This is a genomic window from Campylobacter showae CSUNSWCD, from assembly GCF_000313615.1.
GTDB classification, from domain to species: domain Bacteria; phylum Campylobacterota; class Campylobacteria; order Campylobacterales; family Campylobacteraceae; genus Campylobacter_A; species Campylobacter_A showae_A.
This window is the reverse complement of sequence record NZ_AMZQ01000009.1, coordinates 1-56,541: the sequence shown is the minus strand read 5'-3', so window position 1 is coordinate 56,541 and position 56,541 is coordinate 1. Positions and strand designations below refer to the sequence as shown.

Below are 56,541 nucleotides of genomic sequence, written 5' to 3'. Positions count from 1 at the left end.
AAAAGATAGAATCGCCGCAAGTATGATCCTTGGAATGCAAAAAGAGGGCACTCTAAAAAAAGGCGACGTCATCGTGGAGCCAACTAGCGGTAACACCGGTATCGGCGTAGCTATGGCGGGCGCTGCTTTAGGCTTTAAAGTAGTGCTGGTAATGCCTGAAACCATGAGTATCGAAAGACGCAAGCTGCAAAAGGCTTACGGAGCGGAGCTCGTGCTAACCGAGGGCGCAAAAGGCATGAAAGGCGCGATCGAAAAAGCAAGCGAGCTCGTGCGCGAAAAGGGCTACGTGATGTTAAGCCAGTTTGAAAATAAATTTAACCCGCAGGCTCACGAGCTAACTACGGCGAACGAGATCATGGATGATTTTAAAGAGCTTGACGCTTTTGTGGCGGGCGTAGGCACTGGCGGCACGCTAAGCGGCACAGCAAGAGTGCTAAAAGCAAACGGCTATAAAACTAAAATCGTAGCCGTCGAGCCAAACGACTCCGCCGTGATCTCCGGCGAAAAACCGGGTCCACATAAGATCCAGGGTATCGGCGCGGGCTTTATCCCGGCTACGCTTGATACCGCCTATATTGACGAGATAGAGCGCGTGGATAACGATGAGGCCTTTGAGACGGCTAGAAAGCTGGCTAAAGAGGAGGGTATCTTGCTAGGTATCTCGGGCGGCGCGGCTCTGGCGGCTACAGTAAAGGTCGCAAAGAGGCTAGGTAAGGGCAAAAAGGTGCTTTTCATAGCTCCCGATAACGGCGAGAGATATCTCAGCACTCCGCTTTACGAGGCGTGATTTGGGACTGATAGCCGAACTAAACGAACTAGTCGCGACAGTGCGCGAAAAGGACCCGTCGGTAGCCTCGTGCTGCTACGGGGCCATCCTCGTTAACACTCCGGGCATCCACGCCGTCGTTTTTCATAGATTTGCGCATTTTTTGCACGTTAAAAACTGGCGATTTACGGCGCGCTTCGTCTCGCAGATGTCGCGTTTTTTAACTGGCATCGAGATACATCCGGGCGCCAAGATTGGCAGACGGCTTTTTATCGATCACGGCATGGGCGTAGTTATCGGCGAGACTGCAGAGGTGGGCGACGATGTACTGATCTATCATCAAGTAACTCTGGGCGGCACGGGCAAGGAGTGCTGCAAACGCCATCCGACCATAAAAAATGGCGTCACGATAGCAGCTGGCGCGAAAGTGCTGGGAAATATCCTAATCGGCGAAAACGCCAAAATAGGCGCGAACTCGGTTGTGCTAAAAGACGTGCCAGATAACGCCACGGTCGTAGGCATACCCGCCAGGATCGTGCGAATAAACGGCGAACGAGTCGGCGAGTAGGTCAAATTTGCGCCGGCTCAAACTTTTTTATTTCATCAAATTTTAAAATTTAAATAAACGGCGAAAGTTAAATTCGGCAAATTTAAAAGTCTAATTTTTTAATTTTTGAGTAGTAGAATTTACGGCAAATTTGAGCTAAATTTACTTCTCAAATATCGGAAGTTTCGGCTCTTCTGCTTTTTGTATTTGACCGCCGACGTTTAAATTTTGCGCATCATTTGCGGCGCTCAAATTTTTATTGTCGTCCAATTCATCAGCCTGCACAGCACCGTCAAATTTGACCGGCTCGCTACCTTCGTTTGTAGTGATTTTTAGTCGTTTTATTGTTTTAGCTGATTTGCTAAACTCTATTAGATCCTCGGTCGTTTTTACTTCGGCGGGGAGTTTTTGCAGGGAATATTTAAAAATTTCAGCCGCCGCGATAGCATCGTTTAGCGCTCTGTGGTGGGCGTTATTTATATTTAAAACTTCTTTTAAAGCGCCAAGACCGTATTTGGGCGAAACGATAGTGCGGCGGGCTAGATCGATCGTGCAGAGCTTGCGGTTTAGCAGCTCGCCGTATCCTAGCGCCTCCAGCGTCGCGCTGATAAAGCCGTAGTCAAAGCGAACGTTGTGCGCCACAAAAACGCTCTGACCTAAAAAGACTTTAAACTGCTCCATGACGAAGGCTAGGCTAGGCGCGTTTTTTAGGTGTTCTGCGGTGATTCCCGTTAGCTCGCTGATATTTTCCGGGACGTATGGCGCGTACACGAATGTTTCAAATTTGCCGATTATTTCGCCGTTTTGTAGCTTTAGCGCGCCGATTTCTATGATCTGGCCGCTATTTATACTGCCGCTAGTTTCTATATCTATGACGCAAAAAATTTGATCTTTTATTTCATTGCGCCGCGTTTTTAGCTCGATTTGGTTTTTTGCAGTGCGGGTTATGTCAAGGCCCAGCGCGCGCCACATCTGTACGTCGCGAACATCAAAAAGCTCGGAGTATTCGTCCATTTGCTTAGTTGCAGCGACAAAGTCCGCGTAGGCTACGTTTCGCTTGGCGATGACGGCTAGTAAATTTTCAAAATCTTGGTTCAAAACTCGAGCTTTAGCGAGCGGATAGAGTGCTCGTATGAATTTGACGAAAATATATAACTGCCCGCCACGACGATATCTACGCCCGCTTCATCGAGCTGCGCGACGTTTAGTCCAGTCACGCCGCCGTCTACCTCGATCATGCACTTTGCGTTTTTGCGTTCGATCATTTCACGCAAGCTGCGTACTTTTTCGAGTACCGAAGGGATAAACTTTTGCCCGCCAAAGCCAGGATTTACGCTCATTAGTAGCACCATGTCGATCTCGTTTACGATGTGCTCGATCGCCCAGACCGGAGTATGTGGGTTTAGTACGATTGCAGGTCCCGTGCCGTGGCTGCGGATGTGATCGATTAGGCGTAGCGGATGCTTTTCTTCCTCGATGTGAAAGCTTAAAAATTTAGGCTTCAAAGGCAAAAAAAGATCTGCAAAAAATGTGTTATTTTGTACCATTAGGTGAATGTCTAAGGGCTTTGTAGCGGCTTTTGCGACGGCGTTTACGACTACGGGGCCGATGGTTAAATTTGGTACAAAATGCCCGTCCATCACGTCTACATGCACAAGATCGGCTCCTGCCTCGCAGATGGCCTCGATCTCAGCCTTTAAATTTCCAAAATCAGCCGATAAAATACTAGGTGCTACATACATTTGCTTGTCCTTTATTTGCTTAGAAAAAATATTGCATCCATGCCGTCGATATCGAGCTGCACTAGGACGCCTTTATTTTTTTTGTCTTCATTCTTAATCTCTTCAAAAATGTGCGGCAAAGTAAAATTCGCCTCTATTTTTTGACTCTTTAACCATACTTCTATGCGGTCAGAGATAACGCTAAGCACGTCAGCATAGGCTTCTGCTATGCTTGCTTCGCTACCTTCTTGTAGTAAAATTTTGCATATTTTGTGAACGGCGTATCTTTCGATACAGAGGATAAATTTGGCGTTCATTTTCCCATAAAAAGCTACCGAGCCCATGCAAAATTTATCTTCGTCGCAATCAAAATTTGCTATCTCTGTACCGCCGCGGGAAACCGGCAAATTTGATAAAGAGGCTAGGGTATCCATTACCACTTTTAAGATATCTGGCAAAAAATCTATCAAGTCTTTAGTTATATTTTTTGGTTTTTCGACTTCAACGCTACCGCCGCCCTCTATTGTTGCATCATCGTTAAAAAAATCTTGAATTGTATCATAAAGTAGTATCCCGCAGTCTTCTAGGTCGTGAAGAAGGGCTTTTGAGATACTTGGTTTTTTTAGTCCGCACATAGCTATAGTTGCACCGCTATCAGCACATTCCATTGCAAGCTTGGCTAAAAATGATACGCCGTGAATGTTTATAAGGCTTGATTTTTTCATGTCGAAAACAAAAAATTTAAAGCCGATTTTTAGTGAATGTAAAAAACTTTTATATGCGAATTTGTTGGCAAATTCAGAGTCTATAAAGCCGTTTATCTCATAAACGACGACGTTTTCTTTGAGGGTAGTAGATATTTCTTTTTTGTTTGATTTTACGTCGGTTAGATGTATGGCGTATTCGTATTTTTTGTGCAATTGATTAAATTCATCTTCGTCTTTTGCGATAACTGGTTTATATCCGCGTCCTGATAGCATTAGTGCGATTTGGCGTTTTTGCTCAATATCGGCATTAAAAACGATGATTTGTTTACTTTCAGATTCAAATGCTCCCCAAAATAGTAGCGCAACATTTAGAGTCTCAAAAAAAGATAAATTCAAAACATCCTTAGACATTCTTTTTAAAGCTTTAAATTTTATCTCGTTATAGTCGCAAAAACCAATATCTACGCTGTTATCCTTTGCTGTTTTTAATACAGATTCAAGGACTAGATTAAAGCCTACTTTATTAAAATAAATAACGTTTTTAAGAGATATTAGGATATGGCGCGGAGTTTTTTGGAGTAGATATTTTATGCTTGATTCGCTGATTTCGTATTTATTGATATCGCCATCCAAAAAGCCGGAAGGATAAAATATTGCTACGTCGTCTTTAAAACTTAACCTCATAAGATGAAACAAAATTCCTGAAAATTGATTTTTTGTAAAACTTGACCTATGAATTTTTAAAATTTCAATGTATTTAAATTTTGTTATTCTAGCTTTTTTATCCATAAATTCAGTTTAAAAAATAACATGTTTGTAAAAGCAGCTTTAAGCTTTTATTTTGTTTGTTTTGGATAAAATCAGCAGAAATTTTTATTTTTAAGGAAACAAATATGTCAAGAGTATGCGCAATAACAGGCAAAGGCCCCATGGTTGGTAATAATGTCAGCCACGCGAAAAACAGAACAAAAAGAAGGTTTTTGCCAAACCTAAGAACTGTCCGCGTTACGCTAGAGGACGGCACTACGAGAAAGATTAAGGTAGCTGCATCTACGTTAAGAACGATGAGAAAACAGTCACGCTAAATTTGCCGTAAATTTGAGGAGTTTTCTTTGTTTAAAAAGATTTTAAAATTCCTCAACTGGTCAAGTTCTGCTAAACCTCAAATCAACCTCAATACTGAACTTTACGAACAACTTCGCCCATTTCGTTTACCACTCATCTTAGTCGTTTTGATGATGATGATTGGAGCTATGGGCTATGTTACAATCGATGGTTTTAGCTTGATAGATGCGATTTATCAGGCTGGTATGACTTTTACGACCGTCGGATTTACTGAGGTCGCACCTATTTCCCCCGCTGGACGGCTTTTTACCATCACGTTTATTTTACTCGGTTTTGCCGTTTTTACTTTTTCTACGGGTTTGATGCTCGAAGTTTTAAAAAAAGGCGCACTCGTAGCAATCATAAAGGAAAGACGAATGCTATATAAGATCGCAAGGTTAAAAAACCATTTTGTCATCTGCTATCACAATCAATACACAATGGAATTAAGCCGTGAATTTAGGGAAAATCATATCCCATTTATAGTAATTGATCCTCGCGAGGATCTGCCTGAGATCGCTGAAAAGTATAAATACCCATACTATATAATCTCTCAACCTCACACGCAAACTGCGCTTTTGAAGACTCATTTTTCAAGCGCAAAAGGCATGATTACGTTAAGTCCAAACATTGCAGACAATATTGCTCTTATCGCAACCGTAAGGTTGTTTGAAAAAGAGATCGGGCGCAAAAAACCGTATTTTATAATGACGAACTCCGATAGTCAAGACGATACTGAGCGCCTAAAAAAGCTTGGTGCAAACAGCGTGGTGAGCCCATCAAAGCTTGTCGCTCAGCGTCTCAGTGCGATGAGCGTACGCCCGGATATGGAAAATTTGCTTGAGCAGTTTTTATACAAACAAGACTCACCGATCGATATCGAGGAGATATCGGTACCGGATTACTCGTGGGTCCGCTTTAAGCGCCTAAAAGAAACTAACTTGCGAAATATAACAAACGCCGACGTGGTTGGCATTAAAGACGTGAATAATAAATTTATCCCGATGCCAAAGGGCGATACGCTAATTGGTACTGGCACGAAGCTATTAGTTATCGGCACTGGCGAATCGATACGCCTAACCAAGCGTGTAATAAAAAGCAGACATAAGCCAGAAGAGCTAAAATACGTTTAAATTTAGTCTCAAATTTAAAACTACTTTCAGCTTTTATAAATTTTTAAGCCAATTATAAGACTGGATAAATTTTGCTCTAAATTTTTGCCAAGTCGCCGCAAATACGGCATGTTTTTAACCATCTCTTAAAATAATATTCGATAAAATTAAATTAAAATTTAATCCATAAAAGGAGCAAATATGTTTCATGAAGATAGAGAGCTTATAACTAAGCTAAAGGGTTCAAACGCAAGATTTACTGCACTTTTTGACAAACACAACGACCTAGACGAAAAGATCGCTGAGATACAAAAAGGCAACGTTTATAATGACGCCGAAGTAGATGCTCTAAAGCGCGAAAAACTTAGATTAAAAGATGAAATTTACGCTTTTTTGGCTGAGTACAAAAAAGAGAACAATCTTTAATTAAATTATGGCGGACGACTTGCTCCGCCATTTTGCTTTATCTCTTCTTATTTTTTATTTTCATCTAAAAACTAGAATAAATTTATCGCTTTTATATATTTTAAATTTAAAAACAATATTGTATAAAATTTGCAAATTTTGATAGCATCAGGTTGGTTTCCTACAGAATTTAAATTCTAATTATTAAAATTTATAGATTGTTAAATTTTGACTTTGTAAGCGTTTGATATGAAATTCTCTGTAGTATTTTGAGTTATAAGGCAAAATACTGATATAGTGATAAATTTGATTAAAGTTGGCTTTAAATTTGACTACAAAGACTTGGTCAAATTTTTATTTTTTGCTAAACGTTCATAATAAAACTTGAGTACGAGAAAATAAAGTTGCAACGAGTTGAATATTGAGGTATACGCACTTTGAATTCGGTGCAGGCTTATCTGGAAGCGGTTATTGTTGCAGTGCTTTACATCGAGATTTTCTTTAAAACCCAAAAAACCGCCATTCCGACGCATAAAATAATAACCGCCCAAATATATTCCATTATATTTCCTTGCCCGATTTTTGAAGTTAAATTTGTTCTTAGTTTATTATAGCACAAACTTACTATTTTTAGAAGGGCTATGATTTAAGAGAAAATACGCTAAAATCTATAAAACATCAAAAGGATAAAAAATGGATGATAACAATAGTGTTTTTATTAACCGCGAGCTTAGCTGGCTGCGCTTTAACTCGCGCGTTTTAGCCCAGTGCGAAAAGGCGTTGCCGCCGCTTGAAAAGCTAAAATTTATCGCGATTTATATGACGAATTTGGATGAATTTTACATGATCCGCATCGCAGGGCTTAAACAGCTTTTTGCCGCAGGTGTCGCAGCTAGCGGTAGCGACGGCATGAGTCCTCTCGAGCAGCTAAGAGAGATCAGAAAATACATCAAAGACGAGCTCGCGCTCGTAGAAAAGCACTATAAAGACGCACTAAGAGAACTCGCGCAAAGCGGGCTTTTTATGAAAAATTACGACGAAATCCTGCCTGAGCTTCGCGCTAAATGCGACGAGTATTTTTTCTCAAACATCCTGCCCGTCATCGTGCCTATCGCGGTTGATGCCACGCATCCGTATCCTCACCTAAATAACCTTAGTTTTAGCTTAGCCGTTAAGCTTGCCGATGCGGATAGTCCCGAGATTATAAAATTTGGCATGATACGTATCTCGCGAGTTTTGCCGAGATTTTTTCAGGCTAGCGACAACGTCTATGTGCCGATAGAAACGATCGTGCACCGCCACGCGGAGGAGATTTTCCCAGGATACAAGCTACTTAGCTCGGCGGCGTTTAGAGTTACCAGGAACGCCGACATCGTCATCGAGGAGGAAGAGGCGGATGATTTTATGATGATCCTCGAGCAGGGGCTAAAGCTACGCCGAAAAGGCGCGTTTGTGCGCATGCAGATACAAAAGGATGCAGACCCCGAGATAGTCGAGTTTCTAAACTCGCACATGAAGATTTTTTATAAAGATATCTACGAGTACACCGTCCCGCTCACGTTAAATTCGCTCTGGCAAATCGTGGGAAATAAAGAATTTTCCCACCTCTGCCTGCCGCCGTACGCGCCAAAGACCCTGCCGCCTTTTAGCAGCCACCTATCGATGTTTGACGTTATCGACAAAGAGGACGTGCTGGTAGTGCATCCGTATGAGAGCTTTGATCCTGTCGTGCAGTTTATCAAAGAGGCGAGCAAGGATCCGCGCGTGATCTCGATCCGCATGACGCTCTACCGTGTCGATAAAAATTCGCCTATCATCCAGGCCCTCATCGACGCCGCAAACGACGGAAAGCAGGTAACCGTGATGGTCGAGCTAAAGGCGAGGTTTGACGAGGAAAACAACCTGCACTGGGCAAAGGCTCTAGAAGATGCCGGCGCGCACGTGATATACGGCATAACGGGTTTTAAGGTGCACGCAAAAGTGAGCCAAGTCATACGCCAAGAGGGCGGCAAGCTCAAATTTTACATGCATCTATCCACCGGCAACTATAATGGCGGCTCGGCGAAAATTTACACCGACGTGAGCTATTTTACGAGCAGAGCGGAGTTTGCGAGCGATACGACGACGTTTTTTCACATACTTTCGGGCTTTTCTAAAAACCGCCGTTTGCAGACGCTCTCTATGTCGCCGATGCAGATAAAAGAGCGCGTGCTAGATATGATAAAGACCGAGACCACGCACGGAGAGCAAGGTAGGATCGTGGCCAAGATGAACGCGCTGGTAGATGGCGACATCGTGGACGCGCTGGTAAAGGCTAGCAGCGCGGGCGTAAAGATCGACCTCATCGTGCGCGGTATCTGCTGCGTGCGCCCCGGCGTGAAGGGCTTAAGTGAAAATATCCGCGTGAGATCGCTTATCGGCAAATACCTTGAGCATGCTAGGATATTTTATTTTAGGCATGCCGAGCCTCAAATTTACATCGCCTCCGCCGACTGGATGCCGCGAAATCTCGAGCGCCGCCTGGAGCTCATGACGCCGATAATTGATAAAAATTTACAAGAGCGCTTGCTCGAGTTTTTGCGCTTGCAGCTTAGCGATAACGAGCTGGCGTTTGAGCTGCAAAACAGCGGCGAATACGCCAAAGTAAGGCCAAAAGAGGGTGACGCGCGCATAAACTCGCAAGAGGTGCTCGAGGAGTACGTGAGCGGGATATATAAGGCGACGAAAAAGGATACCGATAAGGGAAAAAGCGAACAGATGGTGGCTAAGCTTTTGAAAGAAAGTTAAGCGGCTCGTCTCGCGAGCGCTTTTCCGAGATTTTACAAAATTTTCGCTCCGCAGGCTATATGCCTAGCGCACGCTCAATTTTGCTTCAAAACTCGAAAAATCGTCTCGCGATACTTCGCCTTATCGTTTTACATTTAAATTTGAAGTCGATTTGTAAATTTCGGTTTCAAATTTGACCCACCGAGACCTGCACCTTGATGCTGCTAAAATTTGACTCACAAATTTACAGAGATCTCCGCATGTCGCAAATTTCACTTCGCCGAGCTTTTGTTGTACGCATTTTGGCTAAAATTTTAAAAATACCGAAATACGCCAAATTTAAGGGATAAAATGAACTCTTTTAACGCCTTTTTCTCTGGTTTTTCTCTTGGGCTCTCGCTGATCCTTGCCATCGGAGCGCAAAATGCCTTCGTGCTAAAACAAGGCATCAAAAAACAGCATATTTTTCTAGTTTGCATTATCTGCGCGCTTAGCGACGCCGCGCTGATCTTTGCGGGCGTATCGGGGTTTGGCTACGTGGTAGAGCGCTATCCCGTCATCAAAACCGCCGCGCTTTGGGGCGGATTCGTATTTTTGAGTATTTACGGGCTACGCAGTCTTTATAGTGCCTTTAGCGCCTCGCATGCGCTAATGGCTGGCGGCGAGGAGACGCACGGAGCGGCTAAAACCGCACTTCTAACGCTAGCTTTTACGTGGCTAAATCCGCACGTTTATCTTGATACGGTCGTACTACTTGGCTCGGTCTCTACGAAATTTGGCGAGAGCGCAAGACTTTTTGGCGCGGGTGCGATGTGCGCGTCGTTTGCGTTTTTCTTTTTACTCGGATACGGGGCGAGATTTTTAGCGCCGCTATTTAAAAAGCCCGCCGCATGGAAAATTTTGGAGTTTTTTGTCGGTGTTACGATGATAGCGCTTGGCGTGATGCTAGTCGTCGGCGAGTGAGGGCGTTTAAATTTGACGCGCATTTTAGCTTGCGCGTATTTTGCAAGTAAAATTTAATGCTTGCGGCAGTAAAATTTCGCAAAATTATGTTTACAGGAGAAGCGATGAAAAAGCTGATTATTTTTATGATTGCACTGATATTTTGCGGGTGTGGCATAGCATCAAAAGGCGACGGAAGCTCAACTAGCGAAAATTTACATATAGCCAGAAAGGTTGCGATAGATGTTGCAGGCGGGCAGATCAAATTTAACCAAGAGGCTCACGAAAAATTTTGGCGAAATTTAAATGCGTCAAAAATGCGTTTACCGAGCAAATTTAACCCATATATCAACGCTGATAAGGATGCGCTGGACTGGATAAAGGTCGATGCCTATGCTATGATAAATTTGAACACAGAGTTTTTAAAATCTGTCCTTGAAACTTCAAGAAATGGGACGGTAACTAAGACCGATAAATTTAAGGCCTATGAGAAAAACATTGAAAAACTAGCTCCGAGCGTGGCTACTTATGCGACCGAGCAGCAGTATAAATCAAAAATGATTATAAAGGATATAATTGCTAAATATGCCGACGAGCTAATAGATTGCGTAGGTGTAGATAAATTTAGTCTTTCTCAATATGCTATGCGGATTATTAAAATCAGCGATAACGGGATGACGGTGTATTTTGATTTTGAGGGCGTCAAATTCCGCGATCTAACTAGAGATGGCGTGGATGCGATTTTGAAGGGCTTGGAATACAGAAAAGACAGTCTAGATAAGCTTTTCGACAAAGATTATCGTCAGTAACCGCTAAAATTTAGTAAAATAAAGGATTAAATTTACTTCATCGGCGACGTTCACGGCTACTGCAAAACTCTTTGCCTATGATAGATTGCTTCCCATGTGGTGATGATTCTAAAATTTGCTTCGTGGACGATATGGTAGACCGCGAAGATGATAAACATTAAAAACGGCGGAGCCTAAACCCCGCCGCAAATTTAAGCGCCTATGATTTTTGGTTTAGAAAACGCTCTGATAGGCCTTATCGCGCCTTTATATTTTTCGACTTGGACTAAATTCGTATGCGCGATATTGCTTTGCGCTAGCTTGCTAATGCCTTTGTCTTTTGTGAGCACGTTTACGCATCCGTGCTGGCACAGGCTCTTTTTGCCGTAGACTTCAGGATCGTACCATGCGCCTTCGCATACGATTACGACGTCGTCTTGGGTTATGTCGCTCACTATCGCTCCGCACAAAATTTCGCCTCTGTCGTTAAACACCCTAACCACGTCTCCCGTTGCGATGCCGCGTTTTTTGGCTGTGCTTTGGCTGATAAATATCGGCTCTCTGCCGTTTACTTCGGCGTATTTTCTAACTATGGAGTTATCTAATTGAGAGTGTAGTCTGAGGCGGGAGTGCGGAGTATTGAGCGCAAGTGGATATTTCTTTGTTTTTTCTTTATCGCCGAGCCACTCGGTAGGCTCAAACCATGCCGGATGCCCAAAGGAGTCGTCGTATTTCATTTTTGCGATGACGGGCGAATAAATCTCGATCTTTCCCGACGGCGTTCCAAGTCTAAATTTATTTGGATTTTTTCTAAAATTCGCAAATCTAGTGTAGTATTTTTTCTCTTCGTCTTTTTTGTCGAATTTTACGTATCCTTTTTCCCAAAACTCGTCAAACGTAGGTAGATTATCGTATCCGAGCGCTTTGGCTTGATCCATGGCGTCGGCGAAAATTTCTTTTATCCACTCCATCTCGGTCTTGCCTTCGGTAAATACCTCTTCCATGCCCCATCTCTTGCAAATTCCTTTGCAAATTTCAAAATCGCTCCTGCTTTCGCCCATAGGCTGGACGGCTTGTTTTATGGCAAAGATATACTCGCCCGTAGCGTTTGACTGCTCTATGTCGTTTCTCTCAGGCTCGATAGCTGCGGGCAGGACTATGTCGCTAAGCTTAGCTCCGCTAGTCCAATAAGGCTCTATGGTTATCACGGTATCGAGCTTTTTCCACGCTTGTACCGCGCGGTTTATATCCTGATGTCTCGTAAATATCGATCCGCTGGCGCTTACGGAAACTCTCATGTGCGGGAGTTTGTAAATTTCGCCGTTTCTTTGCATCTCTTGGCCCGGATTTAGGAGCGCATCTATTATTCTACTATTTGGCATGACGTAGCCTTTGTTTTTTACCCAAGGGCTATCTTCTTTAGTATATTTTTCGCTAGGAACCAAGCTCAGGCCTTTTAGAGCCGGTGCTATAAAGCTTTCCGTGCTGGTTTTGTGTTCCTGATCGCAAGTCATAAAGCCGCAGCCCTCTTTGCCTATGTGTCCTAGCATCGAGGCTAGAGTTGTGAGCGCCCAATACGACTGCTCTCCGTGATCTTGTCTTTGGATGGCAAAACCGCTTATTATCAAAGACTCGTTTTTGGCTAGCGACATGCATAGCTCCTCTAGCTTTTTGACGCTTACGCCGCAAATTTTGCTAGCCCAGTCTAAATTTTTAACTACATTGTCGTGAGTGCCTAGAAAATAATCTTTAAATTTATTAAATCCAACGGTGTATTTGCCTATAAAAGCTTCGTCGTATAGTTTATTTTCGTATAGATAGTGGTACATGCCTATCATCATGGCCGTATCGGTTCCCGGCACCACGCCTATAAAGTCCGAGTTTAGATACCTGATCGTGTTGTTTTTATATGTATCTACGGCGTAAATTTTCTTTTTGCCTTTTGCATTCATATCTTTTAGCTTGGCATACACTTCGTAGCCCTCGTGAGTAGGAGCGCCTACGCCTATTTCATTGGTTACTACGGGGTTGCTTCCCCAAAATACTATCGTTTTAGCAGACTTTAGTACCGCTTCCCATTTCGTAGGAACTTCGTTTGGCTCGATAGTTCCGATAACGTAAGGCATGATAACGTGACCGGCGCCATAGGAGTAGTTGCCGTCTTCTGAGACGAAGCCGCCTAGTATCGTTAGCATCCTTCTAGCCGTAGCTCTACCCCAGCTGACTTTACCGCTGCCGCCCCACCAGTAGCACTCTCCGTAGATACTCTCGGAGTCGTATTTTTCAAAATTTTCTTTTAGAACTTTTGCGGCTAGATCAAGCGCCGTATCCCAGCTAACTCTTACGAATTCCTCCTCGCCTCCAAGCTCGGGTTTATTTGGTCCTTTTTTCTCCAAATAACTCTTTCTAACGCAAGGATACAGTACTCTGCTTTCGTTTTGGACGCAGTCTGCGACGGCGTTATTTAAAGTGCTTGGGAATTTATCCGCCTCAAAAGGATCTACGCTAGTTATCTGTCCGCTGACTACGTTTGCGTAAAACGGACCGAATCTATATTTGCGCAAAAAACTTTCTTCTAGTCAAAAAGCGTCTGAGTGACGCCCTCTATTCTGTTGGCTTGCAGGCTGACGCCGGCTAGTGCGCTAAGCTTTAAGAAATTTCGTCTTTTCATTTTTTCTCCCTTGAAATGAAATTTAGTTATCTCGTCTTTGGTGTTTCGCTAAATGCACTCTCGGCCAAGCCTACGACTAAATTTGAATTCGTCGGCGTTATTTATTAAACCTCCTTTAGTTATAAAAATTAATTTTGTAGTTATATGATATTATAAGAGATAAAGAATAAAAAGTATATAAAAAATGTGATTTTAGTAGATATTGTTTGGTTTTAAGCGTATAAGAGCGTGAAATCGACTGTAAAATTTATAAAAAATGGCTAAAATTTGAGCCAAATTTAAGATAGGCAAATAAAAATGTTAGATGATTATGGCGACCAAATTTATCTTATCGGCGACGTTCACGGCTGTTATAAAACCCTCTGCGCACTTATAGATCGCTTGCCGCGCGGTGCTGATTCTAAAATTTGCTTCGTGGGCGATCTGATAGACCGCGGCGAGGGGAGTTTTAAGGTCGTGCAGTTAGCGATGCAGCGAGGCTACGCGGCTGTGATGGGCAATCACGAGTACCGCCTTTTGCAACACAAAGACGCATTTTTACGCGGCGAAATGCCTAACGATCCGCGCTGGTTTTTTCTAAACGGCGGTGCGCAGACCTTCGCCTCCTACGCCAAAGCTAGCCGCGCCCAAAAGCTCGCGCACATAGAGTTTTTGTCAAATTTGCCGCTTTATTTGGAATTTCATGAGTTTAAAAACGCGCAGGGCAGGCGGCTAGTCGTATCGCATTCGGCGGCCGGGCGGATGTGGCCGCTGCGCAGCTCGGACGGCGAGAGCGCGGCGGAGTTTAGGCGGCACGTGCTTTGCAGTAGAGGCGATTTTAGCCAAAACGATGGCATCTTTAACGTCTACGGTCATACGCCGATCGCTGAGCCTGACATCACGAATTTTAGCGCAAATATCGACACGGGCTGCGTCTATAAGCATAAATTTGGCCATCTTTGTGCGCTTGAGTTTCCGAGCATGCGGGTATTTATACAGGAGAATATCGAGGAGGGCGGGTGAGTTTACTGAGCTAAAATTTCATCGTAGCTTTCTTTGCTATTAACTATTTCATTATCTATAAAATCACAACTTAGGCGCAAAATTTTACCATTCGAAAACATGTTTCTGATATGTGCCGCCAGGATACCTGCATCTTTGTCGTTTGGGCAAGGTATCCTAAAAACAACTCCCGTTTCTATGTCGTCTACAAAATTTGTTTTTTTGTTTAGATTTTGATATAAATTTCTTGTTGTGATTCTAACCGCAGATCCATAGTACTTGCCGTCAAGCGTACACTCTGCTAGCGTTTTTATTAAGCCACCTTTTATATCATAGATGGAGGCAAAATTATGTTTGGCAATTTTTATCTCTTCTTTTGTCATTTATGGACTCCTTTTGTGATTAAAATTTTGCTTTTTACAAATACGTCATATTTTAGTAAAAATTGGCTAAATAAATTTTGTGTCATTTTTAAAATTTGGAAGTAAAATTTAGTGCTAAAATTTAACCAAATAAAATTTGGATTTTCAAGATGCGGGTCTCGGTGGGTCAAATTTGAAACCGAAATTTACAAATTTAATTTCAAATTTAAGCGAAAAAAGATAAGGCGAAGTGTCTTGTGATGAATTTAAATGTTGCGACGAAATTTTCGACCGAAGATAGAACATATAGTTCATCGAGGGAGAAAATTTCTAGCTCATTTAAAGGCGCGCAAGAAACGAGCCGCTCACAATTTACGTATCTTGGCGATCTCATCGCGCAATGCCGCCGCCTTCTCAAATTCCAGCTGCGCCGCCGCCTCCAGCATCTGCTTTCTTAGCTCTTTGATTATGCTCGCTCGCTCAGCGGCAGGCATTTTTTCCAGATTTGCGCCTTTTCTTAAGATCTCCGTGCCGTCCTCGACGTGCAGACTCTCCTCGATATTTCGGCTGGCCGAGCGCGGCGTGATGCCGTGAGCGCGGTTGTACTCCTCTTGCATCTTGCGGCGTGCCAGCGTCGTATCCATCGCTTCTTGCATTGATTTGGTGATCTTTTTGGCAAACATCAGCACCCGTCCGTTTACGTTTCTAGCCGCACGCCCCATCGTTTGGATTAGGCTCGTCGTAGAGCGTAAAAAGCCCTCCTTATCGGCGTCCATGATGGCTATGAGGCTAACCTCTGGCAGGTCAAGTCCCTCTCTGAGCAAATTTATACCGATGAGCATATCAAACTCGCCGCTACGCAGTCCACGGATGATCTCGTTTCGCTCGACGGCGTCGATATCGGAGTGCATGTACTTGACCTTGATACCAAGTTCGGTGTAGTAGCGGCTAAGCTCCTCGGCCATCTTTTTGGTGAGCACGGTGACTAGCACGCGTTCGTTTCTCTCGATCGTTTTTTTCGCCTCGTCAAATAAAATTTCCACCTGATTTTCGCTATCTTTTATCTCGATTAAGGGATCAAGCAGTCCCGTCGGACGTAAAATTTGCTCGTAAACGTGACCTTGGCTCAAATTTATCTCGTATTCGTTCGGGGTCGCCGAGACGAAAAGAAATTTGGCGCGTTTGTTTATAAACTCGTCAAATTTGAGCGGACGGTTATCCAGTGCTGAGGGCAGGCGAAAGCCGTACTCCACCAGCACCTCTTTACGGCTGCGGTCGCCTGCGTACATACCGCGAAACTGCGGCAGGCTCACGTGGCTCTCGTCCACGATGACTAGGTAGTCCTTGCCGCCAAGCTCAAAATAATCAAACATCGAGTATGGCGTCTCTCCGGGCTTTTGTCCCGTTAGGTGTCGCGCGTAGTTTTCGATGCCTTTGCACATGCCCGTGCTACTCATCATCTCTAGGTCAAATTCCACTCGCTGTTTTAGGCGCTGGGCTTCGACGAGCTTGCCTTGCTCGTTAAATTCTTTTAGCCGCTCCGCCAGCTCCTCCTCGATCTGCTTTATGGCGATTTTTAGGCGGTTTTCGCCCACGATAAACTGGCTGGTCGGGTAGAGGATGAATTTTTTCAGGTCGTGTCTTTTTTTGTTTTCCAGCACGTCCAGGCTATACATCGTCTCGATCTCGTCGCCGAAAAACTCGATCCTAAACGCCTCGTCGTTAAAATACGCGGGATATACGTCCACCACGTCGCCGTTTACGCGAAAGTCGCCGCGGTCAAAATAAACGTCGTTTCGCTTGTATCCCATATCCACTAGCTTTTGCAGTAGCGCGCGCTGGTTGATTTTATCGCCGACGTTTAGGTATGCGACCATGCCTTTGTATTCGCTAGGATTACCCAGGCCGTAGTTGGCCGACACCGACGCCACGCACACGACGTCGTCAAAGCTGAGCAAACTCGCCGTCGCAGAGAGGCGCAGACGCTCGAGTTCTTCGTTTACGGAGCTGTCCTTTTCGATGAAAAGGTCTTGACGCGGGATGTAGGCTTCGGGCTGATAGTAGTCGTAGTAGCTGATGAAATACTCCACGTGATTTTTAGGGAAAAAGCCTTTAAATTCGCTATAAAGTTGTGCGGCGAGGGATTTGTTGTGCGTCATGATTAGAGTGGGCATATTTAGCTCACGTATGACGTTTGCCATCGTAAATGTCTTGCCCGAGCCCGTGACGCCTAGAAGCGTTTGATATTTGTTTCCTGATTTTACGGATGCTACGATATTTTGGGCTGCGCGGGCCTGATCCTCGCTTGGGCTAAATTTGGACGAAATTTCAAAATTTTTCATTTTTTACCTTAAAAACCAGCTTTTTTTGTTACAATTACGTAAAATTATACCAAAACTAAGGAAAAAGATGTTTGATAACGATAAAGTACTAAACACCCTAACCGACAAGGTAAACGACCTGCTAGCTAGATATAACGAAATCTGCGAAGAAAACGAGTCTCTACGCAACGAACTAATCAGCGTCAAAGCCCAAAACGAAGCAAAAACAAACCAAATCGCACGCCTAGAAGAAGATCTGAGAACCAAAAATACCGAGAGCGACGACGTTATCCGCAAGATCGAAGCGGTACTGGGAAAATAAGCAAACGATGAAAAAAATAACGGTAAAAATAGCTTCCACATTCTACAACATCAGTCTCGAGGACGACTTTGCCCAAAATTTTGAAAAAGAGTGGGAGACCTTTACCGGAGGCAAAAAATATCTCGACGTCAAAGAGCTACTAAGCGCCTTTGTCCAAAAATGCTATGAAAACTATCAGCAGGAGCGCGATCTGCGCTCTTTGGCTCAAAAAGTAAGTAAAGAAATAAGTTAAAATTTATTATATATTACTTTTTTACACGCGTTTATACAAAAATCTTTCTTTTTAATGTGTTTTTAAGCTAATTAACTATATAATCCCGCCGACTGCATAAGTGTATGCAGAATAAACACAAGGAGTCTCGTATGAGAAAAGGTTTTACAATGATTGAGTTGATCTTCGTGATCGTTATTTTAGGTATTCTAGCTGCTGTCGCTATCCCAAGACTAACCGCAACTCGCGATGATGCAGAGATAGCAAAAGCTGCGACAAATCTTACAACATTGATTAGTGATTTAGGTGCTTTCTATACTTCACAAGGGGAATTTAGTCCAAAATTAAGTGGTATGACAAATGTTCAGCTTGCTGCAGGCGGAGTCGGCACTGCTGATGATATCGTAGCTGCCGGTAAAAGATGCATAAGAGTTACTTTGGTGCCAAATGTTGATGCTACTACAGGCAAACCAGCTCATTTAAGAATACAACAAGGTGCTGATAATTCTGCTCCAGTATGCCAAAAAGTGATAGCTAGCAAAAGCGTCGATGCTTTACTTAAGAGCAAATTCTCATTTTCGCACAAACAAACAGGTGCTGTTATAGATAGCGGTGCAGGCGAAGTCGCAATCAGCGGTATAAACGTTAAATTCTAATTTGCTTAGAGTTTTTGTTTAGAAATGCTCAGTGAAACCCAAGTTTTGCCTCAGGTATAGACTTGGGTTTTTGTATTTATACGGTTATTGTTTTATTTGTAGGCAATACAGAATAGTTAATTGTTGATATGTAAGTATAGATATATCAAACAATATAAAAAGATTATGACAAACGTGCTAGATGCATATATAATAGTGCTAATGTTGCATTAAGCGGCATTTGTTATCCATTTGATTGCGATTTTAGAATAGAATTTGTTTTTATAAGCAATACGCATGAGTATGCTGTGACGAGAATAAACCCAAGCGTCACCGCAGATGAGCATTATGTTGTTTTCGCGTATTGTAAAAGGAGTGGTGGCGTGAGACGTGGTTTTACAATGATGGAACTTATTTTCGTGATAGTTATTGTAGGTATATTGGCCGGTATCGCGGTACCAAAATTATTTGTTACTAGAGATGATGCTGTCTTGGCAAGAGCTAGATCGGATATAGCTTCTATAAAAAGTGCAGTTATGAATGCGTACAATACAAATATGCTAACAGGTAGTTTTACTTACCCTGCACTTGAAAAGACAGGTAGCACGACAGGGCTTCTCTTTGAAAACGTTCTTCAAAGCGGCATAAAAGTCGATACAAAGAGCGGGTGGTCAAAGTCTGGAGATAAGTATAAATTTACTCTCGGAGGCAAGTCTACCGAATTTACGTATAACATAGCCAACGGTGCTTTTACTTGTCCTAAAACCGATAGCCTTTGTACGGCCTTAACGGAGTAATGTTTTATTGTAAAGTAACTAAAATTAGCTTAGTTTTAAAGTTGCTTGTTTGTCGTTCTTTGTTTAAAATTACACAATTTACCCAAAATTTAATTAACATCAAATACCAAAATAGTGTCGGCTGTAACCACCCAATTATAGCCGACTTTTTTTCTGCAAATTTATTTAACGAAATATTCAAAGATTTTATTGTTAAAGAATATGCGAGTATGTATAAAACAAAAATACAAATTTTAAGTATTAAAAATATTCTAGTCAATGCTTTTTCTGCAAATATAATGAGTGTAAATTGGATTTTTTTAGCGCATAATATCTGTAGTGGATTTTTTGATAGTACTTTGCGGATAATTATAATTAATAAGCATAGTTTGTTTTGCTGTGAGACGAAAGATAAGTAGTGTTCGATACTAATGAAATAAAATACTATGAAATTTTACTAAGCGGACTAAGGTTGGAGCCGCTAACGTACCATTCGACCGAAATTTTATATCCTTTTCGCGCCGTTATAGTGGAAATTAGAGGCAAAAAGGCTTTAGGATATGTTTTGAGGCAAGTCGGCGAGCCGAGCTTTAAAACGGCTGAGATTTCTGAAGTTTGCACGCAAAAATTAACTAAAATTCAAATTGCTCTTTTAAATTTTATTTCTCGCTATTACGTTGTAAACTACTCTTTAGCAGTAGATATTTTTACTCCGTCGGATGAAAACGTAGGTATCATAAAGCACGAGCAAAGCGATTTTAAAACTCCAAATCTAAATGCAAATCAACAAGATGCGCTAAATTTTGCAAAGAGCCATAAAACGAGTTTGATTTTCGGCGATACGGGAAGCGGTAAAAGCGAGATTTATTTTTCGCTTATCCGCGAGTATCTGCTAGCAGACAAACAGGTTTTGCTTTTGATGCCGGAAATCTCGCTTACGCCTCAGATGACAAAGCGACTAAAAAGCTATTTTGGCGAGAAATTTGGCGTATGGCACTCAAAAATAACGCCGAAAAAGCGCTGCGAGATCCTGCAAAAATTTCAGAGTCGCGAGATAAATTTGATCGCAGGCGCGCGCTCGGCGCTGTTTTTGCCCTTTACCGAACTTGGGCTCATCATCGTCGACGAGGAGCACGACGACAGCTACAAATCTGCTCAAAATCCGCATTATAACGCCCGCGACCTCGCGCTATTTTTAGCAAGCAAATTTGACGTCAAAGTCGTGCTAGGCTCGGCCACGCCAAGCGTCGTGAGCTTTAAAAAGCAGCCGCATTTTAGGCTGAGAGGAACGTTTTTTAAAAGCGAGAAAAAATTTACCTACGACGAGAGCGAGACGGGGCTAAGCGATGTGATCTTAGGCGAACTTGCGGCGAGTTTTGTGGGTGGTAAGCAGGCGGTGGTCTTTTTGCCGACGCGCGCGAACTTCCGCTATCTGTCGTGCCGTGAGTGCGGCAGCACGATAAAGTGCCCGTTTTGTAGCGTCGGGATGAGCTTTTACAAAAAGCGAAATCTGCTAAAGTGCCAGTACTGCGGTTTTACAATGTCTGCGACATGCTCGTGCGATAAGTGCGGCAGCGAGATGATCGAGGCGAAAAAAATCGGCACCGACGAGCTAACGGAAGCCTTGCGATCGGCGTTTCCCGCGGCTAGGATCGAGAAATTCGACCGCGACGAGATCACGACTCAAAATAAGCTCGAAAAGACGCTAAAAGCCTTTAACGCGGGCGAGATAGACGCGCTAGTCGGTACGCAGATGTTAAGCAAGGGGCACGACTACCACAACGTGGATCTTGCCGTCATCATGGGTGTAGATGAGCTACTAAATTTCCCTGATTTTCGCGCTCGCGAGCGGACACTGGCGCTGGCAATGCAGGTAGCGGGCAGGGCTGGTCGCTCGGGCGAGGGGCGCGTGGTCGTGCAGAGCAGGCAGCGAGAGTTTTTTGAAGATTTTATAGCGGACTACGATGCGTTTTTGGACGAGGAGATTCTTGCTAGAGAGCCGATATATCCGCCGTTTTCTAGGCTTTTGCGAGTTATCGTTAGCGACAAAAGCGAGCAGGTGGCAAAGCAAAGACTTGAAATTTGCGTTGCCGAGCTCGAAAATTTGCGCGCCGCTGAGTCTTTGCTCGAGATCGTCGGACACGGCAAGTGCGCGATCGAGATCCTTGGCGGTAAATACCGTTTTGAGATTTTACTGCGCTGCATCTCTCACGCTCCGCTTATAAAAGCTGCTCGCATCTGCGCCGCGCATGGCTTTGACGTCGATATGGATCCGATAAATTTTTCGTAAATTTGATTTCTTTTTGTTTGATTTTCGATGTTTAGTTTGGGCACCGCAAAAGCGTCTTAAATGTTTTGCAAGGTTCGTAAAATCAAATTTCACATTCGGCTTGGTGTCAAAATTTCAGCTAAAACGAGCTAGTTTTGGTTTTGGCGGCTAGAGATCAAGTCTTAAATTTAACGCAAGTTTTACTATTAATCCACCCATATATACTAGCCAAATCTACTAAATAGTCTTTAGTGTGTTTTGGCAGCTATTTGCGGATAAAGATATTATGAATTTAAAATCTTACTTAAATCAAAACTAAAATGTAATTAAAGTTTCCATTTATGATAATGCTTATCTTTTTAAGCCGAATTTTATATGATTTATATATAATCCCGTTATAATTTTATATAGCTTTAAATATACAGTCTAATTAAAATTATAAAAATCACCCTAAAGGAACTTAATGCAAAAATTTTTACAAGCCCTAGCAGGCTCGCAAAAATATTTCGTAAACTACGTTAGCGTCGCGATTTTCATCGTGATGGCGTGGATAGGCGGACTCAAAGTCGTGCAATACGAGGCTGACGGCATCGTGCCGTTTGTAACCAACAGCCCGTTTTTTAGCTATATGTATAGCAAAAAAGATATCGTAGATAACGGCAAGGGCAAAATGGTCGCCGAGTATAACCTACATAAAAACCCGGAAGGCTTGGTCGTGCCTAAAAACATCGAGTGGCACAAACAAAACGGTACTTACGCGGTTTCGTACCTGATCGGCGCGATCATCTGCACTATCGGCACGCTCGTGCTGCTTGGCATTTGGTTCCCTAAACTAGGGCTTATCGGCGGGCTGCTGACGTTTGGCATGTCTATCGTAACGCTTAGCTTTTTGATAACGACGCCTGAGACTTGGGTGCCAAATCTAGGTAATCCAGCACTTGGCATCACTGAAAGCCCTAATCACGGATTTCCGTACCTATCAGGCGCTGGACGACTGGTGCTAAAAGATATAATAATGTCTGCTGCGGGGCTAATCGTAGCCTCAAATGCGGCGCGCAGGATTTTGGAGTGCTGCAAAAGCTGCTCGGCTAAGTAAAATTTGCAGATTTTAGCGAGCGGTAGGCTTTTAGGCGACTCGCCGCTCGCGGCCGTTTTTCTCATCTCTACTTTTTACTATCTCGTTAGAAATTTACTTTGCTTTTTCAATATATACCAAATCAATTTTATCCGTTTGCTTGCTCGTTAAATTTAGCAAACCGTATCCGCGTAAAATACTGCCGTAAGCGGAGATTTGGTAAAATGCAACCCTAAATTTAAAGGAGAAAATATGGCATTTTTCGATTTTTTCAAAAAAGGCGGCAAAAATAGCGCAAACGCCGCAAAAATCGGCAAGACCGCGCAGGAGCGCAAGGATATAAGCATCGAAATTTTAAAATCGCAAGGCGTGCCTTTTATAGACCATTTGCCGCTACGATACGAGACGGGCGAGGTCGCGCCGCGCGAAAAGGACGAGGTTGTCGCCCGTGCTATTTGCTCGTTTGCCGCGATAATGTGCGCTTGCACTATCAGAGATAACGGCGAGTTAACCGACGAAGACAAGCAGGGCACGAAGGACTTTTTAAGCAACCGCTTTGGGTGCATAGACAAACTCACGCGCATGGAGCGCCGCGTCATAGAGGGCGAAGCGAGCTACGACGAGGCCGTAAATATGGGCTGGAAATACGAGTCGCTGTGGGCGCTGATGTGGGCCATGGGTCTCGTAGAGGAGCTCGGCTTCCCAAACGACATCTGCGACTGCAAATTTGTGATGGATACTTTTGTCAGCGGCGATTTTTCGGGGCGCGTAAAAATGCGGGGCACTGATGAAATCTTGCAAGCGCTTGATCTCATCTACCGCTACCACTGGGCATGCGTCAATGCCCGCGTGAACGGTACTAAAAGCGCAGGCCTTGATGAAGAGGTCGTGATGGAGAGACGCGGCGGGCTAGAGTGGCTGTGCTGCAAGGGGGCAGAGAACGATAATCTGACGGATGAGTATAACGCGTGGGATTATCCTGATTTGAACACATGACGCGTTGTCTCTTGCGCGCTTTTTATAGAAACTTCGGCTATGCCGCCGCTTCGCTAGTTTTGTGGAGCTGATAAAATTTCGGCTCGATGAACCACATGTTCTATCTATGCCGAAATTTTATCTCACTTCTGCTTGCAGCTGCGAGCTTGCGAAGCAGACCCCAAAAATCATCGCAAGATACCGCCGCTTATCACTTTTCATACAAATTTTAAAATTTCGTTATCTATAAATGTTTTTGCATCGTCGCCTCGCCTTTTTGTAGCAAAGTCTTGTTATGATGGTATGGCTCAAAGTAAATCGAAAAATACTTCGCCTTAATTCCCGCGCTATTTTTCTTTGCTATACGTCGTTGCGTTTAAAATCAAGCATACGCTCTGCCCACAAATTTCATCCGCGCTTAGTCTAACTTCGCAATACCACCGCTTGCGTCATTTCGCTCAAATTTAAGTTGCAACTTTGGCAGACTATTTTTACGTCCTTGCTTCAAATTTGACCGCTCGTGCGTTTAGTTTTTGCTCGGTAGCAATTAATTAATTTTTATTTTGTTTAAATATTAAATAATTTTTATCATAATCTCGCTAAAACATCAATGGACAGGTAAATGCTTTTTAACTCTTACGAATTTATATTTTTATTTTTGCCCGTAACTTTTTTCGTATATTTTTTCTTAAATAAAAAGCGCCTTAGTGAAGCGGCGAAGGGCTTTTTAGTCGCATCGTCGCTATTTTTTTACAGCTGGTGGAACATCGCTTATCTGCCGCTAATAGTAGGCTCGATGATATTTAACTACTCTTTTGGGCTAGAGCTTTGTAAAAATAATCCCAAAATTTCCAAAAAATTCTCCTAGCTCTTGGTATCGCGGCAAATTTGGCCTTGCTTGGGTATTTTAAATATTCAGACTTTTTGATCGCCAATGTAAATTTCGCCTTCGGTACGCAGATATCGCATCTAAATTTGCTCCTGCCGCTTGCGATTTCGTTTTTTACGTTTCAGCAGATCGCGTATCTTGTGGATTGCGCGGCGCTTAAGGGCGCAAGGCGGTACGATTTTTTAAACTACTGCTTGTTTGTTACGTTTTTTCCGCAGCTAATCGCAGGCCCCATCGTGCATCACGAGGAGATGATGCCGCAGTTTGCAAAAGCTAAAAATAAAATAATCAACTACAAAAATATCGCTCTTGGACTTTTTATATTTTCTATCGGGCTTTTTAAAAAGGTCGTTATCGCCGATACTTTCGCCATTTGGGCGACCGAGGGATTTGACATGGCCGCGAGCTTAAATTTGATCGAAGCTTGGGCTACTAGCCTTAGCTACACGTTTCAGCTTTATTTTGATTTTAGCGGGTACTGCGATATGGCGATCGGCGCGGCGCTACTTTTTAACATCAAACTGCCGATAAATTTCAACTCGCCTTATAAGGCTTTAAATATTCAGGATTTTTGGCGCAGATCGCATATCACGCTAAGCCGCTTTTTGAGAGATTACGTCTATATCCCGCTGGGAGGCAACCGCAGGGGCATGGTGCGTACGTACGTAAATTTGGCCGCGACCTTTGTGATAGGCGGCATCTGGCACGGGGCGAGCTGGACATTTGTGTTTTGGGGGTGTCTACACGGTGCGGCCTTGGTCGTCCAAAGGATTTGGAGCGAGCTCGGTTTTAAGCTAAATAAATTCGTAGCTTGGTTTATAACCTTTAACTTCGTAAATATCGCCTGGGTGTTTTTTAGAGTAAAGGAGTGGGATGACGCGCTAAAGGTGCTAAAAGGGATGTTTGGGCTGGGCGGCGGGCTAGCTCTAAATTCGCGGCTAGAGAGAAAGGTCGGTTTTTTTGAGGGAGTATGGCGTTAAATTTGGCGAGTGGAATCCAAATATACAAATAGACAGCATAAACACCTTGCTTTACTACTTGATCGCGGGTTTTGCGGTCACTCTACTGTTTAAAAACTCCGCGCAAAAACTGCAAGGCTTTAAGTTTGGCGGGCTAAATTTGACCCTTGCCGTGCTTTGTTTTACGCTGGGCGTTTTAAATTTGCACAAAATGTCTCAATTTTTATATTTTAACTTTTAGGAAAGTCGTATGAAATTTAAAAAATGGACGTTTAGCTTTTTGACCGCGGCGGCTTTGATTTTCGCGTTCGTAGCAGTTTTTAACTACCCGGTTGATCCATACAGGATTTACGATACCGATATCTTTAAAAAATAAACCCAGAGAGGATTTGCAGTCGCGCTTTATGAAGGTTGTAAAGATCCAAAAAATCAGGCCCGCCTCGATAAAAAAGATAGAAAGCGGATATATGGCTGAGCGCAAAAGAGACGAGGTATCAAGGCTGTCTTATGAAAATTTTATCGAGATTTTAACGGACTCTCACGAAAATAACGTAACCCTAGATATCGCGATAAGTCCGCTGCATGCTAGGCTGCTTGAAACGATGGACTACAGAGTCGGGCTTGACGCGGCGTGGTACGAGTGGAAAAAGCAGATAACGGCCGTAAATGAAGAGGTTGCCAAGCGTCTAGGAAAAAAGCCGTTTAGGATAGTGGATTTTGGCGTTTATAACGAGATAACGGCACAGGAGCTACCTAAAAATGCCGATCAAGTCTCGCCGTACTACTGGGAGGCTAGCCACTATAACGCAAGGCTCGGCGATATGATGCTGGATTTCTTAACAAAGCAGGGCGAGCACGCGGGGCTAGGCGTAGAGATAACTAGCAAAAACATAGACGCGCACATAGAAAATCAAAAGAGTCTGAGATCTAAATTTATAGATACGCGGGAGTATAGGCGCGAGGTTTTAGGTAAGTAGATTTTAGGGCGGTAAATTTATTTAAAAGCCAAGATTTTATATAATCGCACAATAAAATTTAAAGGCCAAATTTGCAAAGATACCCCACGAAACAGATAAAAATCAGGGACGTAAAAATAGGCGGAGACGCGCCCATATCGGTGCAGTCGATGACGTTTAGCAAAACAAAAGACGTAAAAGGCACGCTAGAGCAGATACAAATGCTCTATTTTGCGGGCTGCGATATCGTGCGTTGCGCCGTGTTTGACAAAGAGGACACCGCCGCGCTACGCGAGGTCGTAAAAGCTAGCCCGCTGCCCGTCGTCGCCGACATCCACTTTAACCACAACTACGCCGTGATAGTTAGCGAGTTCGTCGACGCTATCCGTATAAATCCGGGCAACATCGGCTCGAAAAAGAACATCAAAGCCGTCGTGGACGCGTGCAAGCAGCGAAATCTGCCTATCCGTATCGGCGTAAACTCGGGCTCGCTCGAAAAGCAGTTTGAGGACAAATACGGCCGCACGGTTGAGGCGATGGTGCAAAGCGCGCTTTATAACATAAATTTGCTCGAGGATTTTGACTTTACCGATATCAAAATCTCGCTAAAATCAAGCGACGTCGAGCGCACTATGGCCGCTTACCGCGCACTACGGCCGCTCGTGGCGTATCCGTTTCACCTAGGCGTGACGGAGGCTGGCACTAGCTTTCACGCGACGATAAAATCGGCAATCGCGCTAGGCGGACTGCTACTAGAAGGCATCGGCGATACGATGCGAGTTAGCATCACGGGCGAGCTCGAGGAGGAGATCAAAGTCGCAAAAGCGATCCTAAAAGACAGCGGCCGCCAAAAAGAGGGGCTAAATATCATCTCGTGCCCAACCTGTGGGCGTTTGCAAGCTGACCTGATGGCTGCGGTAAAACTCGTCGAGGAAAAGACCAAGCACATCAAAGAGCCGCTAAACGTCTCGGTGATGGGCTGCGTTGTAAACGCGATCGGCGAGGCAAAGGGTGCTGACGTGGCGATAGCATTTGGCAAAGGAAACGGCATGATAATGCGCAAAGGCGAGGTTGTCGCGAGGCTGCCCGAGAGCGAGCTGGTCGATAGATTTTTACTCGAGATCGACGACGAGATAAAGTCGCGGGCGTAAATTTCGGTCGTCAAATTTGACGTTTGGCGGCGAGTGGAGTTGTCTGTTAAATTTAGGCGCTCAAATTTGATCGGTCAAATTTAGCTCGGCTTTGAGGTGGAGGGGTGCAAAACCGCACCCTTTACGGCGCTAACTCAAATTTGAAGGCCATAAGCTAAAGCAAATTTACAAATAAGCGTCAAATTTTATAAAATCCGCCCAAACGCAGGCAAATTTAACAAAACAAAAGGACACGAAAATGGCAAAAGAAAACATCGATATGCACAATCTCTATGATCTAGATATGGAGCGCGCGATCCTCGCGTCCATCATCTATAGCGCGGATAATCTAGGCGAGATTTTCGATATCCTAAGCCCGTTTGATTTTTACCTGCGTGCTCACGGCGACGTTTACGACGCGATGGTAAAGTGCCTAAACGAAAATTTACCCGTCGAAACGGGATTTTTAAAAACCAAGCTTGGAAGTAAATTTGACGAGAACGTGATGAGCGAGATCATCGGCACGAACTCGATCCTAGACGTCAAAAAGTACGCCAACGAAATCAAAGAAAAATCAATCAAGCGAAGCCTGGTAAAAATCGCACACCAGATACCAAGCAAAGTGAGCGAGGATAAGCCTAGCCGCGATATGGTGGACGAGCTGAGTCAGAGTTTTTATTCGCTAGTGGACGGGCAGAGCGCAGGCGTCGTAAAAGACGCTGCTGTCATCATCGCAGACGTCATCACGCACCTAGAAAAGCAAAAGCTACTCGAAGATAAGGATATCGTGGGCATCGACACGGGCTTTCGCCAGCTAAACGAGATGACGAAGGGCTTTAAACACGGCGATCTCATCATCATCGCGGCGCGACCTGGTATGGGAAAAACCACGATCTGCTTAAATTTGATGAACCACGTGCTAATGCGCGGCGGCGGCGTGGTGTTTTTCTCGCTTGAGATGCCTGCCGAGCAAATCATGCTGCGTATGCTAAGCGCCAAAACCTCGATCCCGCTACAAAACATAATGACGGCCAAAATGGACGACGAGGAGTGGTCGCGCCTAAGCGACGCGTGCGAGGATATGTCTAGTCGTAAGCTTTTCGTCTATGACAGCGGCTACGTAAACATCCACCAGATCCGCACGCAAATGCGCAAGCTCAAGTCCTCGCACCCCGAGATCACGCTTTGCGTCATCGACTATATCGGCCTCATGATGGCGACGTCAAATTTCTCCGACCGCCACCTGCAGATCGCCGAAATCTCGCGCGGACTGAAGCTACTAGCACGCGAACTAAACATGCCTATCATCGCGCTTAGCCAGCTAAACCGTAGCTTGGAGTCTCGCGCCAACAAACGCCCGATGCTAAGCGACCTGCGCGAATCAGGCGCCATCGAGCAGGATGCTGACATGATACTTTTTGTCTACCGCGACGAGGTTTACCGTGAGCAGGAGGAAAAGGAAGCCGAGAAAAAGGCGCATGCTGAGGGCAAGGAGTACGTGCGTAAATTTGTTCCTAATAAGATCGAAGAGGACGCCGAAATCATAGTGGGCAAGAACCGAAACGGCCCTGTGGGCACGGTCGAAGTGATATTTCAGAAGGAATTTACGCGCTTTGTAGATAAGAGCTTTGGCGCCGCGCACGTGGCGGAGTTTAACCCAAACGCCTAAAATGCGCCCTTTAAGCTCAAAATTTGCAAAAGCCGCAGCAAAAATCTATCTTTGAAAACGCGCGAGAGGTTTATATATTTTGCCTTGCGTGCGCGCTCGTTTTTGCGCTAAATTTGGGCTTTAGCTACTATAAATTTCGCGAATTTAAAGCCCAAAACGGCGTTATCTTACAAGCTAAAATTTTACAAAACTACGAAAAAACGAACGAAAAAGGCAAAATTTACCGCGTTTTAAAGCTTAAAACGCAGGATTTTAGCTTTTATACGACGACTCAGGCGGATTTTGACGCTGGAGCGAACGAGCAAATTTTAATCGGCGCCGAAAACAAAAACGTCAAATTTAAAGAGTACCTAAGCGGCTCGTTTTTTATGCCAAGCTATGGTATCTCGGAGCTTCGCTACGCCACTAGCAGCGAGCCGTTGCGAGATAAAATTTATGATTTTATCGCCGCACAGCACGAAAACGAAAAAATGACAGAGCTTTTTACCGCGCTGTTTCTGGCCGCACCCGTCGGTAAGGAGCTTAGAGCGGACGTAAATTTCTACGGCGTAGCGCATCTGATTGCGATTTCCGGTTATCATTTGGGACTGATTTTTGGTTTTTTGTATTTTATCATGCGCCCGGCTTACAGCTATTTTCAGGCGCGATATTTTCCGTATCGAAACGCCAAATTTGACCTCTCGGCCGCGATTTTTGCGGTTTTGTTTTGTTATCTTGCGCTGATTGGCTTCGTGCCGTCCTTTTTGCGGGCGTTTTTGATGAGCCTGCTAGCTCTGTTTTTACTCGCTAGAAACGTGCGTGTCGTTAGCTTTGAGCTACTTTTTACGGTGATTTGCGCCGCCGTAGCGCTGATGCCTAGTCTGCTTTTTAGCGTCGGATTTTATTTTTCTTGCATGGGCGTGTTTTATATTTATCTATATTTGCGGCACTTTGGCGAGAGGTTTTCAAATTTGACGCACGCTATCTTGCTAAATTTTTGGGTATTTTCGGCGATGATTTTGCCTGTGGTTTATTTTTTCCCGCTCGTTAGCGCCCAGCAGCTAGCCGTCTTGCCGCTCACGCCGCTTTTTAGCTTGTTTTATCCGATGAGCGCGCTTTTGCACGCGTTTGGCGCGGGCGGCGCGCTTGATGAATATTTGCTAGAATTCCTATCGTGGCGAGCAAAGGGAGTAAATTTGAGCGTGCCGTTTTGGTTGTTTTTGCTCTATAATGCGCTTAGCCTAGCAAGCGTCAAAAGCAAAATTTTAGCCGCCGTTATCGTGCCGCTAAATTTACTTTGCTTTGCCGCGCTTGTTTAAGCTTCTTTGTCGTCGCCGGCCTTTTCCAGATACGCGCACAGCTTCACGCCGTAAAGAAAGATGATCCACGATACGTAAATCCACACGAAAAATAGCAGCACCACCGAAAATGAGCCGTAGATGCTAAGATAGGTTTTGTTATTTGCGGCGTAAAAGACGAATATATTTTTACCCAGATACCAGATGAGCGAGGCGACGAATGAGCTAAAAAGCGCGTTTTTTAGGGCGATTTGGCGGTTTATCGAGATGAGATAGGTCACGCAAAATATCGCCCAGATGATGAGGTACGGAAAGATACTTATGAAATTTATCCACTTCGTGTAGTCGCTGGAGTTTAGTATATCCTGAAATAAATTTGAGAGATAAAAACTAAGCCCAAGCCCCAAAGGAGCTAGCGTAATGAGCGTCCAATACGCGCTTAGCGAGTTCCAAAATTTGCGGCTACTCGTGTGCATGATTCGGTTGATGACGTATTCGTAATCGGCAAAAAACATGATCGAAGTAAAGATGATCGCGCCAAGTCCGAGGATGCCAAGGCTCGAACTATTTTGTAAAAAGGTCTCGATGTAGTTTGAGAACGCCTCTTGGTTTGAGGGTAGCAGCTGGGCGAATATAAATTCCTTGATCTTGGCGTAATAGACGCTGAAACTTGGCATCTGCGTAAAGAGCGAGAGCGAGATGAGAAGCACTGGGATGATGGAGAGCATCGTGTGAAAGCTTAGACTTGATGCGTAGTGCAGTAGCTGCTTGTCCTTGATCTTTAGCATCGCCGTTAGCCAAATTTTAAGCGTTTGTTTTATCTTTTCAAATTTTTGCGGGTTCATTTTGGATCCTTAAATTTGAGGTATTTTACTTTAAAATTTTTAAATTTCGGATTATGTAAATTTTATTTATTTTGCGTTTTGCGATACGGCGGTCTTTATGATTATGGGGTTAAATTTGACTGCATTTTGGGTAATAATGGCATCAAAGTTAAAGCGGTCGGTGATTTTAAAATTTGGATTTACGGCAGCGAAGTTAAATTCGGCTAAATTTGGCGTGATAATTTCGTCAAATTCGAGGCGATAAGGGTTTAAATTTAGCTTTGAGGTAAGGCTTCTTTTATCATCTTTTTTATCTCAGAGAGGCTTTGTTCTTCGTCAGCCACGAGTTCACGCATTTTAAATCCAGCCTCGATGATGGCGTAAAGCTCGGGTTTTGAGGTCTTCCATCTTTGTAGCGTTCTAGTGGTTATCTTTAAAATTCTAGCTTTGTCTTGTTGGCTGTATTTCATAGCGCAAGTTTAGCTTTTATAAATTTAATAGCAAATTGCGACATATATTCGTAAATTTATAATAAATTTAGAAATAATGTCGTAAAATCTTATTCAAACTTATATATAGGAGTAAAAATGTCTAATGTTGATGTTTTATGATTTACATCAGATGAGCTTACGGTCGAAAAATTAGATGAGCTTGTAAAAGCGAAGAAATCATTTTGGGTGGTTGCTGTGAAAGATATGAGTTATACCGTTAACAAAATTGAAGGAGCAATAGAAAAACAAAGTTTGCGTTGTAGAGTTTATATGGAAAATAGAAGTGCGTTGATAGGCGGTGCCTTGGCGGCAAGTTTAGTACCAAACCCAATTTGGCCGGCTACCTTTATAGCATCATTGGCTGGTGCCGCGAGTGCTACAGTTGGTACAGTCGTACACAATATAGCTACTTACAATCCAGATTATGTAATAGGGAAAAACATACCAAATTCAATGGTATTTGTGACATATAAAAAAGAATAAATTTGAATTTGCTTGAAGTCGCTAGAAGAAGTTGAAGTTTTTGCGACCGAGGTCAACTAATCAGGTCGCCACGGCAGCAAAAACGAAACTTATTTCTCAAAGAAAGCACCTAGCGCAAGAAAAATGCTCACGAGACAACGCTTTTTACAACCCCATCTTAAACGGGTTTAGGATGTTATTTGGGTCAAAGGCTTTTTTGATACTTCTAAAAAGCTCCATTTCAGCAGGCGTAAAGGCAAGGGGCATAAACTCAGCCTTGCTGATGCCGATACCGTGCTCACCGCTGAGCGTACCGCCAAGCTCCACTGCGATCTTAAAAATTTCCTCAATCGCCTTGTGTCCGCTCTCTACCTGTGCCGGGTCGGCTTTGTCCACGACCATCACGTTGGTGTGTACGTTGCCATCCCCAGTGTGGCCGAAACACGGCACCTGCACGCCGTATCTTTCTGCCACGTCGCCGATACGCTCAAGCAACTCTGGCAGCTTTGAGCGCGGCACCGTGATATCCTCGTTTAGCTTTAAATTTCCGTAGATATTTATCGCCTGCGAGCAGTTGCGGCGGGCAAACCAGATGTCGTTTCGCTCGCTCTCGTCTTTGGCGCGTCTAAATTCGCTAGCGCCGTTTTCTCTAAACACTCGCTCGATCGTGGCAAGATCTTGCTCTAGGCCGTCTAAAATGTCGCCGTCGACGTCGGTGATGAGCAGCGCGCCCGCATCTTGCGGTAGGCCTTTGTTAAATTTAGTCTCGACCGCGCGTATGCAAAGCGCGTCCAAAAACTCCATGGCCACTGGCGTCACGCCTGCGGCCATAGTCTTATAAACCGCGTTCATCGCAGCGTTTACGCTAGGGAAAATTCCCATCGCCGTTTTTCTAAATTTAGGCTTTGCGATGAGCTTTAGCGTGATCTCGGTTATTACCGCTAGCGTGCCCTCGCTGGCGATGAGGATGCCTGCGATATTGTATCCAGCGACGTCTTTTATCGTGCGTTTGCCAGCACGGATCACTTCGCCGTTAGGTAGCACCGCCCGCAGCGCCATGACGTAGTCTTTGGTGATGCCGTATTTTGCCGCGCGCATGCCACCGGCGTTTTCGCTCACGTTGCCGCCTAGCGTCGAGTACTCCTGGCTGGCGGGATCTGGCGGATAGAAAAGGCCTAGCTTCTCGGCTTCGCGCTGTAAATTTATATTTATACAGCCCGGTTGCACGACGGCAACCATGTTTTGCATGTCGATCTCTAGGATTTTATTCATATGCTTTTCAAAAGCAAGCACCACGCCGCCCTCGTGCGCTAGCGCCCCGCCCGTAAAGCCGCTGCCAGCACCCCTAGGCACGATTATGATTTTATTTTCATTGCAGTATTTTAAAATCTCGCTCACATCGCGTTCGTCCCTAGGAAAAAGCACGCCGTCAGGCAAATGGCGCTTTCTAGTCGCGTCGTAGCAGTAGGCGATCCTGTGCGCGTCGTCAAAGTAGGCGTTATCGGCGCCTAATAAATTTACAAAAAATTTAGCGTGTTTTTCGTGCATCATTTCTCTTTCAAAAGAGCTTTGTAGTGGCGGTCAAAGTCGCTGATTTGTTCCGAGCCCCATTTCCAAAATACCGTATCGATATCCTTGACGCGAGTGTAGAAAGGTAGCTGGTAGTATTTGACCGCGCCGCTTTGGAAGCGTTTTAACGGCTCAAAGCTCTGGCAGTCGGCAAAAAGCGCTTCGTTGTTCATAGCGATGAAAATAAGCCCCGCGGCGCTTTGGGAGCACATTTTACGAAAGTCGTCGCGGCTAGGGTTTGGTTTATACTCGTAGCTTAGATACGAGCCCACGATATCGGGGTGGATAAAGGTGATGTCTTTAAACGCGTTCGTTACTTCGGCGTAAATTTCTTTGTTCGGTACGACGATGAGCGAGCGGTTGTAGAGATAGTTTAGGATGATCTCGTCGCCGCTTTTAGGCATTATGCCAGGTATCGGTAGGGCTTTTTGCGCTAATGTGTCAAATACCTCAAATCGCACCTTCGCAAAGCCGCCGCCTTTTTGCGTGACGACCGCGCGAGCGATGATTGAGCTTTGAGCGCCGTCAAATTTGTGCATCACGACGCCGCTACTGCCTACGACGATATCTGAGTTGTCTATGATCGTGCCTACGCCCTCGTCTACGCTTATTAGCGGGGTTTTATACTCTCTCATCGAAAACTCGGCCGCAAAGCTAAGGCAAGCCGCCGCTAAAAATAAAAGAAATTTTTTCAAAATTTATCTCCTGAAAGTTTGAAATTTTAGCGCTCATTATATCTGAAACTGGCTTAGTTTTGCAAAACGTAAGTAATTTTCGAGTAAAATACGGCTTTTAAATCAAGGGATTTTATGAAGAAATTTTCATTAGCTTTACTGCTGGCGGTAAATTTATTCGCCGCCGCGCCTACACAACCTACCGTCCAGGAGCTTAGCTGGCCTAGCGGAGATACGTTTTTAACTTTTTTGGAGAAAAATTCCATCCCCCTTTCTCTTTATTATGATATGGATTCGGACGATAAGGAGTTTGTAAGCGAGATAAAAGCGGGTATCTCGTATCAAATTTTAAGAGACGAAAAAGGCGGGATAAGCCAGGTGCTAATCCCCGTAAATGAAGAACTTCAAGCGCAAATTTATAAAGACAACGACGGAAAGTATAATTTTCAGCTTTCCTCGATTTCGTATCAGACGCATAGGCGTGTGCTTAGTATGCCTATTACGGTTTCGCCGTCGCAAGATATCCAAGACGCTACGGGCAGCGCGGCTTTGGCGCACGGATTTTATCTGGCGATGAAGAGCGAAGTGCCGGAAAGCGAGTTTAAAAAGCTAAAAAAAGGCGACAGGCTGGCGATGGAATACACGCAAAAAACTAGGCTCGGACGAACGTTTGGCATGCCGGAAATACACTGGGCGTCGATACAAATCGGCGATAAAAAATACGTTACGTATAAATTTGAAAATAAATACTACGACAAAAGCGGTAAGAAAAACGATAAATTTTTGCTAACTAGACCGATCGCAAACGCTCGTATTACCTCGCCTTTTACGCCCAAGCGCTATCATCCGATACTAAAGCGCTATAAGGCCCATCTAGGCGTGGACTACGGCGCTCCTAAGGGCACTCCGATAAAGGCCGCAGGCGAGGGTACGGTAAAATTCGTCGGTACTAAAAGCGGCTACGGCAAGGTAGTAATACTAGGTCACACTAGCGGTTACGAGACGCTATATGCGCACACTAGCGGCTTTGCTAAGGGTATACAAAGCGGCGTAAAAGTAAAGCAGGGGCAACTCATCGCTTACGTAGGCAGTACCGGCATGAGCACGGGCTCGCACCTGCATTTCGGCGTTTATAAAAACGGTAACGCTATAAACCCCGAAAACGAGATAAAGGTGGCTAAAAGCGTATTTGCCTTAAATGAAAGCGCTAAATTTCAAAAATATATAAAACAGTTTGAAAACAAGATAAAAGAGTATGCCAACAAGGATGAAATCCCTGAAAAAGAGCAGAAATTTGATGCGGCGATGGACTGGGAGCATCCTATAACCGAGCCAAAAGCAGACGTAAATTTGACGATGACGGATGCAAATTCTACCTTTTCTAGCGGAGATTTAAATTTAACTACGAAGACGAAAAGAGCAGAGGAAAATTTAACTAACATCGGCTCTTTAAAAACCGATATAAATTTGACAAAAGAGACAAAGGGCGACAACAAGGAAGACAATGCGACCAAAACCGAAGCAAATTTGACGAGAGAGCTCGCAAGCGGTAGCGACGATGCAAATTTGACGGACTCAAATTTAACTACGCCTGAGTCAAATTTGACCGCGAAGCCAACGACCGAAAGCAACTCCTCTGGGACCAAAACGGACGCGAACGAAACGGCAAATTTAGCCGTGGCAAAATCTGCGAAATCGGAGTCAAATTTGACCTCCACAAAAGCCGCAAACAAGGCGACAAGCAAAACTGAGCCAAAAAAATCAAGCAAAGAGGCGAAAAAATCCGAGTCAAATTCGTCAGCTAAAAATAAAGACAAAACAAAACAAACGGATAAGAAAAAGGACAAAACAAATAAAGAAACCAAAACCGAGACCAAAAAGAAAAAAAACGTAAACGCCGGCAGAGATAAGTCTAAAAAACAAAAAGACGCCGCCGATAAAAAGGCCAAATCAAAAGGCAAAACCGCCGAGTCAAGCGACAAAAAGAGCGAATGATGGAAGAAAACGAGCAATTAAACGAAGCCAAAGAGCTGCTAGACTCGCACCTAAACGAGACGATCGATAAGGAGCTAAGCCCCGCCGACCTCGCTCAGCACCTAAAAACGCTTAAAAAGCACGATGAGGAGCTCTTTGGCGAATATCTCGAAAAGCTAGACCCAGAGATCCTGGGCGACGTAGCGATCGAGATGCCAGATCACATGCTAAAGGACGTGATCGAACAACTACCAAACGACAAGATTATCGAGGCGATCGAGGAGCTAGAGAGCGACGACGCGGCCGAGCTTTTGGAGTATATCGAGGAGATCGACGAGCAAAAGGCTAAAGAGCTCTTTGACGGCCTTGATAAGGACGATCAGGAGGAGATTTTACGTATCCGCAGCTACGACGAGGACGAAGCGGGTGCGTTCATGCAGACGGAGCTTTTTAGTGCGCATATCGACGAGCAGCTAAAAACGGCGGTTGAGCGGCTAAGACGCGAGAAGGAAGAGGGTAAGCTAGAAAACGTCTCGCAGCTATTTATCACCGATAAAAAGGGCGTTTTGCTCCATGCGGTGCCGCTTGAGGATCTGATACTATTTGACTTTAACCAAACCTTAAGAGAGATCATCGCAAAGAGCGAAGAAGATAAATATAAACCCCATGTAGCCGTGGATAACGAGCCTATCGAGACGGTCGTAGAAACGGTCGAAAACTACGATATGAACTCGATCGCGGTCGTCGATAGCAAGGGATATTTGCTCGGTCGTATCACTACTGACGACATCCACGACTTTATACAAGAAAGCGCCACGGAGCAAATTTATAACCTAGCCGGCGTCTACGACGAGGCTGAGGAAGAGGATACGAGCCTGGTTAAGGCCACTCGCGCGCGCGCCGTTTGGCTGCTTATAAATTTATTTACCGCGCTTATTAGCTCCTCGATCATCGGGCTTTTTGACGAGACGATAGCTAGCTACGTAGCGCTCGCGGTACTGATGCCAATCGTAGCATCCATGGGTGGAAACACTGGCACGCAGGCGCTTACGGTTACTGTGCGCCGACTAACTCTGGGAGAAATCGAGTTTAAAAACGCCGCAAACGCGCTAAAACGCGAGGTCGGCATCGCGCTTATAAACGGACTAACCTTTGCGTTTTTGATGGGCATTATCGCTGCGCTATGGTTTAACCGCCCGATGCTGGGCGTAGTTATCGGCGCTTCGATGCTGATAAATTTGTTTTTCGCCGGATTTTTCGGTACTTTGATACCGCTAAGCTTAAAGAAATTTGACATCGATCCTGCCGTCGGCTCGGCCGTGCTGCTTACCACCGTTACCGACACGGTCGGCTTTTTTAGCTTTTTAGGACTGGCAAAATGGATACTTCTGTAAAAAATATCAAAATAGAAAATTTAACCTCCCCGCGCTACATAAAGCCGTATCAAATTTCCTTTGATCTGTGCGAAAAGTCCGTCAGATGGGAGTGTATCAAGGCTCACGATAGCGTCTCGGTACTACTTTATCACGAGGATAAGGACGCGTTTTTGCTGGTTAAGCAGTTTCGCCCCGCCGTTTGGTTTAATCTGCAAGAAGGGCGCGAGCTAAATTTGACGCAAAAGGGCGACGAGGGCTACACATATGAGCTTTGTGCGGGTCTGATGGATAAAGGCAAGAACGAGGAGCAGACCGTCATCGAGGAGATCGCCGAGGAGACGGGCTTTGCCGTGAGCAAGGTAGAGCGCATAACATCCACTCGCGGCGCGCTGGGTTTTGGCGGAGCGAAGCAGACGATGTTTTTTGCCGTGATAAACGACGCGATGAAAATCGGCGAGGGCGGCGGCATAGACGGCGAAAATATCGAGCCTGTTTACGTGCCGCTTGAGCGGGCGCGGGAGTTTATGTTTGACGAAACCAAAACCAAGGCTACGGGGCTGATGTTTGCTTTTATGTGGTTTTTTGCCAAATTTAACCGTTAGTTCGTGTCAAATTTCAATTTTCGCGAAAAATAATCAAATTTAAGGAAAACACATGCTAAAGAAAATCGTTTGCGCCGCTTTTTTGGCGTCCGCGGCCTTTGCCGCCGTGCCTGCTTTCGAGGAGGCGAGCGCGGAGTTAGCTCAAAACAACTACGACAACGCCTTAAAGCTTTTTGAGAAGTCTTGCTACGAGGAGAAAAACATCGTAGGTTGCTATGCCGCGGGCTTTATAAACATTAACGCCTATTCGCAAAACTCTAGCGAGGCAAAAAGTTTTGAGCAGTTTTCAAAAGCTTGCGATGCGGGCGATATGGATGGATGCAAATCTCTGGGCGATATCTACGAAAACGGACAGGCCGGGCAGGAAACCGACTATAAAAAAGCGATGAAATTTCACGAAAAAGCTTGCGAGGGCAAAGTAGGCGCCGCATGCGCGAGAGTGGCCGGATACTACGACGAGGGCAGGGGTACCGAGCAAAATTTAGCCAAAGCGTCTAAATTTTACGAAACCGCGTGCACGTACGAGGACGCGAGCGGCTGCCACGCGATAGCTGATATGTACGAAAGGGGCGATGGCGTAAAAAAAGACGAGACGAAGGCGATGGATTTTTACGGGTTAGCTTGCGACTACGGCTCTAGGGGAGCTTGCGCTGATTTTAGAAAACTTTATAAAAATACAAAGTAAAGGGCCGTTATGTTTAAGAAAATTTATCTTGTTTTAATTCTTGTTGGAGTGGCGGCAGCTCAGACTAATTTTGAGGTTGCGACAAAAAAATACCTACAAGATATGGGCGATAAAAACGTGCCCAAACTCTACGAAAAATCGTGCCGCGAGGATAAAAACGCCGTCGCTTGCTACATAGCCGCGCAGCTAAAAGTATATCAAACATACGACCTAAAAGACGATGAGGAGTATGCACGAATAAACGGCGAAGTTTTTGAGCTTTATAAAAGCGCTTGCGATCTTGGCTACGCTAAAGCTTGCTCTACGGCGGGCGATTTTTACGACTCTACGCCGTCAAATGATAATTTTGTCGTAGAGCAGGACGACACGGAAAAATCAGCCGAATTTTATGAAAAAGCATGCGAGAGCAAAGACGGGGAAGCTTGCCTAAAGATAGCTAAAAAGCACGATAGCGCCTCAAAATTCGCCGATGCGCTAAAATACTATAAACTAGCCTGCGAAGCAAGAGAGGCCGAGGGCTGCTACAACGCGGCCGATATCTATGAATCAGGCGACGGAACGCCTAAAAATAGCGCCGAGGCGGCTAAATATTACGGTCTTGCTTGTGAAAACGGTCTTGGTCGCGGCTGCGCCAAATCTAAAAAATTTAGCAAATAGGAGGATGCGTTGAGAAAGATTATTTTGGCTGCGATCTTAGCGGCGGCGGCTTTTGGCGGGAACTTTGAACAAGCCACGAAAATATATCTAAAAAAATCGGACTTCGAAAACGGCGCGCGACTGTTTGAAAAATCTTGCAACGACGATAAAAATGCCGCCGGCTGCTATATGGCGGCATGTTTGGGCGAGCAGGGGCTCTCATATAACGACGACGATGACGGCGGCGAAAAGACCTTTGCGTTATATAAAAAGGCCTGCGATATGGGCGATATGGACGGCTGCACGGCCGTAGCTGCGGTGTATGAGGGCACCATACTGTGGCAAATCTCTCAGATAGACTACGAAAAGGCGGCGACGCTTTATGAAAAAGCCTGCGAGGGCGGAGTCGGCGAGGCGTGCTATAGGGCGGCTGCTCATCACAACGGCGAATACGGCGGCGCAAAAGACCCGCAAAAAGTCCGCAAATACTACTCGCTAGCCTGCGACCACAAAGACTCGCAAGGCTGCTATATGCTCGCACAAGGATACGAAAAGGGCGAACAGGATATGAAAAAAGCGATGGATATTTACGGGACCTCTTGCGATTACGGATATACGGAAGGCTGCGTTAAATTTAGAGAACTTGTTAAAAAAACGAAATAAAATTTTACTAAATGTTGGAAACAGTTACTTTATTGATTTTTAAAATTACAGATAAATTAGCTTTAATTTATTAAATTTTACTTAAAATATACACGTAATTGGATTAAGATAGCTTTATTTTTAAGTATCGTATTTAGGTATTTTTAGTAAAAATTCGATAGAATACATCATAACGAATTCAAAAGGACTACTTGATGGAAAATAAAAAATATCTTATTTGGAATAACAAAGGTGGAGTCGGTAAAACGTTTTTATCTTATTCGCTATCCGTAGAATACGCCATCGCACATCCAAATGAAGATGTTGTAGTAATTGATGCATGCCCGCAATCCAATGTATCAGAGATTGTGCTTGGTGGTAACGGAACAGGCGAAGAAAATTTAGATAAATTTAGAGACACTGAAAGAACTATTGCTGGATATATTAAAGAAAGGTTTAGAAAATCACAATTAACTAAATTAGGGAATGAATATTCTTACTTTGTCAAGGCTGATGAAGTAAACAAAAGAATGCCGAGTAATCTATTTTTATTGCCAGGGGATATTGACTTGGATATTTGCTCCAAGCTAATTGCCTATATTGGTTCATCACCTGCAAAAGGAGCATGGAGAGCTAGTCGCTCTTTATTAATCGATCTTGTGGATGCGTTCGAAACAAATAAAGATTTGGAAAGACGCCCAAAAACTTTTTTTATAGATTGCAACCCAAGCTTTGCAAACTATACCGAATTGGCGGTTTTGGCTTCAAATAGAATTATAATACCATGCACTGCCGATGCAGCGTCTATTAGGGGTATAAAAAATCTAATTAAGCTGATTTATGGTATATCAGTAGATAATAAAACCATGGAGGATGAATATCTAAATTTTAGTAACGAAGTTGAAAACCATAAATTTAAAAAGCCGTTGTTACATATTTTTGTTCAAAATCGATCCAGAACGAGTGAAAGAGATGCTACAAAAGCCTTTCGTTCGCATGCCGAGGAGATACAAAGGATAGCGAATGACCTTGCAGACAAGCATCGAAATTTGTTTACTACCGACCTTGAGCATAATAGTAGAGTCATAAACGTCAAGGACGGAAACACTTTAGCTGCAATTATTAACCATGAGGGTTGCCCTATTAGTAAATTGCAACATAAAAAATATACGATATACGGACAAGAGACACAGGCCAATAGGGCTCAAATAGATGCATTAAATGAAGATATCCAAAATATCATCAGAATTATCTAATATCAAACCAGCGGAATTTTAATATTCTGTTGGTTTATATGTTTAAAATAGCTAAAACAACCCCTTAATAAGCCCTTTTATCGCATCTTTTTTAGCGTCTTTTTTTGCATCGCCCGTGGTGCCGTTTTCGTTATCCTTGCCGAATTTTTTATCCAAAAATCTATCCAGCTCTTTGACCGCCTTGCCTTTTAGGTAGTCCGAGCCGATTGTGTATTTTGGGTTATCGCTAGTGCCTGTGACCGTGATGTCGATGTCGGTTTTTTCGTAGTTCATCTTTATTGGCACGTTTACGGCCTTGGTCGCCATGTCGTATTTGCCGCTGGTTACCCAGACTCGGCTTCTAGTCGCGTTCATATCGGCGTTAAAGTCGATGAGGTTTTTGTTTATCGTGCCTTTTATTTTGCTGTTTTTATAGATTTCGCTCGTGATGTCGCGTCCGGTAAAAGTCCTTACCTGTTCGGTAAAATCGGTCTTTGCGAGCTTGCCTTCGTCTACGATGACGTCAAATTTGCCTTTTTGCGAGACGAGATTATAGTTCATCGTCATATCGCCAGTGCCGTCATAGACGTGCGAGAGGCCCAAAAAGTCGGTGAGGCCTTTGGCGGTAAAGCTTTTTAAATTTGCGTTTAGGATATCGTCTTTTAAGACCACCTTAAGATCGCCGTTAAAGAGCCGCGAATTTACGTTCGCGCTTAGCTTTTCGCCAGTTTTTGTCGCGTCGCCGATAACTAGCAAAGGCCCGTAAAGCGGTCGTCCCACCAAAAACTCGATCTCTTTTAGCTCTCTTATACCAAGCTCAAAGTCCGCCTTCGCCGAGCCGCTTTCAAGCTCGTAGTCGCCTTTTAGATTTTTTAGCGCGATTAGGTTCCTGTTCGCATTTGAGACGAGGTTTGCTAGTACGTCAAATTTGGCCTTACCGCCGTTTATAGCGATGTCTGCGTTAGCGTCAAATTTGGTGTCGTTTGGGAAGCGCTTATCTAGCTCTTTTGCTACGACGGCGCTATTTACTATGCCGTTTTTGACGTTAAATTTAGCCGTACCACTGAGATTTTTCGGATCCAGTCCGCTTAGATTTACCGTTCCGTCGATCACGGCGTCGGCGTAGTTTGGCAGCGCAGCCAGCGTAAATGCGTCTTTGAGCGAAAGCGCGCTTAGATTTGCCGCGAGTTTTTCGTTTTTGAGGTTTGCGTCTATCTTGCCGCCTAGAGCGTTTGCGTTTAGAACTAGCTCGCTAAGTGCGCCCTTTACGAGTTTTGCTGCGCCTTTTACGTCCACTTTGCCAGATAACTTTTTGCCGATTAGCTCTTCAAATTTACCCAGATCATCGATACCCGCGTCAAATTTGACGTCCGCGTTTTTATCATCCAGTCCGTAAACGCCGCTTAGGCTCTTTAGCTTTAAAAGCTCGGAGTTTAGCGAGGCATCAAATTTGGCTTTTGAGCTTGCTACGTCGGCGTTTGCGTTTAGTTCAAAAGCTAGCGGTTTGCTCAAATTTATCTCCTTTGCGACCTGTTTTAGCTCGGCCGGATTTAGCCGTGCGTTTTTGGTGGCGAGCTTAACCGAGCCGGAGATATTTTGCGTGTTGTGCACGTCGTTTAGCACCGCTTCGCCGCTGATTGTTCCGCCGACAAATGCCGGGAAGGCGGCGATTTTAACGAGTTCGTCAAGTTTTAGCGAGCTGATTTTGGCGATGAGTTTGCCGCCGTTTAGCACCGCATCGACGTTGCCGCCAAAGCCTTCAACCTTGACGTCGAAGTTTTTTAGCTCGCCGGCGGTGGCGATGACGTTGCCGTTTGCTTTAAACGCGCCGCTAAGCTTTTGCCCAACGACGGACTCAAATTTGGCCAGATCGTCCACGATGAGTTTTACGTCGCTGCTTAGGGTGTTTGAGTTTGGATCGTAGATCGTCTTGTCGCTGCCGATCGTGGCTAGCGGCGTGATCACGGCGCTTTTGGCGTTTACGATGCCGTCTTTGACGTCGGCTACGATTTTGCCGTTTGCGGCGAAATTTGACGGCAAAGTGACGTTAAAATCTTTTGCGATTAGCGCGTTATCGGTTTTTACGTCCAAGATATCGACGTTTGCGGTGCCGTTTGGCTTGCCACCGCTTTCTACGATATTTGCGACGGCAGAGATTTTACCGCGCGCATAGATAGGCTGACCTGCTAGCGCTAGGGCCTTTTCGACCTCTAAATTTTTGGCGTCGAGCTTTAGAGAAAGCGGCTTGTAGTCTTTTAAATTTGCGTCGAAGCTGACGTTTGAGCCTAGCATTTGTCCTACTCCGCTAGCGAGGAAATCGCTAAATTTGCCTTTTGCGATGCCTGAGATTTTCATGGCTTCGTTTAGCTTGACTCCGAGACTTTTTAGATCGCTAACGGCGACGTCGTATTTTAGATCGAGGCTTTGAGAGAAAATAGAAAGCCCGCCGTTTACGTTCGCTACGATCTCGCCGTTTACGTTCGCTACGATATCTACGCTCGTCGGACGGATCTGAAATTTGTCAAATTTAACGTCAAATCCACTTTTTTCTTTAATCAAATTTTGAGCATACGGCTTAACAAAACCGTTGCCAAAATCCGTAAAGGCCGCGACGTAAGCCGCGATAAGCAAAGCAAAAACCAGTCCGAGTAGGGCACCTAAAATTTTCATCGTCTATCCTTTAGATTTAGTTTAATTTTATTATGAAACTTGAGCCGATTATACTAAGACTTGTTAAGAATTTTAGCTAAATTATTGACAAATTCTAAAAATTTGACTATAATTTCATCACTCAAAACAAAAGAGTGCTAAAAAAGTAAAATCAAACCATAAAGGATGAATCATGAATTTTCAACCGTTAGGCAAACGAGTCTTAGTCGAGCGTCTCGAGGACGTCAAAACGACCGCTTCTGGCATCATTATACCCGATAATGCAAAAGAAAAACCTTTAAGCGGCAAGGTTTTGGCGGTATCAAGCGAGGTAGAAGGCGTGAGCGTGGGCGATAGCGTGGTTTTTGCAAAATACGGCGGCACTGAGGTCGTGCTTGATGGCAAGACGTATTTGGTTCTAAAAATCGAAGACGTTTTGGGCGTTTTAAAATAATCTAAATTTAAAGGAACAAAAATGGCAAAAGAGATATTTTTTTCAGACGAGGCTAGAAACAAACTATACGAAGGCGTTAGAAAACTAAACGACGCTGTAAAAGTAACGATGGGGCCTCGCGGCAGAAACGTGCTAGTGCAAAAGAGCTTCGGCGCTCCAGCGATCACCAAAGACGGCGTGAGCGTGGCTAAAGAAGTCGAGCTAAAAGACACCATAGAAAATATGGGCGCAGGCCTAGTAAAAGAGGTTGCCAGCAAAACAAACGACGAGGCGGGCGACGGCACGACTACGGCTACGGTTTTGGCGCACTCTATCTTTAAAGAGGGCTTAAGAAACATCACCGCAGGCGCAAATCCTGTCGAGGTAAAACGCGGTATGGACAAGCAAGCCGCAGCTATAATCGCCGAGCTAAAAAGCTTATCGCGCAAGGTAACCGATAAAAAAGAGATCGCTCAAGTAGCGACTATCTCTGCGAACTCAGACTCTGCTATCGGCGGGCTGATCGCAGACGCGATGGAAAAAGTCGGCAAAGACGGCGTCATAACCGTAGAGGAAGCAAAATCTATCCACGACGAGCTAAACGTGGTCGAGGGTATGCAGTTTGACCGCGGATATCTAAGCCCGTACTTTATCACAAACGCCGAAAAGATGCAGGTCGAGCTAAGCAATCCGTTTATCTTGCTATTTGATAAGAAGATTACAAATTTAAAAGACTTGCTACCTGTGCTTGAGCAGATCCAAAAAACCGGCAAGCCGCTACTAATCATCGCTGAAGATATCGAGGGCGAGGCTCTTGCGACGCTAGTGGTAAATAAGCTTCGCGGCGTACTAAACATCTCTGCGGTTAAGGCTCCTGGCTTTGGCGATCGCAGAAAAGCAATGCTTGAGGATATCGCGATACTAACTGGCGGTGAAGTAGTAAGCGAGGAGCTAGGCAGAACACTAGAAAGCGCGACTCTAAACGATCTAGGTCAAGCTTCAAGCGTCATCATCGACAAAGACAACACGACTATCGTAAACGGCGCAGGCGAGAAATCGGCAATCGATGCTAGAATCATCCAAATAAAAGCTCAAATCGCTGAAACTACAAGCGACTACGACAAAGAAAAACTACAAGAGCGCCTAGCTAAGCTAAGCGGCGGCGTAGCGGTCATCAAAGTGGGCGCTGCTACCGAGACTGAGATGAAAGAGAAAAAAGACCGCGTAGACGACGCTCTAAGCGCGACTAAAGCGGCCGTGGAAGAGGGTATAGTAATCGGCGGCGGCGCTGCGTTTATCAAAGCGAGCACAAAAGTGGATCTAAAACTAAGCGGCGACGAAGCTATAGGCGCTGATATCGTAAGACGCGCGCTAACCGCTCCTCTCCGCCAGATCGCTGAAAATGCGGGCTTTGACGCGGGCGTAGTGGCAAACTCCGTAAGCGTAAGCAAAGACGACAACTACGGCTTTAACGCAGCTACTGGCGAGTACGTGGATATGTTTAAAGCCGGTATTATCGACCCGGTTAAGGTTGAGCGCGTGGCTCTACAAAACGCGGTTAGCGTGGCGAGCCTACTTCTAACTACGGAAGCTACTATAAGCGAGCTAAAAGAGGATAAGCCGATGCCTGCCATGCCTGATATGAGCGGTATGGGCGGAATGGGCGGAATGATGTAATACACCTTTATCTGCGGGAGGCTCAGGCTTTCCGCAGGTTTTTTCTTTAAAATTTCCTTGAAAATTGTACAAGGAAAAAACCACAAAACTATCCTTTCTAATAATTAAAATAGGCTCAAGATAAGTTAAGCGGATTCTCTCTTGTCATCTTTAGTAAAATATGATAGAAGGTTTTTGTATCTTTACTGTTATTAGATCTAAATTCACACTCTTTAAGATGAAGTAAGAAATTCTCTTTTTTAATCCCTTTAAGATTTTAAGATAAATGTCAATATGTCTTTTTGATAATGCAGTTTGTGAGGTTATGGAAGCTCGATTATATCGAGGTTTTGTCAATGAAAAATATTTTTATTCTTATGTGTTTTTGGGTTAGCATTGTCTTTCAAAGTGCGGCGTATCTATGAAGTTTTTGAAATTACCGCCCCATTTGTTGTTTTTGTCTAGGCTTTCCCAATAGTCGCCAATGCTTTGAAGCTGTGTTTTTGATTGTAGCCATTCGCCACCTTTGAATATATGCAAATCGGCGGCACAACGCTTTAAGTGCATTGAATTATAAGTTTTTGATTTGCCCTCTTTGATATATAGGTATTGTTGTGCTTGCGTGCGCTCGACTTCGCCCAACCTGATTGTATAGCCGTTATCGATTAGATAGTTTAAGATTTGTACGAGGTCTTGAGTAAATTTTTCTTGATTTTGTCCTAGCGTCATTTGTGTAGCCTTACGTTTTGATTAAGGAATAAATCGTAAATCTTGTCAATTTTCTTTTCAAGGGTTGATATATCCTCGCTAAATGATTTTTCAAATAAAGATAACTTTTGATTAAAGGCGTTAAGCCTTTGAGAGATTATCCAATTAATAATTGTAAAGAATAGAGCCGTTATAGTTATCAACGGCTCAATATATTCCACTATGAAACTTGCTTGCATTGCCTAAGCGATAGTTATATGTTGCATATTTATAACAAAGACTTCTTCAAACTTAACCCCGTTAAAAGTTTTGTTTAAAAGCGCGGTGCGAATCTCGTCCTCGTCTTTGCTAAAATCTGCATAAAATTGAAATGTGTGTTTACCTTTACTAGTTTCAGATTTTCCAGTTACGGTTACGTCCCAAAGGTCAGTTACGACATCATTTCCCGACGTGCTTTCAACCTCATAAACGACAAATTTTCCGTCAAGATTATTCTCCGCAAAGGTTTTTGCCGTTGCTCCATCCGCAGGAACGGCAAAGCCGAACGTGCGATTTCCTAAAGTATTTCTTATTAATGATTTAGCCATCTTTACACCTTTCTTTATGCGTCGAATTTAAGCTTCGCGTATTCGCATTTTGTAGTTAGAACGTAGTCACAATCAAACTTACCCGTTATATCTGCAAGCAAATCTTTAAAGGTCTTAGAAGGCTTGACGTGAGGAACGCTAAACATCGTTGATAATCTACCCGTAGCGTCTTTTTTGCCTACAACTATGCTTTTCTTATTTAAAGGGCTAGGAATTGCGACGACCGCCGTGCCACCCTCGCCAACGTTTTTAAATTTTTCTACTTTACCGGCCATAAGACTAATTAACGCCGTAGTATCGCCGTCAGTCGCGCCAATAGCCGAAACGGTTAAAGGACGTAAGCCCTGAATGGTTTGCTTTAGCATTTTCTTTACTCCTTGAGTTTTTTATTTCTGCGTTATGCCTGCATAAACGATAAAATGGTAACAAAAAACGTTAATAATTGCTGTATTGCTTGCTAAAATATCCAAGAATACGAGTTTTATTAATAATAGCTAGCAAGTCCAAAAAGTCAAAGATTTACGCTAGCACGAGCCAAAGCGACACCGCTCAGCAGTTTAATCCGCGATAAACTAAATTTGACGGAATACAAACCACGAACGAAATAACAAAAGTCGCTTTGCGGGTAGCTCGTGCAAGCGGCATCTAGGGGAAAAGATGTTTATGTTTGGAAATCAAAAAAAGCCAAAGAGGAATCTAAGAAGCAACAAAGAGAGGAACGCCAAGCTCCGACGGCGCAGAGCGCCTGAAGCTTGGCGGGAAAGAAAATCAGGCAAAAAAAACTAAGGGAATAAGGATTAATTTTAGAAGCTCATTGCATAAATAAAGAACACGTAACGCTATCAACTTTAAGCCCACCTACTTCGAGGTATGTTTTACAAAGTTGCGTGAGCTTGTCCTCGTCCATTGTCTTTTTTACGTTATGGACTAGAACCTGTTTTTTACGGCGGTTGGAATTACTACAAAAAGCTTTATATTGCTTAAAATAGTTAAAATCATCTATCGGAGGCGTTGTCGCGTCGTCCTCAAAATGAACTTCATAAATATATTTAATCTTTGCAGTTGAAGCCGCAGTTAAAAACGCTTGCAAACTTGCTAAATTTTTAGCCTCAAGCGTTGAAGTAATAACGCGGTTTCCTTGTTGTTGAGTTACTTTATATAGTGGCATTTTTAGAAACCTTTACACCTAATATAATATTGTCGAAACGATTATAAGGAAAAGAACCAGAAGCACAAGCTGAATAAATATCAATAGCACGAGAACGAAAAAAATCAAAAGCCAGACCAAAAGAAACATTTTCAAATAAAAAATCAGAGGGATTAAGAAAAGGCGAAACGAAATAAGAAAAAATAGCCCCGCCATAATCAAAAGAAGTCAAAGAATTATAATAACTAAGAACATCATCAAAAATAGGAACTAAATCAGGAGCAGAAGGCGTCTTATAGAAATTCCCACGATGGTTGTTAAAAAAGCCTGAATTCCAATCGCCGTTATCGGGGTCATCTAAAGGAGGGGAAACGTATCCCTCGCCAACGTTATAATTAGCTTGACTAGTAAAAAATCGAGAATAAAAAGGAGCAGAGAGAGAACATTCAACTATATAATTACCAAAAGTATCAATTTCATAATAATAAGAAAAACGAAAAAGCTCAAGATAGTCAAGATAATAAGATGGCTTTTTACGACAACAACAACACATTAAAGCAAACATTTTTATTCTTTATCCTTGCCAAGAATACCGATACAAAGAAGTTTTAAAAGGCGGTTTGTTTCGTCGATTTTAGCTTCAAGCGTATCAGACTTAGAACTTTCAGGAGTTTTTAAAAGCTCTAAAATATCCTTTGAAGTTTTAGAAATTTCATTTAAAGCGCTCATTTCTTGATTAAAAGCAACTTGGCAATCTAAATCAGCCATTACGCACCCCCTGCTTTATTCTTATTATGAAAATATCCAAGACCATTAAGCATTTGCATAAACGCCTCGCTAAGCCCCACTATATCGCCCTTATCGTCTTTAACCCACATAAAATCAGCAACTTTATTTATCTGCTCGATGTCGATACTAGATGAACCCGTAATTTTGCGTAAAAGCTCTTTATCGGTAGCGGTAAATTTTGAGGTTAGAAGCTTAAACATAAGAGTTTGATTAAAGCTATCGGATTTGGCTTTGGCGTAGGCTAGTTGCTGGTCTTTAGTAGCAATAAGTTGATTTTTTTGCTGTTGAACATAACTAGCATTTTGATAAAAATTGCTTTCGGACTGCTTGCGATTAAACATCGCATTAGCGCCAGTAGTCACAACCTGCGCATAACCAACGCGAGCCTCAGTCGATACACCCAAAAACCGCGAAATCATACCAGCCTTAGCACCCTTAAAAAACTTACGCGCAAGCCCCTTAACTTTTGAACTCAAAGGATTTAAAATAACAACCAAAAGAGCGATAGCACTATCAACGATTTTTTGTAATAAAGCCTCTTGTTTTTGCATATAAAGCATTAAAGCAGAGCTGAACATTATCGTTATACCGCTATCAATAGCATCTTTTAAAATACCATCAGACATCCCATTATCTTTAAGCTTTTTAAGAACAACGTCATAAGCAACGTTATACGTCAAATCCTCAAATATTTCCTCAACGCCAAGTTTTAAAATACGGTTAGAATTATTTTCCGCCATCTTTATAACCTATCGTATATTGCTTATCAACTTCGCTAGAATAAGGAATACTCCAAAAATAATAAAGCGCACCAACAAACAAAGCAAAAATTAAAGCTTCAACAAAAAATTTCATAGCAAACCCCTTTTTTATTTAGTATATTGCGAATCAACAGAACTAGAATAAGGAACATTAAACAAGCCCGTTATATCGGGTAAATCGCCAAATAAATCCTCTATATCGCTATCCAAAAGTTCAAAATTATTTATATCTGTATTCTTTTTGGCTTGAGTAGCATTATTAGCGGTTTGCGCATCTCTAGGGCTTAAATTTGCCACCGTTTCGCCGTCAAGGTCTTTAATCACTTGTGGCGTTTTCTCGTAAGCGTAACGGTCTTTTTCTATATCTAATAATCCCTTGCCATTTTCTGAAATTTTAGCCAAATCGTCCTTAACTGTAGCTATCTTTGCCAAATTTTCATTAATACCATTTAAGGCGACCGAAACCTTATTACTACCGCTATTAAACGCGACAGTATTAGCACCCTCTTTAATAGTAGTAGAAACATTTTCAAGAGAACTTTTAAAAGCCCGCTCTAAAGAACCAAGACCACGAGAAATTTTATTTAGCCCCGTAGTTTGTCCCATTTTTGAAACAAGACGGCTTAAAATATCGTTTTGCTTAGCAATCTCGCCAATAAGACTACCGCCCGAACCGCCATTATTCGGCGGGGGCGTTGGCGTGTCGGGCTGTGGCTTTTCAGGATTTTCAATTTTAGATTTATCGCTACGAATAGCCTGCTCAAAAGCAGGGGAAACGCCCGAGCCAAGATTTGAACGTATTTCGCCAAAAGCACGACCACCACCACCAACATCTTTATTATTATCAAAAGAACCGACTTCATTACCATCACTATCAAAATATTTATTAATGATATCGCCGTTTTTTAACTCGCCGGTCTTTTTGTTTTCATACACGCCGTCATCATTAAGATAAAAGTCGCCTTCATCGTTTTCACGGGGGGACATACCCTCAGCGACAACATTACCACTCTTATCAAAAAAACGCCAATGATACTTTATCTCAACGCCCATAATAACCCCTTAACCATAACTTTAATCAACACCTTAACCCCCGTTAGCGGGCGATTCAGATGCAGGCATAACATAAACAGCAGGTAGAAAATAGACATAAGAACGGTCATTGCAACCACTATGCTTATCACTGATAGCAGTGGCAGAACCGCCCGTATCAAGAGGAACGACACAATAAAAAATCCCAAAATCACTTTTAGAGATTTGAGCCAGAAAGCTAAAAGCAACTTGATAAACGCTTTTATCAATAGTGCAAACAACCCTAGCACCATCAAAAAAAGAACCATAATCACCATTCAAACTAAAAGAACGAACATCTAAATCAATATTTGACACCGAAGGCATATTCTTTATCCTTTATTATGAAATTATCTTATAAATTTTATCCCAAGCCGCGTCAATAGCTTTTATATTTGCCGACGCTTGCTCCAAAAGCTTAATAACCTCGTCTTTATTAGGCTCTTTCCCCGTTTCAACTTGCTTTAAATAATTGTCTAAAGCCTCCGCCGTAGCCGTAAGCCCTAAAACCTCACTTTGCGCTTTTTTATCGTCAATCTCTGACAACTTTTCAAGCACCGAACCAGCAAGAACCGCACCCGCCTTTACTTTTGGAAAAAACACACTTAAAACGGGGGATAAAGCCCCAAGTATATTATTAGCCGCCTCACTTGTTTTAGCGATAACCTCTTTTATATTATTCGACATTCTTTAATCTCCTTTAATCAAATAAATTTAAACTTTGTTGTTTAACGGCAAAGAGATAAACCCTACCGCGCATCAATTCAAAATCCCGAGCTTTACAAAAAGCTTTTAAATCTAAATTTTTACAATCTTCGTCATACTCCTTAAATATTTGTGAGCCAAGCCAATTTTTAGGCGTAGCCCTTAAATTTTGCGTTTGATAAATGATTTTCGCCTTTTGCTCAAAATATTCACGCTTAATTTGATAATGCGCCAAATCAATACAAAACTTATTATTGTTTTGCAAATACTTATTTAAAATTTGCTCCAAAATATTCATTTATAAATACCTAAAACCCAAATAACCATACTTTTTAGCAAAAGCGTCCAATAAATCACCATCATCATCATAACCGTATAAGTTTTCACTAGGAAACGAATAAAAAGAATTAAAAAAAGGAGCGGAATAAACGTTATCGCCGTCCTCAATAGCAACCCTAGTCTCATCAACAGTAAGACCAAAACCGAGCTGAGGAAACTCCAAACAAGGATAATGCTCTGCATTAACTAATAAAACACACATAATTCTTAATCCTCCAATCTTTGCGCTTGTAGTATTTTCAAAGCGTCTTTTATAGGTTTTTTATACTTATCGCTACGTATTTCTTTAAGAGCGATGATAAATTCATCCAAACCGAAATACATCGAACTAGTAAGCGGATTATCAATATAAACACCACAATCATTTATAATTTTTTCGTTTTTGTTAAAATTACCCGCTAACTTAGATAAACCGTATTCGTGCAAATTTAAACCCTCGCGCTCCAAATCTTTCTTGACTTCATCAAGCACAATCAAAAAATTATTATAATCGTAACCCAGATTTGTATATACGGCAGATACAAAAGCCTTTAAAGCTTTTTTAGCTTGTTTTAGGTCTTTTGATTTTATAAAATCGTGCTTTGACAATTTAGCAAAGCGAGTATCATCCCAATCAGCTAGAAAATCCCAAAATTTTAAGCGGGTTTCGTCTTGGTCACAACGTTGGTAAATTTTACGAACACTATCAGTTTGAACGCTATTATTTGATATTCTTTCACGCTCTTTAACCGTCAAATCATACCATTTACAAATATTTAGCCCGGTAGCCCAAAATCTACCCAAATTTAAAAATAAATAATCCACTTCATCAACCGTATTAAACGGAATTAATCTTTGTATTCTTGCACGTCCAAATTCTACTTCGTGACGGAATACACATAAATCTTTATCAAAAATAAAACCGTTTAAAGCCCACTTAGTAAAAACTAACTCAGAGATATTTTGATTTTTAACCTGCTTTACTTTGTCATATACACGAAACATATCGGGATTTTTACCAAAACTAGCACCTTCAAAACGGTTAAAACGCATGAAATTATTAACCGTGACGGTGTTTATGTCTATGAATGTTTTTGCTGCGTCATCACTGCTTATTAGGTCATCATCGTCAGTTTTACCGATACTCTCGCCAAAATTACTTATTTTTTTTAAAGAGCGAAAATTAAAAAAATCAACGGGAGTATATTTTATCCCTGCAACATCTGCGCATAAATCTAGGCGTAAAATCTTTATTTGAAAATTTATCCCCAAAATCTCAGATAAAAATTTTTTAACCTGCGTCATACAATATTCGTGACCGTATTTTAATAAATACACCGACCTAAATTGTAATTTTACGTGGTATATACTCGTAGCTTCAAAATCAGCGTCCGAAACGTTAAAAAATACGTCATCATTTCTAACGTAACCGATATAAGCGCCCGTGCTTTTGCTACTTACGAGGAAATCGCCGTAATTTAGACCTAGATTTGTTTTTTCTACTTTTTCGCCAAAAGTCTTAATCATCTGTGCCGCCTCTTTAGCGCGCTTGATTTGAGCTACGAAAGGCTTAAATTTAGTATTAAATACAATCTCATCTAAACAATTAACGCCGATAACTAGCGTGTCGATACCTTGATGGACGATTTTGGGAGATGATACTATTTGCATTTTAAGCCTTTAAATAGATTTTAGATTTTTAGGTAAGTGAGACAATGTCCCGACCTTACCACCTGATAGACGGGGCGCAGGCTAAGCCAAACGCCCTAAAATTCAAGCTTTCGCGCCTTCGAGCTTTAGCATTGCCGTGACAAAAAGCTCTATAGCAGGAGTAAATTTGTCAAATACGATAACGGGTGTAGTATTGTAGGCGTCAGCGTATAGCCTAAACTCAATTTTGCCGTTAGCAATATAAATCTCATCCTCGTCTAATTCGTTAAACTGTGCTTGCGTTATGCGCGTCGTATGCTCACCCCCGCTATTCATTGCGACGTAAGTCAAATGATAGGTGTTGTCCCATCTTTCAGGCTCGCCGAACTCGTTTGTTATATCGTTTCCGTCTTTATCCTTTTTAATCTTGCCCTCAACCTCTTTAAGTTTCTTGACCCTAATCTTTTGTGAAAAAAGGTCTTTTGACTGATTAAGCGCGCGATAAATTTCTTTCGCGTGTTGCTCTTGCTCGGGTGTGTATAGTGGTGCGGTAGTCTTTGCCATTGTGTTAATTCCTTTCTTTGTGTGATTCGTTTTCGTGTAGTCTGAATTCAGTATCGTAAAAACCATGCTGAATGTAGAGAATAGGGGTATTTTTTGAATACCCGCAAACAAATTTAAGTTCCTGCGCGTCATAGTCAATCGACATTACTTCGGCGAACTTGTCGCCGTGATACTGCTTTGACTGCGGAGAACGAACTTCAAGCTTAAGCATTTATTTAGCTCCTTTTTGTGAAATTTGATTTACTTCGTTAATTTTTGTTTCTAATAAATAGCGGTCTTGTATTATCCTTGATACAGTGCTTTCATCTATACCGCTATCTTTTATAATATCCTTACGGGATATTTTCTTGTACTTACGCGCAAGCAGGTTATAAGCGCTTAGCAAGAACTTAGCTTGTGCGAGCGTGATATAAATTTTCATTGATATAACTCTCATTTAATGGAAACAAAGATTTTAAATAGCGCACGATTGCACACATTACGGCAACTAGCGCAACTTTTTTCTTTTTGCCTTTACTTACTAGGTTTTCGTATCTTTGCTTAAATTTATCGTTAAAACGAGCACAAGAAATAGCATTTAAAAATAATATGCGCCTTATTGCAGGACTACCACGCTTATTTATTTTTGGCGACTTATGCACGCTCGAACCGCTTTCATATATGCGAGGGCTTAAGCCAAGAAATGAAATAAATTGCTTTTCCGATTTTGCGCGGTTAAAATGAAGCTGAGGAAATAAATTTAAAGCTAGGTCAATACCGAAACCTTTATTATCTTTGATAATTTGCTCACAGTTTGGAACAAAACTTTTTAAAATTTCAAAGGCTAGGAGCTTTATTTTTTCCTGTGTTTTTTGAACGTGAAACGTTAGAGATTTGATTATTTCGGATAGCTCCGTATCGGCTACAAAGTCCTGTGATTTTTTAAAATTTTTAAGCTGTGTTTGAATTTTTGATAAAAGCAGTATTGTAGAATTGTAGCTTTTGATTAAATTGTATTCGTGATTATACGTGCTAGGGTTTAAATCGGATTTGAATATACGGCAATATAAAGCCAAGCCGTAAGCATCCGTAACGTCTGATTTTTGATAAGTTAAATGCTTTAAAAAGTGGGAAATTTTAGCAGGATTTAGCGCGCTGTGTTTTATATTTAAATCAGTTAAAGCAGATTGTAGCGGCACGTGATAGTTATTTGTATGCTCAAAAACGATAAAAATATCATCTTTGATAAAAGATTGAAAATAAGCTTTAATCGTATCCGTATCGTTAGGAAGCGACACAAATTTAGGCCTTGTATTTTCAACGGGAGTTAAAAAGCAAAAATCGATTTTATCTCTTGAAACATCAGCACCGACAAAGAAAACTTTTTTCATCTGATACCCCTTAAATTTTTAAAATGTTTTGGCTTTTAATTCTTTCTTGTATTCAGTGAACGCATAAACGGCACTAAGATTTTTAAACGAATTATATTAAAGCCCGTGAAGCCCGAAAATCTTAAAGACAGGGTTAAGCCCCTAATTTAGATACGAGGAACTTCACGGAAAACATTTTAACCGAAACAAACCGAGATATTAAACTTTTATTTGAGAAACCAGCTTTATATAAGCTCGGGGTGTTTCGTAGGGTGTATCATACAAATTTAGATAATCTATGTTTAGCATATCCTCGTCTGTTTACAGTAGCAAGACAAAGTCGCAGCTAAAAATTCTCAATGCCGTTTATATGATTTTTACCATTTGCGTCTTGCAAAGCAGCAAGCGTAGCGTAGCTAAAATTCATTCTTAGAATGTTTTACCCTATAATGAGCTAAAGCTGCATAATCTACTAATCCATCATAAGCTTTCCAACAATCAGAGTATATAGTAGAGCTATCAAGCTCGCTATATTTGGGTAGTATGGGTATCAACTCGCTAGCAGAGCAGTTTTTAACTATCCCAGTATAGACTTTGCCATCTCTTTTAAGCATACCGTTCTGCTCGCAGTAACGAGCAAAGCGAAGT

At 43.0% G+C, this 56,541-nt stretch carries 59 protein-coding genes and 3 pseudogenes (1 of these 62 only partly in view); 32 read left to right on the top strand and 30 right to left on the bottom strand.

Going from position 1 to position 56,541, the window contains the following annotated elements; all coding sequences use genetic code 11:
- Positions 1–787: the 3' portion of a cysteine synthase A gene (gene cysK / locus CSUNSWCD_RS07115; RefSeq protein WP_009495207.1), read on the top strand. The gene continues 125 nt to the left of window position 1, outside the view; only the last 787 of its 912 coding nucleotides appear in the window; the start codon falls outside the window, past its left edge; the stop codon is at positions 785–787.
- A gap of 40 nt (positions 788–827) precedes the next feature.
- On the top strand, positions 828–1,334 hold the full coding sequence (gene cysE, locus CSUNSWCD_RS07110; RefSeq protein WP_425277332.1) for a serine O-acetyltransferase: 507 nt from the start codon (positions 828–830) through the stop codon (positions 1,332–1,334).
- Positions 1,335–1,475: 141 nt separating this feature from the next.
- Here cysE and CSUNSWCD_RS07105 read toward each other — a convergent pair whose 3' ends face one another.
- From CSUNSWCD_RS07105 to CSUNSWCD_RS07095, 3 genes are read right to left on the bottom strand one after another with little or no spacing between them, the layout of a single operon-like run.
- Complete coding sequence (locus tag CSUNSWCD_RS07105) at positions 1,476–2,411, bottom strand: 3'-5' exonuclease (protein ID WP_009495205.1); 936 nt, start codon at positions 2,409–2,411, stop codon at positions 1,476–1,478.
- A complete protein-coding gene (gene rpe / locus CSUNSWCD_RS07100) occupies positions 2,408–3,055 on the bottom strand; it encodes a ribulose-phosphate 3-epimerase (RefSeq protein ID WP_009495204.1) in 648 nt (215 codons plus the stop codon). Before rpe ends, CSUNSWCD_RS07105 begins: the two co-directional genes overlap by 4 nt.
- A gap of 11 nt (positions 3,056–3,066) precedes the next feature.
- Complete coding sequence (locus CSUNSWCD_RS07095; protein WP_034964598.1) at positions 3,067–4,425, bottom strand: STAS domain-containing protein; 1,359 nt, start codon at positions 4,423–4,425, stop codon at positions 3,067–3,069.
- Positions 4,426–4,634: 209 nt separating this feature from the next.
- Between CSUNSWCD_RS07095 and rpmB the strand changes: the two genes are divergently transcribed.
- The 6 genes from rpmB (at position 4,635) to CSUNSWCD_RS07065 (ending at position 10,879) form a co-directional block, all read left to right on the top strand.
- Positions 4,635–4,826, top strand: coding sequence for a 50S ribosomal protein L28 (gene rpmB, locus CSUNSWCD_RS07090; protein ID WP_034964570.1), 192 nt, complete (start codon positions 4,635–4,637; stop codon positions 4,824–4,826).
- Positions 4,827–4,853: 27 nt separating this feature from the next.
- Positions 4,854–5,978 (top strand): potassium channel family protein, encoded by a 1,125-nt coding sequence (locus CSUNSWCD_RS07085; protein ID WP_081585286.1) that lies wholly within the window; start codon positions 4,854–4,856, stop codon positions 5,976–5,978.
- A 180-nt stretch (positions 5,979–6,158) separates the two neighbouring features.
- Positions 6,159–6,383 (top strand): HP1242/YdcH family protein, encoded by a 225-nt coding sequence (locus tag CSUNSWCD_RS07080; RefSeq protein WP_009495199.1) that lies wholly within the window; start codon positions 6,159–6,161, stop codon positions 6,381–6,383.
- 672 nt (positions 6,384–7,055) lie between these two features.
- On the top strand, positions 7,056–9,149 hold the full coding sequence (locus CSUNSWCD_RS07075) for an RNA degradosome polyphosphate kinase (RefSeq protein ID WP_009495196.1): 2,094 nt from the start codon (positions 7,056–7,058) through the stop codon (positions 9,147–9,149).
- Positions 9,150–9,479: 330 nt separating this feature from the next.
- Entirely contained in the window at positions 9,480–10,091 is a 612-nt protein-coding gene (locus tag CSUNSWCD_RS07070) for a LysE/ArgO family amino acid transporter (protein ID WP_009495193.1), read from the top strand.
- Between the two features lie 104 nt (positions 10,092–10,195).
- A complete protein-coding gene (locus CSUNSWCD_RS07065; protein WP_009495192.1) occupies positions 10,196–10,879 on the top strand; it encodes a hypothetical protein in 684 nt (227 codons plus the stop codon).
- Between the two features lie 191 nt (positions 10,880–11,070).
- Here CSUNSWCD_RS07065 and CSUNSWCD_RS07060 read toward each other — a convergent pair whose 3' ends face one another.
- Entirely contained in the window at positions 11,071–13,422 is a 2,352-nt protein-coding gene (locus CSUNSWCD_RS07060) for a molybdopterin-dependent oxidoreductase (RefSeq protein WP_009495191.1), read from the bottom strand.
- A gap of 11 nt (positions 13,423–13,433) precedes the next feature.
- Positions 13,434–13,529 carry a twin-arginine translocation signal domain-containing protein gene (locus tag CSUNSWCD_RS12015; RefSeq protein ID WP_425277330.1) on the bottom strand — a complete coding sequence of 32 codons (96 nt, stop codon included), beginning with the start codon at positions 13,527–13,529 and terminating at the stop codon, positions 13,434–13,436.
- A 297-nt stretch (positions 13,530–13,826) separates the two neighbouring features.
- Here CSUNSWCD_RS12015 and CSUNSWCD_RS07055 point away from each other — a divergent pair, with 297 nt between their 5' ends.
- Positions 13,827–14,531: a metallophosphoesterase gene (locus CSUNSWCD_RS07055; protein ID WP_009495190.1), complete on the top strand. Its 705-nt coding sequence runs from the start codon at positions 13,827–13,829 to the stop codon at positions 14,529–14,531.
- Between the two features lie 2 nt (positions 14,532–14,533).
- Here the strand turns inward: CSUNSWCD_RS07055 and CSUNSWCD_RS07050 are convergent, their stop codons facing one another.
- Both CSUNSWCD_RS07050 and uvrB read right to left on the bottom strand, forming a co-directional pair.
- A complete protein-coding gene (locus CSUNSWCD_RS07050) occupies positions 14,534–14,893 on the bottom strand; it encodes a hypothetical protein (RefSeq protein WP_009495189.1) in 360 nt (119 codons plus the stop codon).
- 344 nt (positions 14,894–15,237) lie between these two features.
- Positions 15,238–17,214, bottom strand: coding sequence for an excinuclease ABC subunit UvrB (uvrB, locus tag CSUNSWCD_RS07045; RefSeq protein WP_009495187.1), 1,977 nt, complete (start codon positions 17,212–17,214; stop codon positions 15,238–15,240).
- A 67-nt stretch (positions 17,215–17,281) separates the two neighbouring features.
- On the opposite strand from uvrB, the gene CSUNSWCD_RS07040 reads away from it, so the two are divergent.
- From CSUNSWCD_RS07040 to CSUNSWCD_RS06980, 13 genes and pseudogenes are all read left to right on the top strand, one after another.
- Positions 17,282–17,515 (top strand): hypothetical protein, encoded by a 234-nt coding sequence (locus tag CSUNSWCD_RS07040; protein WP_002946661.1) that lies wholly within the window; start codon positions 17,282–17,284, stop codon positions 17,513–17,515.
- Between the two features lie 7 nt (positions 17,516–17,522).
- Positions 17,523–17,747, top strand: coding sequence for a hypothetical protein (locus tag CSUNSWCD_RS07035; RefSeq protein WP_002946662.1), 225 nt, complete (start codon positions 17,523–17,525; stop codon positions 17,745–17,747).
- 131 nt (positions 17,748–17,878) lie between these two features.
- Positions 17,879–18,382 (top strand): type II secretion system protein, encoded by a 504-nt coding sequence (locus CSUNSWCD_RS07030; RefSeq protein WP_034964562.1) that lies wholly within the window; start codon positions 17,879–17,881, stop codon positions 18,380–18,382.
- Between the two features lie 362 nt (positions 18,383–18,744).
- Positions 18,745–19,158: a type II secretion system protein gene (locus tag CSUNSWCD_RS07025; RefSeq protein WP_051990310.1), complete on the top strand. Its 414-nt coding sequence runs from the start codon at positions 18,745–18,747 to the stop codon at positions 19,156–19,158.
- 415 nt (positions 19,159–19,573) lie between these two features.
- On the top strand, positions 19,574–21,427 hold the full coding sequence (locus CSUNSWCD_RS07015) for a primosomal protein N' (protein ID WP_034964594.1): 1,854 nt from the start codon (positions 19,574–19,576) through the stop codon (positions 21,425–21,427).
- Between the two features lie 442 nt (positions 21,428–21,869).
- A complete protein-coding gene (locus CSUNSWCD_RS07010; RefSeq protein ID WP_009495184.1) occupies positions 21,870–22,502 on the top strand; it encodes a DUF417 family protein in 633 nt (210 codons plus the stop codon).
- Positions 22,503–22,733: 231 nt separating this feature from the next.
- On the top strand, positions 22,734–23,477 hold the full coding sequence (locus tag CSUNSWCD_RS07005) for a DUF4272 domain-containing protein (protein ID WP_034964557.1): 744 nt from the start codon (positions 22,734–22,736) through the stop codon (positions 23,475–23,477).
- A gap of 601 nt (positions 23,478–24,078) precedes the next feature.
- Positions 24,079–25,545 (top strand): annotated as a pseudogene (locus CSUNSWCD_RS07000) (MBOAT family O-acyltransferase).
- 9 nt (positions 25,546–25,554) lie between these two features.
- Positions 25,555–25,680 carry a hypothetical protein gene (locus CSUNSWCD_RS11905; protein WP_009495177.1) on the top strand — a complete coding sequence of 42 codons (126 nt, stop codon included), beginning with the start codon at positions 25,555–25,557 and terminating at the stop codon, positions 25,678–25,680.
- A gap of 28 nt (positions 25,681–25,708) precedes the next feature.
- Positions 25,709–26,281 carry a hypothetical protein gene (locus tag CSUNSWCD_RS06995; protein ID WP_009495176.1) on the top strand — a complete coding sequence of 191 codons (573 nt, stop codon included), beginning with the start codon at positions 25,709–25,711 and terminating at the stop codon, positions 26,279–26,281.
- 71 nt (positions 26,282–26,352) lie between these two features.
- Positions 26,353–27,411 (top strand): flavodoxin-dependent (E)-4-hydroxy-3-methylbut-2-enyl-diphosphate synthase, encoded by a 1,059-nt coding sequence (gene ispG / locus CSUNSWCD_RS06990; protein ID WP_009495175.1) that lies wholly within the window; start codon positions 26,353–26,355, stop codon positions 27,409–27,411.
- A gap of 238 nt (positions 27,412–27,649) precedes the next feature.
- Positions 27,650–29,059: a replicative DNA helicase gene (locus CSUNSWCD_RS06985; protein ID WP_009495174.1), complete on the top strand. Its 1,410-nt coding sequence runs from the start codon at positions 27,650–27,652 to the stop codon at positions 29,057–29,059.
- 23 nt (positions 29,060–29,082) lie between these two features.
- Positions 29,083–30,357 (top strand): ComEC/Rec2 family competence protein, encoded by a 1,275-nt coding sequence (locus tag CSUNSWCD_RS06980; protein WP_009495173.1) that lies wholly within the window; start codon positions 29,083–29,085, stop codon positions 30,355–30,357.
- On the opposite strand, the gene CSUNSWCD_RS06975 is transcribed toward CSUNSWCD_RS06980, so the two are convergent.
- Positions 30,354–31,181 (bottom strand): YihY/virulence factor BrkB family protein, encoded by an 828-nt coding sequence (locus CSUNSWCD_RS06975; RefSeq protein ID WP_009495172.1) that lies wholly within the window; start codon positions 31,179–31,181, stop codon positions 30,354–30,356. The genes CSUNSWCD_RS06980 and CSUNSWCD_RS06975 overlap by 4 nt on opposite strands.
- Before the next feature lie 254 nt (positions 31,182–31,435).
- Positions 31,436–31,630, bottom strand: a complete 195-nt coding sequence (locus CSUNSWCD_RS06965) for a hypothetical protein (protein ID WP_009495170.1) — start codon at positions 31,628–31,630, stop codon at positions 31,436–31,438.
- Positions 31,631–31,846: 216 nt separating this feature from the next.
- On the opposite strand from CSUNSWCD_RS06965, the gene CSUNSWCD_RS06960 reads away from it, so the two are divergent.
- Complete coding sequence (locus CSUNSWCD_RS06960; protein WP_206159178.1) at positions 31,847–32,134, top strand: hypothetical protein; 288 nt, start codon at positions 31,847–31,849, stop codon at positions 32,132–32,134.
- A 144-nt stretch (positions 32,135–32,278) separates the two neighbouring features.
- On the opposite strand, the gene CSUNSWCD_RS06955 is transcribed toward CSUNSWCD_RS06960, so the two are convergent.
- Together CSUNSWCD_RS06955 and CSUNSWCD_RS06950 are read right to left on the bottom strand one after the other, a co-directional pair.
- Complete coding sequence (locus tag CSUNSWCD_RS06955) at positions 32,279–33,661, bottom strand: FAD-linked oxidase C-terminal domain-containing protein (protein WP_009495169.1); 1,383 nt, start codon at positions 33,659–33,661, stop codon at positions 32,279–32,281.
- Positions 33,661–34,377: a plasminogen-binding N-terminal domain-containing protein gene (locus CSUNSWCD_RS06950; protein WP_009495168.1), complete on the bottom strand. Its 717-nt coding sequence runs from the start codon at positions 34,375–34,377 to the stop codon at positions 33,661–33,663. The genes CSUNSWCD_RS06955 and CSUNSWCD_RS06950 overlap by 1 nt, the downstream gene beginning before the upstream one ends.
- A 114-nt stretch (positions 34,378–34,491) precedes the next feature.
- Here CSUNSWCD_RS06950 and CSUNSWCD_RS06945 point away from each other — a divergent pair, with 114 nt between their 5' ends.
- From CSUNSWCD_RS06945 to CSUNSWCD_RS06915, 7 genes are all read left to right on the top strand, one after another.
- Entirely contained in the window at positions 34,492–36,351 is a 1,860-nt protein-coding gene (locus tag CSUNSWCD_RS06945; protein WP_034964554.1) for a peptidoglycan DD-metalloendopeptidase family protein, read from the top strand.
- Positions 36,351–37,724, top strand: a complete 1,374-nt coding sequence (gene mgtE, locus CSUNSWCD_RS06940) for a magnesium transporter (RefSeq protein ID WP_009495165.1) — start codon at positions 36,351–36,353, stop codon at positions 37,722–37,724. Before CSUNSWCD_RS06945 ends, mgtE begins: the two co-directional genes overlap by 1 nt.
- The gene (locus CSUNSWCD_RS06935; protein WP_009495164.1) at positions 37,709–38,308 is read left to right on the top strand and encodes an NUDIX domain-containing protein; all 600 of its coding nucleotides are present in this window, start codon (positions 37,709–37,711) and stop codon (positions 38,306–38,308) included. The genes mgtE and CSUNSWCD_RS06935 overlap by 16 nt, the downstream gene beginning before the upstream one ends.
- A gap of 52 nt (positions 38,309–38,360) precedes the next feature.
- The gene (locus tag CSUNSWCD_RS06930) at positions 38,361–38,993 is read left to right on the top strand and encodes a tetratricopeptide repeat protein (protein WP_009495163.1); all 633 of its coding nucleotides are present in this window, start codon (positions 38,361–38,363) and stop codon (positions 38,991–38,993) included.
- Positions 38,994–39,002: 9 nt separating this feature from the next.
- Entirely contained in the window at positions 39,003–39,650 is a 648-nt protein-coding gene (locus CSUNSWCD_RS06925) for a tetratricopeptide repeat protein (protein WP_009495162.1), read from the top strand.
- A gap of 9 nt (positions 39,651–39,659) precedes the next feature.
- Positions 39,660–40,292 carry a tetratricopeptide repeat protein gene (locus CSUNSWCD_RS06920; protein ID WP_009495161.1) on the top strand — a complete coding sequence of 211 codons (633 nt, stop codon included), beginning with the start codon at positions 39,660–39,662 and terminating at the stop codon, positions 40,290–40,292.
- A 194-nt stretch (positions 40,293–40,486) separates the two neighbouring features.
- Positions 40,487–41,527: an AAA family ATPase gene (locus tag CSUNSWCD_RS06915; protein ID WP_009495160.1), complete on the top strand. Its 1,041-nt coding sequence runs from the start codon at positions 40,487–40,489 to the stop codon at positions 41,525–41,527.
- Positions 41,528–41,578: 51 nt separating this feature from the next.
- On the opposite strand, the gene CSUNSWCD_RS06910 is transcribed toward CSUNSWCD_RS06915, so the two are convergent.
- Positions 41,579–44,176 carry an AsmA family protein gene (locus CSUNSWCD_RS06910; protein ID WP_009495159.1) on the bottom strand — a complete coding sequence of 866 codons (2,598 nt, stop codon included), beginning with the start codon at positions 44,174–44,176 and terminating at the stop codon, positions 41,579–41,581.
- Between the two features lie 172 nt (positions 44,177–44,348).
- Here CSUNSWCD_RS06910 and groES point away from each other — a divergent pair, with 172 nt between their 5' ends.
- Both groES and groL read left to right on the top strand, forming a co-directional pair.
- Positions 44,349–44,609, top strand: a complete 261-nt coding sequence (gene groES / locus CSUNSWCD_RS06905) for a co-chaperone GroES (protein ID WP_002946739.1) — start codon at positions 44,349–44,351, stop codon at positions 44,607–44,609.
- Between the two features lie 21 nt (positions 44,610–44,630).
- On the top strand, positions 44,631–46,265 hold the full coding sequence (gene groL / locus CSUNSWCD_RS06900) for a chaperonin GroEL (protein ID WP_009495158.1): 1,635 nt from the start codon (positions 44,631–44,633) through the stop codon (positions 46,263–46,265).
- Positions 46,266–46,380: 115 nt separating this feature from the next.
- Here groL and CSUNSWCD_RS11750 read toward each other — a convergent pair.
- The 18 genes and pseudogenes from CSUNSWCD_RS11750 to CSUNSWCD_RS10900 all read right to left on the bottom strand — a co-directional run.
- Positions 46,381–46,515 (bottom strand): annotated as a pseudogene (locus CSUNSWCD_RS11750) (IS1595 family transposase); the annotation flags it as partial.
- Positions 46,516–46,634: 119 nt separating this feature from the next.
- Complete coding sequence (locus CSUNSWCD_RS06895) at positions 46,635–46,973, bottom strand: M15 family metallopeptidase (RefSeq protein WP_009495157.1); 339 nt, start codon at positions 46,971–46,973, stop codon at positions 46,635–46,637.
- Between the two features lie 221 nt (positions 46,974–47,194).
- Complete coding sequence (locus tag CSUNSWCD_RS06885) at positions 47,195–47,539, bottom strand: hypothetical protein (RefSeq protein WP_009495156.1); 345 nt, start codon at positions 47,537–47,539, stop codon at positions 47,195–47,197.
- Between the two features lie 14 nt (positions 47,540–47,553).
- Complete coding sequence (locus tag CSUNSWCD_RS06880) at positions 47,554–47,904, bottom strand: hypothetical protein (protein ID WP_009495155.1); 351 nt, start codon at positions 47,902–47,904, stop codon at positions 47,554–47,556.
- Between the two features lie 446 nt (positions 47,905–48,350).
- Positions 48,351–48,707, bottom strand: a complete 357-nt coding sequence (locus tag CSUNSWCD_RS06875; protein ID WP_009495153.1) for a hypothetical protein — start codon at positions 48,705–48,707, stop codon at positions 48,351–48,353.
- Positions 48,694–49,251 (bottom strand): hypothetical protein, encoded by a 558-nt coding sequence (locus CSUNSWCD_RS06870; RefSeq protein ID WP_034964548.1) that lies wholly within the window; start codon positions 49,249–49,251, stop codon positions 48,694–48,696. Before CSUNSWCD_RS06870 ends, CSUNSWCD_RS06875 begins: the two co-directional genes overlap by 14 nt.
- Positions 49,252–49,253: 2 nt before the next feature.
- Positions 49,254–49,454: a hypothetical protein gene (locus CSUNSWCD_RS06865; RefSeq protein ID WP_009495152.1), complete on the bottom strand. Its 201-nt coding sequence runs from the start codon at positions 49,452–49,454 to the stop codon at positions 49,254–49,256.
- Entirely contained in the window at positions 49,454–50,215 is a 762-nt protein-coding gene (locus CSUNSWCD_RS06860; RefSeq protein ID WP_034964546.1) for a hypothetical protein, read from the bottom strand. Before CSUNSWCD_RS06860 ends, CSUNSWCD_RS06865 begins: the two co-directional genes overlap by 1 nt.
- Positions 50,202–50,330 (bottom strand): hypothetical protein, encoded by a 129-nt coding sequence (locus tag CSUNSWCD_RS11900; RefSeq protein WP_009495150.1) that lies wholly within the window; start codon positions 50,328–50,330, stop codon positions 50,202–50,204. The genes CSUNSWCD_RS06860 and CSUNSWCD_RS11900 overlap by 14 nt, the downstream gene beginning before the upstream one ends.
- Before the next feature lie 14 nt (positions 50,331–50,344).
- The gene (locus CSUNSWCD_RS06855; RefSeq protein ID WP_009495149.1) at positions 50,345–51,289 is read right to left on the bottom strand and encodes a hypothetical protein; all 945 of its coding nucleotides are present in this window, start codon (positions 51,287–51,289) and stop codon (positions 50,345–50,347) included.
- Positions 51,290–51,322: 33 nt separating this feature from the next.
- On the bottom strand, positions 51,323–51,634 hold the full coding sequence (locus CSUNSWCD_RS06850; RefSeq protein ID WP_122871205.1) for a hypothetical protein: 312 nt from the start codon (positions 51,632–51,634) through the stop codon (positions 51,323–51,325).
- 15 nt (positions 51,635–51,649) lie between these two features.
- Positions 51,650–51,994, bottom strand: a complete 345-nt coding sequence (locus CSUNSWCD_RS06845) for a hypothetical protein (RefSeq protein ID WP_009495148.1) — start codon at positions 51,992–51,994, stop codon at positions 51,650–51,652.
- A gap of 13 nt (positions 51,995–52,007) precedes the next feature.
- A complete protein-coding gene (locus CSUNSWCD_RS06840) occupies positions 52,008–52,310 on the bottom strand; it encodes a hypothetical protein (RefSeq protein WP_009495147.1) in 303 nt (100 codons plus the stop codon).
- Positions 52,311–52,553, bottom strand: coding sequence for a hypothetical protein (locus CSUNSWCD_RS06835; RefSeq protein WP_034964541.1), 243 nt, complete (start codon positions 52,551–52,553; stop codon positions 52,311–52,313). It lies immediately after the preceding gene.
- Between the two features lie 5 nt (positions 52,554–52,558).
- Complete coding sequence (locus CSUNSWCD_RS06830) at positions 52,559–54,001, bottom strand: hypothetical protein (RefSeq protein ID WP_009495146.1); 1,443 nt, start codon at positions 53,999–54,001, stop codon at positions 52,559–52,561.
- Positions 54,002–54,103: 102 nt separating this feature from the next.
- On the bottom strand, positions 54,104–54,544 hold the full coding sequence (locus CSUNSWCD_RS06825; RefSeq protein ID WP_009495145.1) for a hypothetical protein: 441 nt from the start codon (positions 54,542–54,544) through the stop codon (positions 54,104–54,106).
- Between the two features lie 389 nt (positions 54,545–54,933).
- A complete protein-coding gene (locus CSUNSWCD_RS06810) occupies positions 54,934–55,914 on the bottom strand; it encodes an IS110 family transposase (RefSeq protein ID WP_009495143.1) in 981 nt (326 codons plus the stop codon).
- Between the two features lie 262 nt (positions 55,915–56,176).
- Positions 56,177–56,541: pseudogene (locus CSUNSWCD_RS10900) on the bottom strand (transposase); the annotation flags it as partial.

Excerpts from the sequence above, each read along its gene's own strand:
- rpe (WP_009495204.1), bottom strand. The coding sequence starts at position 3,055 with ATGTATGTAGCACCTAGTATTTTATCGGCTGATTTTGGAAATTTAAAG.
- CSUNSWCD_RS07095 (WP_034964598.1), bottom strand. The coding sequence starts at position 4,425 with ATGAGGTTAAGTTTTAAAGACGACGTAGCAATATTTTATCCTTCCGGC.
- rpmB (WP_034964570.1), top strand. The coding sequence starts at position 4,635 with ATGTCAAGAGTATGCGCAATAACAGGCAAAGGCCCCATGGTTGGTAAT.
- CSUNSWCD_RS07080 (WP_009495199.1), top strand. The coding sequence starts at position 6,159 with ATGTTTCATGAAGATAGAGAGCTTATAACTAAGCTAAAGGGTTCAAAC.
- CSUNSWCD_RS07075 (WP_009495196.1), top strand. The coding sequence starts at position 7,056 with ATGGATGATAACAATAGTGTTTTTATTAACCGCGAGCTTAGCTGGCTG.
- CSUNSWCD_RS07070 (WP_009495193.1), top strand. The coding sequence starts at position 9,480 with ATGAACTCTTTTAACGCCTTTTTCTCTGGTTTTTCTCTTGGGCTCTCG.
- CSUNSWCD_RS07065 (WP_009495192.1), top strand. The coding sequence starts at position 10,196 with ATGAAAAAGCTGATTATTTTTATGATTGCACTGATATTTTGCGGGTGT.
- CSUNSWCD_RS12015 (WP_425277330.1), bottom strand. The coding sequence starts at position 13,529 with ATGAAAAGACGAAATTTCTTAAAGCTTAGCGCACTAGCCGGCGTCAGC.
- CSUNSWCD_RS07055 (WP_009495190.1), top strand. The coding sequence starts at position 13,827 with ATGTTAGATGATTATGGCGACCAAATTTATCTTATCGGCGACGTTCAC.
- CSUNSWCD_RS07050 (WP_009495189.1), bottom strand. The coding sequence starts at position 14,893 with ATGACAAAAGAAGAGATAAAAATTGCCAAACATAATTTTGCCTCCATC.
- uvrB (WP_009495187.1), bottom strand. The coding sequence starts at position 17,214 with ATGAAAAATTTTGAAATTTCGTCCAAATTTAGCCCAAGCGAGGATCAG.
- CSUNSWCD_RS07040 (WP_002946661.1), top strand. The coding sequence starts at position 17,282 with ATGTTTGATAACGATAAAGTACTAAACACCCTAACCGACAAGGTAAAC.
- CSUNSWCD_RS07035 (WP_002946662.1), top strand. The coding sequence starts at position 17,523 with ATGAAAAAAATAACGGTAAAAATAGCTTCCACATTCTACAACATCAGT.
- CSUNSWCD_RS07030 (WP_034964562.1), top strand. The coding sequence starts at position 17,879 with ATGAGAAAAGGTTTTACAATGATTGAGTTGATCTTCGTGATCGTTATT.
- CSUNSWCD_RS07010 (WP_009495184.1), top strand. The coding sequence starts at position 21,870 with ATGCAAAAATTTTTACAAGCCCTAGCAGGCTCGCAAAAATATTTCGTA.
- CSUNSWCD_RS07005 (WP_034964557.1), top strand. The coding sequence starts at position 22,734 with ATGGCATTTTTCGATTTTTTCAAAAAAGGCGGCAAAAATAGCGCAAAC.
- CSUNSWCD_RS11905 (WP_009495177.1), top strand. The coding sequence starts at position 25,555 with ATGAAATTTAAAAAATGGACGTTTAGCTTTTTGACCGCGGCGGCTTTG.
- CSUNSWCD_RS06995 (WP_009495176.1), top strand. The coding sequence starts at position 25,709 with ATGAAGGTTGTAAAGATCCAAAAAATCAGGCCCGCCTCGATAAAAAAG.
- CSUNSWCD_RS06985 (WP_009495174.1), top strand. The coding sequence starts at position 27,650 with ATGGCAAAAGAAAACATCGATATGCACAATCTCTATGATCTAGATATG.
- CSUNSWCD_RS06975 (WP_009495172.1), bottom strand. The coding sequence starts at position 31,181 with ATGAACCCGCAAAAATTTGAAAAGATAAAACAAACGCTTAAAATTTGG.
- CSUNSWCD_RS06965 (WP_009495170.1), bottom strand. The coding sequence starts at position 31,630 with ATGAAATACAGCCAACAAGACAAAGCTAGAATTTTAAAGATAACCACT.
- CSUNSWCD_RS06955 (WP_009495169.1), bottom strand. The coding sequence starts at position 33,661 with ATGCACGAAAAACACGCTAAATTTTTTGTAAATTTATTAGGCGCCGAT.
- CSUNSWCD_RS06945 (WP_034964554.1), top strand. The coding sequence starts at position 34,492 with ATGAAGAAATTTTCATTAGCTTTACTGCTGGCGGTAAATTTATTCGCC.
- mgtE (WP_009495165.1), top strand. The coding sequence starts at position 36,351 with ATGGAAGAAAACGAGCAATTAAACGAAGCCAAAGAGCTGCTAGACTCG.
- CSUNSWCD_RS06935 (WP_009495164.1), top strand. The coding sequence starts at position 37,709 with ATGGATACTTCTGTAAAAAATATCAAAATAGAAAATTTAACCTCCCCG.
- CSUNSWCD_RS06930 (WP_009495163.1), top strand. The coding sequence starts at position 38,361 with ATGCTAAAGAAAATCGTTTGCGCCGCTTTTTTGGCGTCCGCGGCCTTT.
- CSUNSWCD_RS06925 (WP_009495162.1), top strand. The coding sequence starts at position 39,003 with ATGTTTAAGAAAATTTATCTTGTTTTAATTCTTGTTGGAGTGGCGGCA.
- CSUNSWCD_RS06915 (WP_009495160.1), top strand. The coding sequence starts at position 40,487 with ATGGAAAATAAAAAATATCTTATTTGGAATAACAAAGGTGGAGTCGGT.
- CSUNSWCD_RS06910 (WP_009495159.1), bottom strand. The coding sequence starts at position 44,176 with ATGAAAATTTTAGGTGCCCTACTCGGACTGGTTTTTGCTTTGCTTATC.
- groES (WP_002946739.1), top strand. The coding sequence starts at position 44,349 with ATGAATTTTCAACCGTTAGGCAAACGAGTCTTAGTCGAGCGTCTCGAG.
- groL (WP_009495158.1), top strand. The coding sequence starts at position 44,631 with ATGGCAAAAGAGATATTTTTTTCAGACGAGGCTAGAAACAAACTATAC.
- CSUNSWCD_RS06895 (WP_009495157.1), bottom strand. The coding sequence starts at position 46,973 with ATGACGCTAGGACAAAATCAAGAAAAATTTACTCAAGACCTCGTACAA.
- CSUNSWCD_RS06885 (WP_009495156.1), bottom strand. The coding sequence starts at position 47,539 with ATGGCTAAATCATTAATAAGAAATACTTTAGGAAATCGCACGTTCGGC.
- CSUNSWCD_RS06880 (WP_009495155.1), bottom strand. The coding sequence starts at position 47,904 with ATGCTAAAGCAAACCATTCAGGGCTTACGTCCTTTAACCGTTTCGGCT.
- CSUNSWCD_RS06875 (WP_009495153.1), bottom strand. The coding sequence starts at position 48,707 with ATGCCACTATATAAAGTAACTCAACAACAAGGAAACCGCGTTATTACT.
- CSUNSWCD_RS06870 (WP_034964548.1), bottom strand. The coding sequence starts at position 49,251 with ATGTTTGCTTTAATGTGTTGTTGTTGTCGTAAAAAGCCATCTTATTAT.
- CSUNSWCD_RS06865 (WP_009495152.1), bottom strand. The coding sequence starts at position 49,454 with ATGGCTGATTTAGATTGCCAAGTTGCTTTTAATCAAGAAATGAGCGCT.
- CSUNSWCD_RS06860 (WP_034964546.1), bottom strand. The coding sequence starts at position 50,215 with ATGGCGGAAAATAATTCTAACCGTATTTTAAAACTTGGCGTTGAGGAA.
- CSUNSWCD_RS11900 (WP_009495150.1), bottom strand. The coding sequence starts at position 50,330 with ATGAAATTTTTTGTTGAAGCTTTAATTTTTGCTTTGTTTGTTGGTGCG.
- CSUNSWCD_RS06855 (WP_009495149.1), bottom strand. The coding sequence starts at position 51,289 with ATGGGCGTTGAGATAAAGTATCATTGGCGTTTTTTTGATAAGAGTGGT.
- CSUNSWCD_RS06850 (WP_122871205.1), bottom strand. The coding sequence starts at position 51,634 with ATGCCTTCGGTGTCAAATATTGATTTAGATGTTCGTTCTTTTAGTTTG.
- CSUNSWCD_RS06845 (WP_009495148.1), bottom strand. The coding sequence starts at position 51,994 with ATGTCGAATAATATAAAAGAGGTTATCGCTAAAACAAGTGAGGCGGCT.
- CSUNSWCD_RS06840 (WP_009495147.1), bottom strand. The coding sequence starts at position 52,310 with ATGAATATTTTGGAGCAAATTTTAAATAAGTATTTGCAAAACAATAAT.
- CSUNSWCD_RS06835 (WP_034964541.1), bottom strand. The coding sequence starts at position 52,553 with ATGTGTGTTTTATTAGTTAATGCAGAGCATTATCCTTGTTTGGAGTTT.
- CSUNSWCD_RS06830 (WP_009495146.1), bottom strand. The coding sequence starts at position 54,001 with ATGCAAATAGTATCATCTCCCAAAATCGTCCATCAAGGTATCGACACG.
- CSUNSWCD_RS06825 (WP_009495145.1), bottom strand. The coding sequence starts at position 54,544 with ATGGCAAAGACTACCGCACCACTATACACACCCGAGCAAGAGCAACAC.
- CSUNSWCD_RS06810 (WP_009495143.1), bottom strand. The coding sequence starts at position 55,914 with ATGAAAAAAGTTTTCTTTGTCGGTGCTGATGTTTCAAGAGATAAAATC.